The organism is Persicobacter psychrovividus, assembly GCF_036492425.1.
Lineage (GTDB): Bacteria > Bacteroidota > Bacteroidia > Cytophagales > Cyclobacteriaceae > Persicobacter > Persicobacter psychrovividus.
Genome location: NZ_AP025292.1, coordinates 2,824,123 through 2,881,793 on the forward strand (window position 1 = coordinate 2,824,123; position 57,671 = coordinate 2,881,793).

General features: G+C 43.1%; 45 protein-coding genes (1 of these 45 running past the window's edge). 26 read left to right on the forward strand and 19 right to left on the reverse strand.

What is annotated here, in order from left to right; all coding sequences use genetic code 11:
• The first annotated feature begins 88 nt into the window (after positions 1-88).
• Entirely contained in the window at positions 89-670 is a 582-nt protein-coding gene (locus AABK40_RS12115) for a hypothetical protein (RefSeq protein WP_338397164.1), read from the forward strand.
• A 1-nt stretch (position 671) separates the two neighbouring features.
• On the opposite strand, the gene AABK40_RS12120 is transcribed toward AABK40_RS12115, so the two are convergent.
• Complete coding sequence (locus tag AABK40_RS12120; RefSeq protein ID WP_338397165.1) at positions 672-1,037, reverse strand: YraN family protein; 366 nt, start codon at positions 1,035-1,037, stop codon at positions 672-674.
• A 28-nt stretch (positions 1,038-1,065) separates the two neighbouring features.
• Here AABK40_RS12120 and lipB point away from each other — a divergent pair, with 28 nt between their 5' ends.
• Together lipB and AABK40_RS12130 are read left to right on the forward strand one after the other, a co-directional pair.
• Positions 1,066-1,782, forward strand: a complete 717-nt coding sequence (gene lipB / locus AABK40_RS12125) for a lipoyl(octanoyl) transferase LipB (protein ID WP_338397166.1) — start codon at positions 1,066-1,068, stop codon at positions 1,780-1,782.
• Positions 1,783-1,788: 6 nt separating this feature from the next.
• Positions 1,789-2,193 carry a hypothetical protein gene (locus AABK40_RS12130; RefSeq protein WP_338397167.1) on the forward strand — a complete coding sequence of 135 codons (405 nt, stop codon included), beginning with the start codon at positions 1,789-1,791 and terminating at the stop codon, positions 2,191-2,193.
• Positions 2,194-2,258: 65 nt separating this feature from the next.
• Here the strand turns inward: AABK40_RS12130 and AABK40_RS12135 are convergent, their stop codons facing one another.
• Complete coding sequence (locus AABK40_RS12135; protein ID WP_332921350.1) at positions 2,259-3,065, reverse strand: toxin-antitoxin system YwqK family antitoxin; 807 nt, start codon at positions 3,063-3,065, stop codon at positions 2,259-2,261.
• 170 nt (positions 3,066-3,235) lie between these two features.
• Positions 3,236-5,137, reverse strand: a complete 1,902-nt coding sequence (gene htpG / locus AABK40_RS12140; RefSeq protein ID WP_332921351.1) for a molecular chaperone HtpG — start codon at positions 5,135-5,137, stop codon at positions 3,236-3,238.
• A 451-nt stretch (positions 5,138-5,588) separates the two neighbouring features.
• Between htpG and AABK40_RS12145 the strand changes: the two genes are divergently transcribed.
• A complete protein-coding gene (locus AABK40_RS12145) occupies positions 5,589-7,046 on the forward strand; it encodes a hypothetical protein (protein ID WP_332921352.1) in 1,458 nt (485 codons plus the stop codon).
• Positions 7,047-7,147: 101 nt separating this feature from the next.
• On the forward strand, positions 7,148-8,041 hold the full coding sequence (locus tag AABK40_RS12150) for a patatin-like phospholipase family protein (protein WP_332921353.1): 894 nt from the start codon (positions 7,148-7,150) through the stop codon (positions 8,039-8,041).
• Here AABK40_RS12150 and AABK40_RS12155 read toward each other — a convergent pair.
• From AABK40_RS12155 to AABK40_RS12170, 4 genes are all read right to left on the reverse strand, one after another.
• Positions 8,038-8,526: a hypothetical protein gene (locus AABK40_RS12155; protein WP_332921354.1), complete on the reverse strand. Its 489-nt coding sequence runs from the start codon at positions 8,524-8,526 to the stop codon at positions 8,038-8,040. The two genes, AABK40_RS12150 and AABK40_RS12155, sit on opposite strands and share 4 nt — an antisense overlap.
• 69 nt (positions 8,527-8,595) lie before the next feature.
• Positions 8,596-10,812: a WG repeat-containing protein gene (locus AABK40_RS12160; RefSeq protein WP_338397168.1), complete on the reverse strand. Its 2,217-nt coding sequence runs from the start codon at positions 10,810-10,812 to the stop codon at positions 8,596-8,598.
• A 95-nt stretch (positions 10,813-10,907) separates the two neighbouring features.
• On the reverse strand, positions 10,908-11,063 hold the full coding sequence (locus AABK40_RS12165) for a hypothetical protein (RefSeq protein ID WP_332921356.1): 156 nt from the start codon (positions 11,061-11,063) through the stop codon (positions 10,908-10,910).
• Positions 11,064-11,140: 77 nt separating this feature from the next.
• Entirely contained in the window at positions 11,141-11,764 is a 624-nt protein-coding gene (locus AABK40_RS12170) for a carboxypeptidase-like regulatory domain-containing protein (RefSeq protein ID WP_338397169.1), read from the reverse strand.
• A gap of 117 nt (positions 11,765-11,881) precedes the next feature.
• Between AABK40_RS12170 and AABK40_RS12175 the strand changes: the two genes are divergently transcribed.
• A complete protein-coding gene (locus AABK40_RS12175) occupies positions 11,882-12,274 on the forward strand; it encodes an ArsR/SmtB family transcription factor (RefSeq protein WP_332921358.1) in 393 nt (130 codons plus the stop codon).
• 80 nt (positions 12,275-12,354) lie between these two features.
• Here AABK40_RS12175 and AABK40_RS12180 read toward each other — a convergent pair whose 3' ends face one another.
• The 3 genes from AABK40_RS12180 to AABK40_RS12190 all read right to left on the reverse strand — a co-directional run bounded on the left by AABK40_RS12180 (position 12,355) and on the right by AABK40_RS12190 (position 20,045).
• Positions 12,355-13,614: a hypothetical protein gene (locus tag AABK40_RS12180; RefSeq protein WP_338397170.1), complete on the reverse strand. Its 1,260-nt coding sequence runs from the start codon at positions 13,612-13,614 to the stop codon at positions 12,355-12,357.
• Positions 13,615-13,655: 41 nt separating this feature from the next.
• A complete protein-coding gene (locus AABK40_RS12185; RefSeq protein WP_332921360.1) occupies positions 13,656-16,214 on the reverse strand; it encodes a TonB-dependent receptor in 2,559 nt (852 codons plus the stop codon).
• A 555-nt stretch (positions 16,215-16,769) separates the two neighbouring features.
• Positions 16,770-20,045: a TonB-dependent receptor gene (locus AABK40_RS12190; RefSeq protein ID WP_338397171.1), complete on the reverse strand. Its 3,276-nt coding sequence runs from the start codon at positions 20,043-20,045 to the stop codon at positions 16,770-16,772.
• Between the two features lie 243 nt (positions 20,046-20,288).
• Here AABK40_RS12190 and rfbC point away from each other — a divergent pair, with 243 nt between their 5' ends.
• The 10 genes from rfbC (at position 20,289) to floA (ending at position 30,460) form a co-directional block, all read left to right on the forward strand.
• Complete coding sequence (gene rfbC / locus AABK40_RS12195) at positions 20,289-20,837, forward strand: dTDP-4-dehydrorhamnose 3,5-epimerase (protein ID WP_332921362.1); 549 nt, start codon at positions 20,289-20,291, stop codon at positions 20,835-20,837.
• Between the two features lie 110 nt (positions 20,838-20,947).
• Positions 20,948-21,931 (forward strand): NAD-dependent epimerase/dehydratase family protein, encoded by a 984-nt coding sequence (locus AABK40_RS12200; protein ID WP_338397172.1) that lies wholly within the window; start codon positions 20,948-20,950, stop codon positions 21,929-21,931.
• 182 nt (positions 21,932-22,113) lie between these two features.
• Entirely contained in the window at positions 22,114-23,520 is a 1,407-nt protein-coding gene (locus AABK40_RS12205; RefSeq protein WP_332921364.1) for a tetratricopeptide repeat protein, read from the forward strand.
• A complete protein-coding gene (locus AABK40_RS12210; RefSeq protein ID WP_332921365.1) occupies positions 23,520-24,305 on the forward strand; it encodes a phosphosulfolactate synthase in 786 nt (261 codons plus the stop codon). The genes AABK40_RS12205 and AABK40_RS12210 overlap by 1 nt, the downstream gene beginning before the upstream one ends.
• Before the next feature lie 137 nt (positions 24,306-24,442).
• Positions 24,443-25,369: a polyprenyl-phosphate transporter gene (locus tag AABK40_RS12215; protein WP_332921366.1), complete on the forward strand. Its 927-nt coding sequence runs from the start codon at positions 24,443-24,445 to the stop codon at positions 25,367-25,369.
• A gap of 31 nt (positions 25,370-25,400) precedes the next feature.
• Positions 25,401-26,183: a shikimate dehydrogenase family protein gene (locus AABK40_RS12220; protein ID WP_338397173.1), complete on the forward strand. Its 783-nt coding sequence runs from the start codon at positions 25,401-25,403 to the stop codon at positions 26,181-26,183.
• A 21-nt stretch (positions 26,184-26,204) separates the two neighbouring features.
• A complete protein-coding gene (gene uvrB / locus AABK40_RS12225) occupies positions 26,205-28,223 on the forward strand; it encodes an excinuclease ABC subunit UvrB (RefSeq protein ID WP_332921368.1) in 2,019 nt (672 codons plus the stop codon).
• Positions 28,223-28,879 (forward strand): DNA-3-methyladenine glycosylase family protein, encoded by a 657-nt coding sequence (locus tag AABK40_RS12230; RefSeq protein WP_338397174.1) that lies wholly within the window; start codon positions 28,223-28,225, stop codon positions 28,877-28,879. The genes uvrB and AABK40_RS12230 overlap by 1 nt, the downstream gene beginning before the upstream one ends.
• Positions 28,880-29,015: 136 nt before the next feature.
• Entirely contained in the window at positions 29,016-29,486 is a 471-nt protein-coding gene (locus tag AABK40_RS12235; RefSeq protein ID WP_332921370.1) for an NfeD family protein, read from the forward strand.
• Positions 29,483-30,460, forward strand: coding sequence for a flotillin-like protein FloA (gene floA / locus AABK40_RS12240; RefSeq protein ID WP_332921371.1), 978 nt, complete (start codon positions 29,483-29,485; stop codon positions 30,458-30,460). The genes AABK40_RS12235 and floA overlap by 4 nt, the downstream gene beginning before the upstream one ends.
• 78 nt (positions 30,461-30,538) lie before the next feature.
• Here the strand turns inward: floA and AABK40_RS12245 are convergent, their stop codons facing one another.
• Entirely contained in the window at positions 30,539-32,392 is a 1,854-nt protein-coding gene (locus AABK40_RS12245; RefSeq protein ID WP_332921372.1) for a glycosyltransferase, read from the reverse strand.
• Between the two features lie 174 nt (positions 32,393-32,566).
• Between AABK40_RS12245 and thpR the strand changes: the two genes are divergently transcribed.
• On the forward strand, positions 32,567-33,130 hold the full coding sequence (gene thpR / locus AABK40_RS12250) for an RNA 2',3'-cyclic phosphodiesterase (RefSeq protein ID WP_338397175.1): 564 nt from the start codon (positions 32,567-32,569) through the stop codon (positions 33,128-33,130).
• Positions 33,131-33,164: 34 nt separating this feature from the next.
• Here the strand turns inward: thpR and AABK40_RS12255 are convergent, their stop codons facing one another.
• Positions 33,165-33,668, reverse strand: a complete 504-nt coding sequence (locus AABK40_RS12255) for a DUF6702 family protein (RefSeq protein ID WP_338397176.1) — start codon at positions 33,666-33,668, stop codon at positions 33,165-33,167.
• A gap of 138 nt (positions 33,669-33,806) precedes the next feature.
• Here AABK40_RS12255 and AABK40_RS12260 point away from each other — a divergent pair, with 138 nt between their 5' ends.
• The gene (locus AABK40_RS12260) at positions 33,807-34,391 is read left to right on the forward strand and encodes a HupE/UreJ family protein (protein WP_338397177.1); all 585 of its coding nucleotides are present in this window, start codon (positions 33,807-33,809) and stop codon (positions 34,389-34,391) included.
• Between the two features lie 34 nt (positions 34,392-34,425).
• Complete coding sequence (locus AABK40_RS12265; RefSeq protein ID WP_421953306.1) at positions 34,426-36,741, forward strand: M1 family metallopeptidase; 2,316 nt, start codon at positions 34,426-34,428, stop codon at positions 36,739-36,741.
• An 84-nt stretch (positions 36,742-36,825) separates the two neighbouring features.
• Here the strand turns inward: AABK40_RS12265 and AABK40_RS12270 are convergent, their stop codons facing one another.
• On the reverse strand, positions 36,826-40,122 hold the full coding sequence (locus tag AABK40_RS12270; protein WP_338397178.1) for a translocation protein TolB: 3,297 nt from the start codon (positions 40,120-40,122) through the stop codon (positions 36,826-36,828).
• A gap of 273 nt (positions 40,123-40,395) precedes the next feature.
• Positions 40,396-41,436 carry an NAD(P)/FAD-dependent oxidoreductase gene (locus AABK40_RS12275; RefSeq protein ID WP_332921378.1) on the reverse strand — a complete coding sequence of 347 codons (1,041 nt, stop codon included), beginning with the start codon at positions 41,434-41,436 and terminating at the stop codon, positions 40,396-40,398.
• A 68-nt stretch (positions 41,437-41,504) separates the two neighbouring features.
• Here AABK40_RS12275 and AABK40_RS12280 point away from each other — a divergent pair, with 68 nt between their 5' ends.
• The 5 genes from AABK40_RS12280 (at position 41,505) to AABK40_RS12300 (ending at position 48,896) form a co-directional block, all read left to right on the forward strand.
• The gene (locus tag AABK40_RS12280; protein WP_332921379.1) at positions 41,505-42,143 is read left to right on the forward strand and encodes an MBL fold metallo-hydrolase; all 639 of its coding nucleotides are present in this window, start codon (positions 41,505-41,507) and stop codon (positions 42,141-42,143) included.
• A gap of 8 nt (positions 42,144-42,151) precedes the next feature.
• Complete coding sequence (gene pssA / locus AABK40_RS12285) at positions 42,152-42,853, forward strand: CDP-diacylglycerol--serine O-phosphatidyltransferase (RefSeq protein ID WP_332921380.1); 702 nt, start codon at positions 42,152-42,154, stop codon at positions 42,851-42,853.
• 29 nt (positions 42,854-42,882) lie between these two features.
• Positions 42,883-46,296: a type IX secretion system sortase PorU gene (porU, locus tag AABK40_RS12290; protein ID WP_338397179.1), complete on the forward strand. Its 3,414-nt coding sequence runs from the start codon at positions 42,883-42,885 to the stop codon at positions 46,294-46,296.
• A 70-nt stretch (positions 46,297-46,366) separates the two neighbouring features.
• On the forward strand, positions 46,367-47,554 hold the full coding sequence (gene porV, locus AABK40_RS12295) for a type IX secretion system outer membrane channel protein PorV (RefSeq protein ID WP_332921382.1): 1,188 nt from the start codon (positions 46,367-46,369) through the stop codon (positions 47,552-47,554).
• A gap of 67 nt (positions 47,555-47,621) precedes the next feature.
• Positions 47,622-48,896, forward strand: a complete 1,275-nt coding sequence (locus tag AABK40_RS12300; RefSeq protein WP_332921383.1) for a M16 family metallopeptidase — start codon at positions 47,622-47,624, stop codon at positions 48,894-48,896.
• A 61-nt stretch (positions 48,897-48,957) separates the two neighbouring features.
• Here AABK40_RS12300 and AABK40_RS12305 read toward each other — a convergent pair whose 3' ends face one another.
• From AABK40_RS12305 to AABK40_RS12320, 4 genes are all read right to left on the reverse strand, one after another.
• A complete protein-coding gene (locus tag AABK40_RS12305) occupies positions 48,958-49,989 on the reverse strand; it encodes a pseudouridine synthase (protein ID WP_332921384.1) in 1,032 nt (343 codons plus the stop codon).
• Between the two features lie 61 nt (positions 49,990-50,050).
• A complete protein-coding gene (gene scpB / locus AABK40_RS12310) occupies positions 50,051-50,614 on the reverse strand; it encodes an SMC-Scp complex subunit ScpB (protein WP_332921385.1) in 564 nt (187 codons plus the stop codon).
• Between the two features lie 5 nt (positions 50,615-50,619).
• Positions 50,620-51,012: a TraR/DksA family transcriptional regulator gene (locus AABK40_RS12315; RefSeq protein ID WP_332921386.1), complete on the reverse strand. Its 393-nt coding sequence runs from the start codon at positions 51,010-51,012 to the stop codon at positions 50,620-50,622.
• A 375-nt stretch (positions 51,013-51,387) separates the two neighbouring features.
• Positions 51,388-54,804, reverse strand: a complete 3,417-nt coding sequence (locus AABK40_RS12320; protein WP_338397180.1) for a lamin tail domain-containing protein — start codon at positions 54,802-54,804, stop codon at positions 51,388-51,390.
• A 182-nt stretch (positions 54,805-54,986) separates the two neighbouring features.
• Here AABK40_RS12320 and AABK40_RS12325 point away from each other — a divergent pair, with 182 nt between their 5' ends.
• Entirely contained in the window at positions 54,987-55,979 is a 993-nt protein-coding gene (locus AABK40_RS12325; protein WP_332921388.1) for an aspartate-semialdehyde dehydrogenase, read from the forward strand.
• A 10-nt stretch (positions 55,980-55,989) separates the two neighbouring features.
• Positions 55,990-57,183: a class I SAM-dependent methyltransferase gene (locus tag AABK40_RS12330; protein WP_338397181.1), complete on the forward strand. Its 1,194-nt coding sequence runs from the start codon at positions 55,990-55,992 to the stop codon at positions 57,181-57,183.
• Between the two features lie 66 nt (positions 57,184-57,249).
• On the opposite strand, the gene AABK40_RS12335 is transcribed toward AABK40_RS12330, so the two are convergent.
• Positions 57,250-57,671: the 3' portion of a hypothetical protein gene (locus AABK40_RS12335; RefSeq protein WP_338397182.1), read on the reverse strand. The gene runs 76 nt beyond the window's last position; only the last 422 of its 498 coding nucleotides appear in the window; its start codon lies off the right edge, out of view; its stop codon occupies positions 57,250-57,252.

Below are 57,671 nucleotides of genomic sequence, written 5' to 3' on the forward strand. Positions count from 1 at the left end.
TCCGTGAAATCACCTCTTGAAATAGCGTAATTACCATCACTCTTTTGTATTTTTCAGTACAAAACTGCCTAAAATTTTCATAAAATCCATGTCAAGTCATCATATCATCAGAGATAATCAAGAACCCGCTCTACTAATTCTGCAATTAGCCCCCACCGACGAGGCATTTTTAGACCAAATATTGGAGTGGTCGCCAACAGTCATCACCACAACAGACTATTATGAGCGAGTAATCATGCATGGCATTAAAGTGGATTTAGTGGTGGGCCCGCCATCGCCAAATACAGAAAATCAGCCAAACCAAAAACATGATTATTTCAATTCACCCCTATCAGACTACTGGATCAATGACCTCATCAATGAATTGATTCGCAAATCCTATATTGGCTTATATATCTTCGCACCATCGAATTTATGTACGCAAATAGATACAAAAAAAGCACTACCCTTCCAAATTAGCCTGATTGACGAGCAATTTGTATGGAAATTGAGTCATAAACCCATCGACAAATGGTTTAAAGCAGGGCAAAAACTTCAATCAGCTACTGCCGATATTTATCAAAAAGAAAAAATAATCATCAGCAAAAATGGACTATTTGAAGTACCCAATAGTGGAATGGTAAGTATTAAAGCATCTCATGCCTTTTGGTGGGCAGAGTATTTACAGTGATTTAAATAAAGAAATCTTTAAAAACCGTTACCGCTTGCTCAGGCTGAAAAATCACCGATACTACATCAAAACGTATTTGCCCCTTCCAAGCCTTTTTCCGGAGGAAAGCCTCTGCCACGTACTGAATCGCCCGGAACTTTTGGACACTCACCGCTTGTTCGGGGTAACCATACTTGCTGCTATTTCTCGACTTCACCTCTACAAACACAAGAACCCGCTGATCCCACATAATCAAATCGACCTCGTTTCTTCCGTACCTATAGTTCCTTTCTATAAGCCGATATCCTAAATTTTGTAAATGTGATAGGGCAATATCCTCTCCTATCCGCCCAAAATGTGTATTTTTGTTTTTTGTAGTGTCCTGCATATTACAGCTATATCAAAAGAGACAAACCATGAATCCGAAAATAAATAAACAAGTACAATTCAAGCATTTGGGACTGATCGATTATCAGGAAGCCTGGGATTACCAGGAAGAGGTTTTTAAAAACACTGTTGACCTGAAAATTGCCAATCGGAAGCTTGAGGAGTCTGCTCAAAAAATCACCGAAAACTTCCTGCTGTTCTGTGAGCACCCACATGTTTATACTTTAGGTAAAAGCGGAAAGCCAGAACATTTGTTGCTGAATGACGAACAGCTGAAAGAAAAATCAGCAACTTACTACAAAATCAACCGTGGTGGGGATATCACTTACCATGGCCCTGGGCAGATTGTGGCGTATCCTATTCTGGACCTGGAGAACTTCTTTACCGATATCCATAAATATATGCGATATATGGAAGAGGCCGTAATTATGACTTGTGCTGATTACGGGATAAAAGCTGGTCGAGTAGATGGCCTGACAGGTGTTTGGATTGGTTTTGAGGAGATGGAAAACCCGCGTAAGATTTGTGCCATGGGCGTAAAATCCAGTCGGTGGGTAACCATGCACGGTTTGGCATTCAATGTGAATACACAAATGGAATACTTCAAAAATATTGTCCCTTGTGGTATTTCAGACAAAGCCGTTACCTCTTTGGCGCAAGAATTGAATATGGAAATGGACATGAAAGCGGTCGAAGAAAAGCTAAAGCGCCATCTTGCTACCGTATTTGAAATGGAATTAATTTAATTAAGCATGAAAAAGGATATTCAGGTACCTGCTGTGGAAGGAGTCAGCATGGCCGTCGTAAAAAATATTATTGAAGGCGAGGCTGCCTATCATGTATTTTTAATCAATCATAACCAGTACGACCTCGATACGGTAATCATCAATTCGCAGGGTTTTGGTAAAGGAAATGATGGAAAGGAACAAAAAACCTCACAGCTGCGTCACATTATTCAATCATTGAAAGCGGAATCTGCAGCCAAAGTGGAGCTTATCAGCCCAGAGGTTTTTCACCTGAACAACCAATACTGGATCAGCTTTTTCCATGACGGTAAAATGCTCGACAAAAAGTTCATTTTCGAGGCTAACAGCATTAAGGAGCGTAATTTCAGAACCATTAAGCACCTAAATGCAGAAGGTATTGAAGTCAAGTAACTTAATTTAAAGTCTACAAAAAAAGGGATCAGCCGTTGTGGTTGATCCCTTTTTTTATACAGATGCTATTTTCGTTTTTTACTGTCGTAAATCGTCCTGCCTCGCTTATCCCATTCTTTTTCCATATAAGGGACAAACTTCTCATCAAAAGGATTTTTACGGTAAACAATAACCCGCTTTCGGCGATTTCCCACACCGTAATAGGAAGTCCACTTTCCTACTTTTCGCCCCTCAGAATATTTACCTCGAACAGCCAAAGCGCCACTTTCATAAAAACGGTAATATTCACCTTCCACTTTGCCATAACTGATCGGGATTACTTCTTTAACTTTCGTGCGGGCGCTGTCATAATAGGAGAGCCTTGACTCTTTCAACCATCCGTGAAAGTATTTCTTTTTGTCCTGAAGAATATCTTTGCCATCGGTTCTGGTCCAACGGCCATTCTTCACGCCATAATAAAAAATGCCTTCTTCAAGCACCTGATCCCCCTTCATGAGTTTGTAAGGGCCATGCAATAATCGGCCATATTCCCAATTGATATTTCGTGAATCTTTGATCTTCCCACTTCGAAAATCAATCCAAAATAAATCAGGAATATACTTGCTCACCTTATCAGGCATCGGCTCTTTAATATAATGGAATTGTTCTATTCTCGCATCATTACCAAAACCTCTTCGGGTAAAGCCTTTTTTGGTTTTTATACCATAGAAAACGTTCTTTTTCTTTTTCTTCTTAATCTTGGTACCAACGTTCGGATCCTTCACCTCCTCATCACTCGACAAACTAAGCGTTACTGGCTGGTATTGACTAAGGTTGAAATCCTCATCCTGTGCATGCGTAACAGTACTATGAAGCACCAATACGGATAGCATAAATATAATTTTGAACAGGTGGTTAGTCATAAAAATGATGTGCGAAGTTTGGTATTGAGTAGCAACTTAAAAAATAAATCATTGCCAAAAACTAAAATTATCAATTTTTAAGGCAAAAGAAAAGCCGACGAAAGGTCGGCTTTTCGCATTCTTGTATTTTGAACTAAAAATTAGTCTTCCAAAACAATATTCACTGATCTCTTGATGAAGTTTGTCAGGTCTTCACCTTTCAGCATGTTCTGAGAAAGCTTCGCCAAGTCAATCGCTTGCTTTGCCAAATTAGCCTTTTCAGCCTCATCGGTAGATTTCAAAATCTTTTGGATAATTCCGTGGTTAGCATTTACCGACAAGTTGAACATGTCTGGCATACCACCCATCATCATCATTCCGCCACCACCATTAGCTTGCATATCTTTCATACGACGCATAAATTCTGGGCGAGTAATAATTACAGGCAGGTCATCGGTGCCTAAAGAATCTACCGATACCGTATAGCTTTTATCATCTACCACCTGTTCGTAAAGTTCTTTTACTGACTTCGACTCATCTTCAGAAAGTACACTTTCTTTCTTTTCGTCTTTGTCAATCAATTTATCTACAACATCAGCATCTACACGCTTAAATGTGGTCTTCTCCAGCTTTTGCTCAACACCATTGATAAAGTGGTTATCGATCATGGTATCCATTTTCACCACGTCGTAACCTTTTTGTTTGGCGGCATCGATAAAAGCAAATTGCTCATCAAGATCTGTGGCATAAAGCACCACCAAATTACCGTCTTTATCCGTTTGTGTAGCAGCAAACTGCTCTTTGTATTCCTCAGTTGTGCGGAATTTACCGTCAGTAGATTCCATCAAAGCAAATTTCTTTGCCTTATCATAGAACTTCTCGTCAGAGATCATTCCGTATTTCACAAACAAACCGATGCTTTCCCACTTTTGCTCGTAGTTCTCACGATCGTTGCGGAATTGCTCATTCAATTTGTCAGCAACCTTTTTAGTGATGTAGTTACTGATTTTTTTCACGTTACCGTCAGACTGTAAGAAAGAGCGAGAAACGTTCAAAGGAATATCTGGAGAATCGATGATTCCGTGCAATAACTGCAAAAATTCAGGTACGATATCTTTTACCTCATCAGTAATAAATACCTGGCGCGAGTAAAGGTGGATTTTGTTTTTGTTGATATCAAAATCGTTCTTCACTTTAGGGAAATACAACACCCCTGTTAAATTGAATGGATAATCTACATTCAAGTGAATCCAGAACAATGGATCTTCACCCATTGGATACATTTTCTTGTAGAACTCCAGGTAATCCTCGTCTTTCAAGTCTGATGGAGATTTTACCCAAATCGGTGCATCGGCATTAATAACATGCTCCTTCTCGATGGTTTTATCTTCTCCTTTTTCATCCTTTACAGGATTTCCCTCTTCGTCTTTTACCGTTTCGGTATCAGTACCGAAAGCAATCGGAATAGGTAAGAATTTACAGTATTTATCAAGAATCTGACGCAGGCGGAACTCTTCCAAAAACTCTACAGAGTCGTCGGCTACATGAAGTACAACCTCGGTACCACGCTCTGCCTTCTCTACTTCAGAAATTTCATAAGACGTCGAGCCATCACAAGTCCATTTTGTTGCAGCACCACCTGTATGCGATTTCGTGATGATGTCTACCTCTTTAGCCACCATAAAAGCAGAGTAGAAGCCTAAACCGAACATTCCGATCAAGCTGCCTTCTTCGCCTGTTTCTTTGTATTTCTCTACAAATTCAGTCGCTCCAGAAAAAGCGATCTGATTAATATATTTTTTAACTTCCTCAGAAGTCATCCCGATTCCTCGGTCTTGGATTGTAATCGTTTTTGCTTCCTTATCAACCGCTACGCGAACTGTCAAGTCACCTAATTCACCAGTAAACTCTCCGATCGTGCTCAATTTTTGGAGCTTTTGAGATGCATCAACTGCATTGGACACCAACTCTCTCAAAAAGATCTCATGATCTGAGTACAAGAACTTCTTGATAATTGGGAAAATATTCTCGGTATGGATAGAAATTGAACCTTTCTCTTGCATGACCTTTCTAAATTTTAAAGTTAACGTCTGAATTTTTTACAGTTCTGTTATTTCAAATTCTATTCCATTTCGGCACACACGAAATTTTGACACGCTTTCCGTCATTTTGACCGAAACCATGACTATTCAGGCTGACCTCTTACCAACCCATTGCAGTGCCATTATGACCGATCAGTACATTTTTGCGCATAATCTTACATAAGCTCTGTTGGAGTTCAACCTTTTTTTACCCCATCTCGTCATTTTTTATATAATTTTCTTAACAAGATTATATTATTGAGCGTAAGCTTTAAAGAATTATTCCTATTTTATTGCTTAATAAATATAATTGAGATTGTCAATTCAATGAATTATCTTACTTATTCATAAAATTGAGCTAAATTGATATTCACTATATTGTTTTTATAAACAAATTTTTCAAACATCCCCCTCACTTAGAATAACTCTACTAATGGCTAAGTTAAAAAACATCATTCGGCAACTTTCAGAAAAAGACTTCAATGCAGTTTATGTATCGCTCATTGACAGTAACGCTGAAAAGTCTGCCTACCTGTTAAAGTCCATGAGGGAGAAGTCTGTTTCAGATACAAAAATAATGGAGGAGTTGGAGGTAAATACCAACGCTTATTATACACTCCGATCCAGACTCAATCAAAAGATTGAAGAATACTTGCTTCAGCAGATGGAGAATCCTCGAACTGATATCCTGAAGAAAGTTGCCAACATCAATGAGATCATCTTTACCAAAAAGCGGGCAATTGCCATTGCGACCTTAAAGAAGCTTGAGAAGGAGTTGTTGGATTATGATTTGTCAAATGAATTGACGGTTGTATATAAGTCTCTGAAAAAGCTTCAAGTTCAAAGCCCTGATTACTTCACCTACTCTCAACTTTATAACCGCCATGTGGCTTATATGCTCGCCGTAGATAAGGCTGAGGATATGGTGGCTGACTATTTCAAAAAATATGGTCATTTCACTCTTACGGGTGATGAAACGGATAAACTACAGCTGAGCCTGATCAATAAAGAGATTTATGCCACCTGTGCACTTTATGAATCGCACCGACTGTTTGTTTACTTCAGTTGTATTAACATTTGGCACCGACTGTTTGTAGAGCCTGATGAGCACCTGCCATCGAACCCTGAAAATGAGCCGCAGGCGATTGAGGACATGTTCCAGAAGATTGATAAAATTTTGGATGAATATCACCTTGATTCCATCTATTATCACCTGAGGATTGTTGTTGAATACCTGAAACTTGAATATTACAGCCATTATAATGTATACCGTAAGGCTGAAAAATATTATGAGGAGGTTAATGAAAGTGTTCCTGTATTGATGAGCAACTACAGCGTATTCACTTACCCTTCGCAATTCCTGTACACCAAGCTGGAGCGTAGTTTACGCATTGGTACTGAAAAAGAGCTGGCGGAGGAGAATGAAGTCATTTTCAATAACTTTCAGCCCGACCTGCAAGACATTCCAGAACTGCTGAACTATGTGGCTTACCGTGCTTTGTGTTGTTATTATGCGGGCAAATATTCCGAAGCATCGCGTTGGATCAACAACCTGCTGAATGAGGTAAGTTTAAAAAAATACCCGATGGCACAACTGGAGATCAAAGTCTTGTTGGCCTTACAGTATTGTTTGATGCGCGATTACGATCTGTTCAATCAGCTTATTAACAGTATTCAGCGACAAATCAGGATTATTGGTAAAGAACATGTAGAGTCCATTATCAATTTCACCAAAGCCCTGAAAGTTTCCATCAGTGACACTAAAAGGCAGAAGGAAACAAAAATTCGAACCATATTGGATAAATACCGCCTAAGTGAGGATAAGGATTATTTCTCACCGACAGGATTAGTAAAAATTGACAACTCGTTTATTTCTAAACTGAGTCGATAAAATATCAAAGCACCTCATAGTAGGTGCTTTTTTTTGTACCTGTATCTTTCTAACTCCGTAAATATAAGCAGACTTCATTCCTTGTCATCTTTAATTTACTTATGAGTAAAAATGTCGCTTTAGTTCTTGGGAGTGGTGGTGCGCGTGGCTTGGCACACATCGGTGTGCTTGAGGCCTTGCTGGATCACGGCTTTAATATCACCTCTATTGCAGGTTCCTCAATTGGTGCTGTCATTGGGGGATGTTATGCCCGAGGCAAAATGCGCGAAGGAAAAGCGTGGTTTGCCGCCCTGGATAAATTTGACCTTTTCAATCTGATCGATTTCACTTTTTCAAAACAAGGACTGGTAAAAGGCGACCGACTTTTTGACAATCTGAAAGAGATTATTGGTGACAAGCTCATTGATGATTTATACATCCCTTACATTGCAGTCGCTACGGATATTCAGCAAAATAAAGAAGTGGTCTTCAGGCATGGGAGTTTACTTACCGCAATGCGTGCCTCAGTAGCGATTCCCTCGTTTATTACCCCATTTTTCTATCATGGCAGGGAACTGATTGATGGTGGTGTAACAAACCCACTACCGATCAACCGGATCCATCGGTTCCCAAAAGATATCTGTATCGCAGTGGACATCAATGCCAACATCCCTTACACACCCGTGATCAGCCAAAGCCTGCCACCACAAGAGCTGTTCGGCTCCGACTCCTATGAGAAAAATATGCGTTCTTTTATCTCTTTCTTCAATAAAACAGCCGACAAGAAGGTGGTGAAGATGGCCGAAACAATCGGTTTTTTGGATATCATCAATCGATCTTTTGACATCATGCAAGATCAGATTTCTGCACACATCATTCAAACTCACCCACCAGATGTGTTGATACAGGTCTCCCGAAAAGCTTGTGGTACCCTGGATTTTTATAAAATTGATGAAATGATTGCCCATGGCCGTGAGGCGACAGAAAAGGCATTACGCGAAAAAAAACTGATTTAAACCAGTGGGGTAATCCCTTTTTTCAGGTCAAATTTCAGTCGATAGAATTGACAAAGCATACGTTTGAGCTCACTGATGGCCGCTTGGTGATTTCCCCGATTTAGAATACAATAGTCGAGTAAGGTCTGATGAAAACGGGTATTGAGTCCAAGCTCAAAGAGCATTTTTGCAAAGCCTTTTTGCCAATCGTCCTGGTACTTTTCTTCCAAGCTGCGGCCATCAAACAAAAATGACAGCTGGTATTCCCCGTTGTTAAATCGGTAAATAGCAGCCATGAGCTGATACACTTCTTCCAGCCCTTCCAAAAAATAATCTTCACAATCTTCCAGACTCCTGACGGTGTCATCTTTAAGTCCTAAAGGATTGTGTAACTGAAGGTAAACCATTCGGCCTTTTTCCACTAATTCTTTCAGCATCTGGTTTAGTTCCTGTTGCTGAATAGCGTATAATTGCTGGTTAAAGTCCGAAGAGAAAAATTTCTGCATGAGTATCTGATTCACGATAATTTGCAAATATATTACTTTTTGCGTTTTATCATTGGATGCAAAGCAACATTAAGGTTTTTTCCATAAAAATGATCGCTGTTGCCGTGCGATGAACTGCTTCGAGCGTGCATCATAACGAATGCCCTGATAAATCATCGGGATCACATCAAGGCCTCCACTGCTGATCACGCCATATTTACCCCGACGGCAGGTCAGCAGCCTGTTGCTGGTCAATGGCTTAATCAAATCAAACTTTGGGGTCAGACGTAAACTCCCTTTATTGTTAATGTAACCATACTTCCCATTCAGCTTCACCAGAAAACCACCCGTATTCATGCGTTCCATTTCGGGGTATAAGGGCTTGACGAGCTCCTGCCCATTCAAATCAACCACACCCCAAAGTCCATCTTTCTGAACCATCGCCAACCCATTTTCATAAGGCTTCACGGCATCGTAATTGGGCTGAAGGACAATCTCCTCTTTCCTGTTCATAAATCCCCAGCCCCCTTTGATATTTACTGGGGCACGATCCTGCATATATGCACCCGCGTGATCATATCGGTTGGCAAGTCGCAATGTGCCATGCATATCAATAAAGCCATACTGATCATCAAGCTTTGCCCCGATAAAGTCCTCGCCAAAAGTTGCATAATGGTGCACTCCTCGCGAAAAAGGGATGACCACCTTTCCGCTATCGTCCAACAGAGCGGCCAGGCCTCCACGATATATCGCATATTTGCCGTGGGTGAGATCAACAAGGCTGTCATAATCCACGAAAAATGTTTTTCTGCCCGCAGTATCAATAAGCCCAATTTTTTGATTGTTTCCGCGCTCAATAAATCCGAGTGGGTGAGTTGTCAGGGCGTTGAAGGTAAAATACACTTCATCGCCATTGGTATTGGTCAGCTTACTCCCAAACTGATCTTTCGAAAACCACATGCCATGTGCCCATTGTATAGGCGTAGGCCGTGGTCTGACGATCCATTCCTCCTTACGGTTGATTACCCCAAATTTATTTAAATACTTCACCAGAAACTGCCCCTGATGCACTTCAATCACATCATCATAACGCGCATAAATCACAGGTTTGTTCGTCGAGTCCGTTACCCCCCAGTATTTACCCTGCTGAAATGCCCACATGCCATTGTTCAGTATTTTCAGACCCTTGTAGGATGCACTGAGTTTTACTCCAGTAGCACTGAAAATCGAAATGCTATTTTTATTCCTGCTCAGTACTACAAAATCCTCTTTGACAAAAACACTGTCAAACCGAAAACGCGTGAGTTGTTCCCCTTCTACAGTAACAAGTGCCAGTTTGTCTTGCTTTCGCGCAACCAACAAATTTGAATTTACAGGAACAAGATGCGGATAAACAATAGAGGAGCTCATTGAACCACTACTGACCACCTGATCAGCATTATTTCGGTGCAATATCGCGCGTGTTTCAGAGATTGGACTGAGGCTATCGCCCATGTATTTTTTCTGTACCTTATTTTGGTCAGAAAGCAAAGTGAGGTCAGCAAAAGGCTCCATCTTCCAATGATCAAGCTCCCACTGAATACTTTTCTTTTCTACAGGAACAGTTACCGTTCCTTCTTTGGTCAGTAAACCAACTGCCCCATTTTTATAGGCCACCAGAGCAGGCCCCACGCTCAGCTTAAGACTATCAAAGGCGAAGTTCGTCAAGAGTTTTCCTTCAAAAGTAGCCAATGCCACTTCTCCGTCGGTATTTTTGACTACCAGTCGGTCGTCGCCCAATTTTTGAATATTCGGATACTGGAAAGGCAACAGTGCCCGACCGTGATCGTCGATAATGCCATAAAAAACATCGCTACCGATCTCTTGCCGAGCTAAGTAGTGGTCTTTTTCATCCAAGGCCCAGAGGTTCACAAAACGGAAGTCAACACTTACCTTACCTTTATCATTCAGTAAGCCGTATTTTTGCTGAAGGGAAAATTTATCACGATAGCTGGCCAATAGAAGACCTTTCTGCCCTACGGGGTAAATACTGTTGAATTTTGCAGGCACAATCTTAACATCCTTGAGGTTTAATACCCCCCAAAGGCCTGCTTCCTGATAACCGATCAGTGAGTTTGGCGTAACCAAAGCAACATTTTTTTCACTCCACCCTAATTGGTCATATTTCGCAGGAATGATCTGATTGCCCTGCGCGTCAATCAATCCGACCTTATTTTGTTTGGTCACCACCTGAAAATTGTCCGCAACAGCGAAACGGTAACTCCCTAACACAAAAACCAATATGAACAGTATTCTTATAAAACTCACTACCTGGAAAAATTCTTAGCCAAAAAAAAGAGGAAGCACAAAAGTACTTCCTCCTTTTAAAGAATGCTAAAATTGACCTCTTAATTCATCATTATTTACGCAAATGAAGTATTAAGCGCATCAAGTCGTGCTTTTAATAATTTATGGTCGATCTGAATTTTATACTTCATGCGCAAATAGCGGTGAATAACCGCAATACTCTTGCGCCTCGACCGATGACTTTTCAGTATTTTATTGATGATATCTTCCATGGGTAGTTCATTTAAGTGTGCTTTATAGTTAAAAACTACGCAATGCACCACTATGTTACAAGCCCTCTTCCAATAAATTACTCTCCTTTAATAGATTTGATGAACTGCTTCCAGGTACCGTTATTCAATAGTGGAATCGAGAACCCCTGATATTGATTGAAATGTTGATTTACCGACTGCTGATAGTTATCCATCGGGGTGGCACTCAGGTTGGATTGGCGGTTCCACATCACGGCACGCTCGCGATTGACATTCCCCATCACGACACGATTTGCCTGCTGATCAGGAAAACGCATTTCGGCAATGGCATCTTTGGCATCTTCTTCCGTAGCGAATGGCAGAACGTCCACGTTGGGCAATACCAGCACATCTGGCTCCAAATGCATGGCAATACTGATATTCGACTGGCGATCTTTTGGGATAATCAGTGCCCGATTGGTGTGGTTCAATGAACTGACAATAATGCTGTCTCCTGCCAAAACGGGCATGGTAAAGTAACCATAGGCATTCGAGGTGGTTCCGCGCCCAGTACTTGGCACAAAAACGTGCACGCCGTTTAGTCCTCGTTCGGTTCCCTGTTCCAGTATCACACCTGAAAACTGAATGATCTGTTGATGTTGGTCGTTGTCAGATTGTGCTTTTGCTTCAGGAATGCCGATCCCCAGCAAGCAAAATGTTAACAACAATAAGATATATCGCATAATAAATCGTTTGAATCGTATTCCTTTTCTCAAAAATATACTTATTTAACAAACTAAACGCAAAAACCTCTCGGTTTCTCTTCAGATTCCGTGATTTAAACCAACAATACCCACCGAATGCGCATAAAAAAAGTAAACCTACCCACGGGAAGCCAGCTCTACAAGGCCCTCAGTGAAGAGGCCCGTTTACGGATATTACACCTCATTTTCAGAAATGGAGAAATGTGTATCAGCGATCTGGAGATTATCCTTGATTTTACCCAAACGAAAACCTCAAGGCACCTGAACTATATGAAACAGGCGGGACTTTTAACCACCCGCAAGCATGACCAGTGGGTTTTCTACTCCATCAAGGAGGCTATGCAAGATATTGTCGGCACTTTACTCAGTATTGTGGAAGGGGACATGCTGCTGGACAAAGATCAGGAAATATTTCAGATCATGTACAGTAACCGTGAGCTGGCGATATATAAAGCACAGCACCTCAGAAGTCGGTATGCACTTCAGTAGCGAAAAAAGCCAGTAACAAAAGATGCTACTGGCTTTTTAATGTTGATCACCTAAAACAGGTGAGCTATTTTTTTTGATTATTAGATTTCATTCACCTGCATGAAGGCCGTCTGAGGGATTGCTCCTCCGTCGTAAATATCATACTTCACTTTGTAGATCATACCATCTTCGAAATCACCAAAGAAACGAGCCTTAAGGATTGCCTCAATTTTCGCATTGATGGTTTCTTCAGTATTATTTCTCATATCAAAGTTAGGGTAACGCTCGCCATTTAGTTTGTAGTCTTCTTCTACTAACTCATAAAGGATTGCGCTTTCAGGCTCATTACCATCCTCTACATCCAACTTCACAACAGTGAATGGATCTGTAATCCAGGTCGATTTTGAGTAATCCTGCTTGTTTTCAGAGAACAGGTAGTTACCGAAAGCAGTCAGCTCCAAACCTTTCCAAACACCTTTTTCAAAGTCCCAGTCTCCGTAATATGCCTGAGCAACCCACATACCATCTTCAACTTGATACTGGATCATTTCCTTTTGTGTACCATAGAATTTGAAGTTGATCGTAATTTCAGACTTCCCATTGGCGATCGAAGAAGATGCCAAGAAAGCAGGAATAAAATCCTCGGTGCTTACAAATCTGCTGAAGTAATAATTTTCTCCAGGCTGATCTTTTTCTGTACCCATTGAAACGTAATCCTGATCGGTCAATACATAGGCATCGTTACCGTTTTCCATTGTACCTTCACCAAAAGTAGCATCCTCGCCCTTTTGCGTCCAGGTACCATCCGTTCCCTTCACCCATGTAGCAAGCTGTGGCTTTGCCATTTGGTAAACCTTATATTGTAAGATTGAGCTCATGCCTTCAACAGCATAAGGATACATATTTTTTAGCAATACTGGCAAATACTTATCTTCCTGCCCAGCACTAACTGTTTTGTATCCTAAACCAAGATTATCGTAATCTTCGTCCGTCAAAACATAGTAGCTATTTTCTTCCAGCTCTTTGGCATTTTCCAATGGTTGCTTTTGGTTAAAGTGAGCCACCACAACCTGCATTTCTTCTCCGTAGAATTTCTTCGTCAGGATTTCAGGCAAGTATTCCGTTGCAGGATACTCTACCGTAAAAGAACCCTGTGCGCCGATGGTATGTACCGACGACAACTGATAATCAGCAGGCGTCAGGATATATTCTTCCATTGCCAACTCACGGGAGCTTTGAAACAATTCACGTTGTGCTTTAAGATCAGCGTGATCAGCCAGATCGTCACGCATTCCCGACAAAGGGTCACAAGCCATGGCCATCAAAAGGATAAGGCCAAATATGAAGTTATATGATTTCATGATTATTCTTATTATTAAGTAAAAGGAGTAAAAAAATTGGCTTAGAACTCTACTTTAAAACCGATAGTGTAAGTTCTACCCATTCCCATATAAGCGTACATCGACATCCAGTCTGCTGCATCTGTTGCATCAGCAATGTATTCGGCATCCAGTACGTTATTAATGTTACCTGAAACAATAGCATCCACTTTACCAATTTTGAAACGGTAGTTGGCTCTCATGTCCAACAATCCGAATGTTGGTAATTTCAAGGCCTGAACACCTTCCATAGCGGCGTCAGTACGTTGTGCAGGATCAAAATAAGTGTAGTTGTTTCCGTTGAATACGTAATCAGCACCCAATTTAAAATCATTGAAGATTTCGTAATCAATTCCCATAGCGGCAGTCAGCTGTGCAGCATTTCCTACTTTCAGGTCTTTGATATAAAGTGTTTCCTGATCACCAATTTGGTTTTGGTTCTGATCGAAGAAAGTTGCATCGACGTTATTGGCCCATCTCCAGTCACCAACAGATCCCATACCTGTTACTGTAATTCGGTGTGTAGGCTTCCAGGTAACATCAGCTTCAACTCCCATATGAACAGCGTTCATTCCCAAAATATTGGCGTAAATATCTTCAGGTAATGGCTCACCACCAGGACCTGGCTGACCCGCACGCTGCGTACGAACCATTGATTTGTTCATCCATTTTGTGTAGTAAGCATTTACGTTTGCTGCAAATGTTTTTGAACGGTAACCGTAACCAATTTCAGCAGAGAAAATACCTTCATTGATCGCCTCGTCGTTCACACGGTTAGTGTGGTTCATAAATACGGCGTTCATCATTGGAGGGCGCTGAAAATAACCTGTATTGAAGAATACATTATGGTGTTGATCCAGATTGTAGTTCACCCCAGATTTGATACTGAAGGTATTCGATCCCTGAAAGTCTGAGATATGTTCTCCTTCTTCATAGTTTCCATAGTCATAACGACGGTAGTTTACCGAAGCTGCTGCTGCGTTTACGAAAGCCGAAAGGTTATCCTTAGAATACTCTAATTGTGAGAATAATGATCCCCAAATCACTTCACCGTCGTTATCATAACCCATTTTATCGCCTACATGCGCGATGTGCTCGGTACGCTGACCGAAAATGTTACGGCTAACAGTAATGTACTCACCACCGATCAAATCATCCAAACGCTGATAGTGCTCACCATAGTAATAACGTACATCAGCACCACCTGTAAAATTAAGGTATTCGTTGATCTCCCAAGATAATGTAGTGATTCCACCATACCAGCTGTGGTTGTTCATAGAGGCAATACGGTAAAGGCTTGACTCTCCGTTTTCGCCATTCTCCTGATAATGTCTTGTGAAATCAATTGGGTTATTTACATTTCCACCCAGGTGATATAGTTCACGGTTATCAGTGATATTCAAACTCTGTCCACCACCATTACCAAATGAGGCGTAAAGAGAAGTTGCGATATTCATTTTTTCATTCAATGTCCAGTAGTGGTTCAAAGAAAGCTGAGGTTTTGAATAGAAGTTTGCACGACCATTATACTCTTCACCGTTCAAATAACCCCAATCCTGGTTGTAACGACGACCATTGTCTTCATAAGTAGAAACCAATTGCTTCGATCTGTTCTGACCGTGCCACTGCTTGGCGCCAAAAGCGTTGAAAGCAACTGTATGGTTTTTATTGATGATCTTAGAAATGTTGGCAAAGTAAGAGTAGCCCTCGAAAGCAGTACCGTCGATATAACCATTACCTACCGTTTTTGAACCCGACAATGTGATTGCCCAGCCATTTGACATCAAACCTGTAGAGGTGGTCATGGCTAATTTTTGGTAACCATCATTACCCATTACGTAACCAATGCTACCACCTGCTTCTGCGTCGGTAGTTTTTGTAAGGATGTTAATTGTACCCCCTGCTGTTGGAACGGCCAATTTCGATGCCCCCATACCACGCTGTACCTGCATGGTTCTTGTTACATCCGACAAACCTGCCCAGTTCGACCAGTAAACGGCACTGTTCTCCATGTCATTAACAGGAATACCGTTGATCATTACAGCAATATTATCGTTTCCGAAACCACGCAAAGTAATACGGGAATCTCCGAAACCACCACCATCATTAGTGGTATACACCCCAGGAGTAGATTTCAGTACCGAAGGAAACTCCGAGTTTCCTAACTTACTTTCCAATTCTTTAGGCGTTACTGTCGAAACAGCTACTGGTGTTTTTCTGTCTTGTGCCACAGAAGCAATAATCTTCACTTCATCCAGCCCGACCGCATCCGATTTCATCATGATTTCGCCAAGGTCGATGGTTGAATTGTTCAACTCAACATCAATTTCTTTGGACAACATTCCAACAAATGAAACAACGATGGTCTGCTTGCCATCAAGCTTTGTTTTCAACTCAAAATCACCATCGATGTTGGTGATTGTTCCGTCTGTTGTTTTCTTGATAATTACGTTGGCACCAATAATTGGCTCATTGGTACTTTCCTCCAAAATATGCCCTTTCAAAAGGGATTGAGCCTGTGCGAATGTTGTAGAGAATAAGACTAACAACATCCCAAAAAGAACGTAAAATTTGTGTTGCATTGAACTTTTATTTGTGAGTTTGCATTAATTACGATCACAAAAGTAAGGCACTCATTATTAGCCTCTAAGTACACAATCACACATTAGTAAATCCCAAACACGCAACAAAAACCACGAAAATCAATACAATTAACTCATAATCAATATATTGTATTAATATATTGGTAAATAATTAAAATACGGCTTTACGTGTTATTTAATTATTACCATAAAATAAACAACAACACAAAACACGATCGCAACAGATTAAAACTCAACACATTAAAACATAACACCCTAAACACATTGGTACATTAAAGGTATAAATTTAACTGTTTTACATTATTACAATAACGAATCAGCATAACACCAAATCAAAGGGTTAAAAAATGATATTCTAAACGCAAAAAATCATTCACAAACCCCTACTCACGCAAATACAATTACCTTGCAATACTTTTTAAATTTACCATATTGATAAGTCACCCGAACTAATTTGACATTATAACAAATACGCCTTCATTTTAGGTGCCAAAAATAGCAATTCATTAAGACTGCTGCGTCAGCAACAATCGACTAAAAAGTATACCTCAACCCAAGCTGTGCCTGCCACCTTGCGCTATTCACGCCACTGTCGTCGACATCCCAGATATCTCCATTTGGCGCATCAAAAATAAATGATGGCTGATCCGTTCCTTCGCCACCCACAGACCGAATCAACTGATAATTCCCAAACTGAACAAAATATCTTCGTCCCCAATCTTTGTTAAGAAAATTGGTGAAATTGAAAATATCAAAAGAAACTGTCAGGGTATGCTGCTTATTATTTTTTGTTTTGATGAAGAATTCTTGCGCCAGTTTCAGGTCCATTGTAAAGGTAAATGGAAGGCGATCACCATTTCGTTCGGCATACTGCCCCCTTCGCTCCGACAGATAGTCGTCATTCCGAATATAGGTATCCAAAGCCTGCCATTGTTCTTCGGCAGTAATAACCCTCCCGCCAGATTGATAATCGATCAAGTTTATTTCTGAAATATCCCTCGGAACATAAATCAGGTCTGAAGCCGTAGAGGCTGAACCAGGGTCATCATTGGACAATTGCCCCGTGCCTCGGAGTGTGTTCCCGTTGGCATCCGTTACCCGACCGCCGCCATACACATAGGAAAACCGTCGTCCTGATTCGGCAGTCCCGAACAATGAAACCGTTGTGGCCATACTCTTCAGGTATGCCTTGCGGTAGGTTACAAAACCAACAATCCGATGCCCCGGGTCAAAGTCTGAAAATGCCAGGTCGAGGTTATTCTTACCGTTTACGTTTTCTGTAAACCTCCACTGCGATGAGTTCTGAGAGGAGGTGGCATCGGTAAGGGATTTCGTTTGGCCAAAAGTGTAAGACAGGCTCCACGCCAAACCAAAATCTGTATTCTGCTTTATAGTGGTCGATATATTATAGGAGTAACCTACGGAAGTATTTTCTGCCACGATAATATCTGTATAGCGGGGGTCCAGTCTATTTTCCCGATCGTAAAATGGGCGGGTATCACCAGGCCCTGCCAGATTACCTTTTGGGGTGGGCGCCACATTATAGTTTTTCACCAGAATATCGTTGAGGGTTTTGGTGTACATCAGCTCGACAGTAGCCACTAAGCCTGCAGGCAATTTTTGATCAATCGCTAAATTAGATCGCCATACCTGGGGTAATTTGAAATCGTCTCTAAATAAATCCATTTGCCCTGAAGGTTCATTGCTGATAGGGCCTGTGGGTGGCTGATTGTTCACATCGGGAATAAAAAGCTGCGAACGCTCCGAAATAGAGCCGATTTCCTGGCCATTATTGGTGTAGGCGCCTCCAAGCCAAACCAAGGGCACCCGGCTGTTGAATATACCCGTTCCACCACGAATCTGCGTGCGCTGATCACCAAACACGTCATAGTTAAAACCTACCCTCGGCGCAAACAATGGGCGCACTTTAAACAAATCCCCAGAACGAATTCCGTTGGTATCCCAGCCCGCCTGCTGAAGCAAAGGAATGGTTTCATTATTAAATTGTTCATTCGCTTTTGGTGTATCCGTGTATACGGGAATGTCTATCCGTAATCCAGCGGTAATTTTCAGCTGATCATTGACCTCGATTTCATCCTGTGCATAAAAGCCCAACTGAAAAGCGGTAAAATCGGCCACTGCCGTATTGGCTCCACCGACAGCCGAGGGGTTGTCAATAGAATAACTTCGATTGTACTGCACCACCAAATCAGGATCAGCATCACCATTCAGAAAATCTTGCACGGAGTTATATTGGTAGTCACCAAAATTCTGCCGAACAAACAAGTTGAAAATCTTATAAAACTCATTATGCGTCCCCACCGTGATGGTGTGTCTTCCCCTGAATATCGAAAAATTGTCGGTGAGGGTAAAAACATCTTGCTTCAGGATGTTTGCTGCTGCAAAAGGGTCACTTCCCAATGAAATACGCGCTGCGCCATCATTAATAGATACCGATGGAAAAGGGTCGCCAAGTACCGAACGATCATCCTCCACATGGGTATAACCCAATATCAGATTATTGGAAAATTTACTGCCGAAGTTACTGTTGATCTCCAAGGCCGAAGAGTTGGTTGTGGATGGAAACAATCGCCCATTGTTAAAGTAATTGATCCTGTTATTGCTCGATCGCCCTGGCTGTGTCGCTTCGCCATGGGTATAACTGTGCCGTACGGTCAGCTTATGATTCCTATTAATATTGTAATCTAAACGGATCAGGAATTTCTCCCCCTCCAGGCGGGCGGTATTATTCCTGAAGCCTCCAGGATCGTAACCATATTTGGTAATCAGGCTCTGGCGTAAAGCATCCAAACCTGCAGCGCCTACATCACCAGCATAACCCGCAGGATCGTAGGGTTGTGGGGTTTCGTCGCGCTGAATTTCCACATTGGCAAAGAAAAATAGCTTGTTCTTAATGATCGGTCCGCCCAATCTTGCGCCATAAGTCTGTGCCGTAAAATCCGCCAAAGATTGTCGTTCTACATCAGGATTATCGGTAGGGGTTTTTCCTGCCAACCGCTGATTCCTGAACAACCAGTAAGCAGAACCCTCAAATATATTCGACCCACTGCGGGTAACGGCGTTAATACCACCACCAGCAAAACCTCCCTGGCGCACATCAAAAGGCGCAATAACGACCTGAAACTGCTTAATGGCATCAATACTGATTGGGGAAATTCCTGCCTGCCCTCCATTGGTTCCCCCTGAGGAGAGGCCATAGACATCGTTATTTACTGCCCCGTCAATAAAAATGGCATTATAGCGATTATTAGCCCCTGCAATGGAAATCCCGCCATTTTCAAGCTTGGCCTGTGGTGTCAGTCTGGTAAAATCATTCAAATCCCGTGAAACCGTCGGTAAAGATTCAATGCTTTTGGTGCCCACCACCGTTTGGGCTCCAGTACGGTTGCCATCAAAATCATCCTCCGCTGATGCCTTCACCTCCACCCCTTCAAGGGTTTTTACATCTTCGCCAAGTTTCACATTCTCTTTCAGGGTTTGCCCCAAAGTGAGGTACAAGCCCTCTTTGATATAATTACCATAGCCGACAAAGGACACCTTCAGGGTGTAAGGTCCTCCTACGGACATGCCATTAATACGATAAAAACCATTAAAATCTGCCGTACTCCCATACTCTGCCCCCGTCTGGGTGTCGGTCGCAATCACCGTGGCACCTGGTAAGGCTTCCCCTGCCGAATCGGTAACCCTTCCATTCAAAGAGGAAGTGGTGGATCCCTGCCCAAAAGCATTACAAATCAGCAACAGGGGCAGCAAAATGCTCAATAGCAGTTTCGAGGTGCAGGTCATCATCTTTACATGAATTTGGTTCGACTTTCTAACATCCCAAATTTAATTTCGTTAGCAGATCCCCGAAAAAATTTACCCCTACCAATAAATCCTCTCCAATCCTTTACATCTTAAACAGATTTAGTACATTTCAAGCACCATTTGTTTTCCCCTAACTTTCGTCAGAAAAAAGACATGAAGTAATTCATTCATATTTTTGATTAATCACAGACACTTCATGATCTTTGGTGAAATAAAGCATAAATCATGGAAATAAAACCAACCAAAATTGAAGGGCTTGTCGAAATTCAACCTGACGTGTACGGTGATGCGCGTGGTTATTTTTTGGAGTCTTTCCACGAAGATAAATACGCTGCCATTGGCATTAAGGAGCACTTTGTTCAGGACAACCAATCTTTTTCTACCAAAGGTGTGTTAAGGGGTTTGCACTTCCAGAAAGCACCTTACGCACAGGGCAAGCTTGTCAGGGTGGTGATGGGAAAAGTGCTCGATGTGGCTGTGGATCTAAGACCCGACTCCCCGACTTTCGGCCAGTACGACACCTGTATCCTCGATGCCGAAAAGCACAATCAGTTTTATGTACCTCCAGGTTTTGCTCATGGATTTTTAGCCCTCGAAGACTGTGTATTCAGCTACAAATGTACGGGCACTTATCACAAAGCTTCCGAATCGGGCATCATTTATAATGACCCTGAACTGAATATTGACTGGGGAAGTGACCTGATCGAAAATCCAACCATTTCCGAAAAAGATCAAGTATTACCTTCCTTCGCCGCTTACCGCGACAGCTTATAATTTACAGGAAATATAGAAAAAGGGCTTTCATTCAAGGGGTGAAAGCCCTTTTTGTGTTTATATTTACGCCCAAACCAACAATTCAATAACCACACAGAATCCCATAATCTATGATTTTCATTACTGGTGCCACTGGCTTTGTCGGTAGCTACATTTGTCGGGCATTGCTTCTCCGCGGAGAAAAACTGCGCTGCCTGAAACGCCCCACAAGCTCTATGGCGCTACTGGAGGATGTACAACATTTAATAGAATGGGTGGAAGGGAGCATCAATGATATTTTGTGGCTCGACGAGCAGATGCAAGGTGTGGAGAAGATCATCCATGCGGCAGCGATGGTGTCTTTTGATGAAGGACAAAAAGAAGCCCTCGATCAAAATATCGAACTGACCAAAAACCTGGTCAATGTGGCACTATCCAAACCTATTAAACAATTCCTGCAAGTCAGTTCCATTGCCGCTATTGGTCAGGCGGCCAAAGGGGAGGTAATCAGTGAAAAACACCACTGGGAGAACAGCATGCAGAATGTGTCCGATTACGCTTACTCCAAGCACCAGGCAGAAATGGAAGTATGGAGAGGCATTCACGAAAGCCTGCCTGGGGTTATTGTAAACCCTTCGGTGGTTTTGGGCCCTTGCCCCTTCCAACAAAGTACTGGAAAATTACTGTCCTACATCAAGGAAGGCAACACCTATTATACTGATGGCAGCATTTCACTGGTGGACGTCAGGGATGTTGCAGAAGCCGTGGTCGGTTTGATCGAAAACAATACTGTGGGCGAACGCTTCATCCTCAATGCTGGGGAGTTGACTTATCTGCAATTTTTCTCATCTCTAAGAGCGCATTGGCAACTGAAAGGCCGATTGAAACAGGTGGGAAAAACCACCCTTTCCGCCGCACGGTTCCTCGAAGGCACTACCCAGTTTTTCACTGATAAAAAGCGCCAAATCAGTCAGGATATTATTCGGCAGGTAGGTCAGCACAGCGTGTACTCAAGCGAAAAAATTGAGCAACACCTTGATTTTCATTTCCGCCCATTAGCGGAAACAATCGCCTGGACCTGTGCATCTATTTCATCATTTGATAAGACTTTTTAAATATTTTTAGTTTTTTCATCCTTTCAACCTACACAAATACAATTCAATTTTAAAGATTTTTGTACCTTGTGAGTTGATCTGTTGATTTTAGTGCCATCTGGCCATAAAGGATCAACAGCTATTTGTCTTGACAAGTTGTGGAGTTTCACCATTTGTTTTTTCGACAATCTGAAGAATAATCTATGAAAGAGTCACATCACAATCGGAAGGAGAAGCAAGAGATTATTCAGTCTTTTGAGGACTGCCTGGCCAAAGACCAACATCCATTGTTGAGCTTTGAAAGCTATCAGATCCTTATGGAGTTTTATATGGAAAAAGGTAATGATCAAATGCTGAAAGCAATCCTTGATTTGCTCAGCACTCAGTTCCCTTTTTCCGAAGAAGCGAAACTTGCTAAAGTGGAGCTTTTGGCCTTCATGCTTCAGTACGACGATGCTTTGGACTTGCTGGAAGAGACCCTTTCAATCTCCCCAACCAATGCAGACGCTCTCATACAAAAAGGTGAAATTTTGATCGTGCAGGAAAAATACGAGCAGGCACAGGCCTGTCTGGAATTGGCCCTGACCTTTCATCATGAACCCGCAGAAATATGGTATAACCTTGGGCTTATTGCTCAGGCACAGGAAAACCACCAGGAAGCCATTAATCGCTTCAATCAAGCCCTTGAAACGGACCCTAAACTTGATGGGGCCTGGCTGGATTTAGGCTACAACCTTGAAATGGTGGACCGCCCTGAAGATGCCAAAAAATGTTACGAGCACTTCCTGAATCTCGACCCTTTCTCCTCTACGGCCTGGTTTAACCTTGGCGTGGTATGTTGCAGGCTCGAAGACATGGAAAGAGCCATTGAAGCTTATGACTTTGCCCGTACCCTTGAGGAGGATTTCGCTTCGGCGCATTTCAACCTGGGGAATGTGTATATGAATGTTGAGCAATTTGACAAAGCTGCCCAATGCTACCAGACGGTTCTTGACCTTGAAGGCAGCTCGGGAGAAACCTTTTGTTACCTGGGTGCCGCCCTGGAACACCAGGGGCTTACTCAAAAGGCCGTGAAAAAATACAAAGCCGCCGTTGATTTTGACAAAGAATACGACGACGCCTGGTTTGGGCTGGCCTCCTGCGCCATCAAAATGAAAAAACCGGCAGAAGCCAAGCATTTTGTTGGAAAAGCACTGGATCTTACGCAGGACAAGCCCGTGTACTGGCTTATTGCCGCTGAAGCGGAACGTTTGCTCGGGAATGTCGAGGCTGCCGAGAAATGCTTCAGAAGTGCCAAAACCTATGGAGGTATCACTGAAGAGTTGTACATTCACTGGTCAATGATGTATTACCAATGCAATGATTTGCAACAAGCCTACAACAAAATATCCGAAGGCCTTGTAGATCTGAAAGATAATGCCAAGCTCAACTTTATTGCTGCGGCATACCTTTTGCTTAATCATCATTACGAACAAGCGATCGAGTACCTGAAAACAGGTTTGGAACTCGATCAAGGCAAGTTCGATTCCCTTTTGGATTTCTTCCCTTCGCGGAAAACCCAAAAGGCTTTATTTGAATTTATTAATCAGTATAGAAAAGATCATATATAATGAACTACTTTTTGAAGGATATCCCTGAAAGGACTCAAAAACCGAGACAATCGGGCTGTACAATGGTCATGGACAAAGGCCTTAGCCTTAGACAAGTCGAGGACTTTTTGAGCAGTGCTGGAGCATACACAGATATCGTGAAGTTGGGATTCGGGACATCCGCGGTTACGCCTAACCTTCAGGAAAAAATCAACCTGTACAAAGAAGCGGGTATTCCTACCTATTTCGGTGGAACACTTTTCGAGGCTTTCCTTGTACGTGGCCAGTTTGAAGATTATGTGCGCACCTTGCATAAATTTGGTGTTGAGCATGTAGAGGTTTCTGACGGATCTATTGAATTGCCGCACGATGTAAAGTGTGAGTACATTCATAAGCTTTCAAAGGAGTTCACCGTACTTTCTGAAGTAGGCTCTAAAGATGCTGAAAAGATTATCCCTCCATACAAATGGATTCAGTTCATGCAGGCTGAGCTTGACGCTGGCGCATGGAAGGTGATCGGCGAGGCCCGTGAGGGAGGAAATGTGGGTCTTTTCCGTTCTTCAGGAGAGGTACGCTCAGGATTGGTAGAAGAAATTTTGACAAAAATTCCTTCAGAAAAAATCATCTGGGAAGCCCCTCAAAAAACACAGCAGGTATGGTTCATCAAACTTTGTGGCCCGAATGTAAATGTTGGAAACATTGCGCCTAACGAGGTTATTCCATTGGAAACAATCCGTTTGGGACTCCGTGGCGATACCTTTATGGATTTTCTATCCAATAAAAACTTTGAAGAAACGATCATCTAAAGCTCTTTTCTTGCACAATATTGAAGCGATCTGTCATTGGCAGATCGCTTTTTTATTTTCCATTCCTTGATCATTTAGGTATATTTATCCTTCATAAACACAGCAAGGCTCTTGCTCAATGTATAATTTACGAATTCATGAAATCCCAAATTACACTTTTTCTTAAAGGAGTCGCCATGGGCGCTGCCGATGTTGTCCCTGGCGTATCAGGAGGAACCATTGCCTTTATCACTGGCATTTACGAAACCCTGATCAACAGCATTAAATCGGTCAATGCTACCGCCCTGAAATTGCTGTTTTCTTTCCAGCTCAAAGCTTTTTGGGAATACATTAACGGAACATTTTTACTGATCCTGTTCGCGGGTATTGCCACAAGCGTACTCTCTTTGGCCAAACTGATCACCTACCTGCTCGAACACCACCCGATCCCAATCTGGTCATGCTTCTTTGGGCTGATCATCATATCGGCAATTTTAGTCGGCAAGCAAATCAGAAAATGGTCTGTCCCTGTATTACTGACAGGAATCGCAGGTATTGCGATAGCCTATTTTGTAACCGTAGCTACACCTACAAGCACCCCAGAAAACTATGGCTTTATCTTTTTATCGGGCGCCATTGCCATATGTGCAATGATACTCCCAGGAATTTCTGGAAGTTTTTTGTTGTTAATTCTCGGAAAATACGCTTTTATATTAAACGCGATTAAGAATTTACAATTGGACGTCATTGCTGTCTTTGGTGCAGGCTGTGTCCTCGGTTTGGCGTTATTCAGCCGTTTTATCTCCTGGTTACTTTCCAAATACCACGATTTAGCGGTAGCGCTGCTGTCTGGCTTCATGATCGGCTCCCTGAACAAAGTGTGGCCGTGGAAAGAAGTGCTTTCAACACGCATCAACAGCCACGGGGAAGAAGTAGCCCTGATCACCAAAAATATTTTACCAAGCACCTATGGACAACATGCCAATCCGCAAACACTGGTTGCGATCATTTGTATTGTGGGGGCTATTGCATTGGTGTTCGGATTGGATTATTTTGCTTCAAGAAGCAATACCAAACAAGCATAGCGCATTGTCCTAAACCTTTTAATTCAACCCTATGAAACTTTTAGGCCTTATTGGAGAAACCCTCGACTACTCTTTCTCAGAAAAATATTTTACAGAAAAATTCAAGAAAGAAGATATTGAGGGTTTTGACTACAAACTATTTGAAATTCCTAACATTGAATCTTTCCCTGAACTGTTGGAAACCAACCCCAATTTTGCAGGGATCAATGTTACGATTCCATACAAAAACGACATTATCCCGTACTTGAAATCCCTCGATGAAAGTGCCCAGAAAATTGGTGCCGTAAATGTGATTAAATTTACAGATCAGGGGCTTGTTGGTTATAACTCCGACTATTATGGCTTCAGGAATTCCGTCACGAAATGGATCGGGGAAAACCTCAGCAATATTACCGATGCGCTCGTATTGGGCACCGGAGGCGCTTCAAAGGCCGTTCGCGTTGCTTTAACCGATATGGGGATCAATGTGAAAATGGTATCAAGAGATCCGCAGAAAGCAGACTATACCTATAAAGCGCTGAAAGAAAACCCTGAATTGGTTGCCACACACACTCTGATTGTCAATACCACGCCCCTGGGCACCGCACCCAACGAACTTGACAAGGTTGATTTGCCTTACGAAGCCCTAACCTCCAAGCATTATTTGTACGATGTGGTGTATAATCCGGAGATTACAGCCTTTATGCAAGAAGGATTACGCAAAGGAGGGAAGGCCAAAAATGGGTACGAAATGTTAGTACTTCAGGCAGAGAAAAGCTGGGAGATTTGGCTGGATGGCCAAACGCCTGTAGCCCCACAAAGCGAAACAACATAATTTAGATTCACCAATAGGAAAATGGAGTTTAAACTGACCTCAGAGTATAAGCCAATGGGCGACCAGCCTCAGGCAATTGCAGAACTTACCCAGGGCCTTGCCAATCAGGAGCGTTTTCAGACCCTGCTCGGTGCAACAGGTACGGGAAAGACCTTCACCATGGCCAATGTGATCGCCCAGTCGGGGAAGCCCACATTGGTATTGGCGCACAATAAAACTTTGGCGGCTCAGCTTTATGGCGAGTTTAAGCAGTTTTTCCCCGAAAATGCGGTGGAATACTTCATTTCCTATTATGACTATTACCAACCCGAAGCCTACATTGCGGCCACCAATACCTTCATTGAGAAAGACCTGATGATCAATGAAGAAATTGAAAAATTGCGATTAAAGGCCACCTCGCAGCTTTTAACAGGCCGCAGGGATGTGATTGTTGTCGCTTCGGTATCCTGTATTTATGGTATCGGTAACCCCGAAGAGTTTGGCAAAAATGTGCTCTCTTTCAAAGTCGGAGACAGCGTGCCGAGAAATCAGTTTTTGTTTGCGCTCGTGGATATTCTTTATAGCCGCACTGAAGGGGAATTCCGTCGGGGAACTTTCAGGGTAAAGGGCGATACCGTGGATATCTATCTCGCCTATGCCGATTTTGCCTACCGATTCTACTTTTGGGGAGATGAAATTGAGGCCATTCAGACCATCGACCCAGCATCTGGCAGAAAAATTTCCGATGAAACCGCCACCACCATCTTTCCTGCCAACCTTTTTGTTACAGGCAAAGACACCATACAGGAGGCTATCAAGCAAATTCAGGATGATATGGTCAAGCAGATTCGCTTCTTTGATGAAGAAGGCCGACCAGAAGAATCCAAGCGTATTCAGGAACGTACAGAATTCGATCTGGAGATGATCCGTGAGCTGGGCTATTGTTCGGGCGTCGAAAACTATTCCCGCTATTTCGACCGACGACAACCTGGCCAGCGCCCCTTCTGCCTGCTGGATTATTTCCCCGACGATTATTTGATTATGATTGATGAAAGCCACGTAACCTTGCCTCAGGTACGCGCCATGTATGGTGGCGACCGTGCGCGTAAAGTAAACCTGGTAGATTATGGCTGGCGGCTACCAGCAGCAATGGATAACCGTCCGCTGAAGTTTGAAGAATTTGAAGGGATGATTAACCAGATGGTCTTTGTCTCCGCCACACCTGCAGATTACGAACTCCGCCAGTCTGACGGCGTTATTGTGGAGCAGATCATTCGACCAACAGGGCTGCTGGATCCCAAAATTGAGGTGCGCCCATCCATCAATCAGATTGATGATTTGATGGAGGAAATCGACAATCGAATCCAACGTGATGAGCGAACGTTGGTAACGACCTTGACCAAGCGAATGGCGGAAGAGTTGACCAAGTTCCTTGAGCGTGCCAATATTAAATGTGCATACATACACTCGGAAGTCAAAACCCTCGACAGGGTGGAAATTCTGCGTGAATTACGCCTCGGTACTTACGATGTGCTCGTTGGGGTAAACTTGTTAAGAGAAGGCCTTGATCTGCCAGAAGTTTCCCTGGTAGCCATTCTTGATGCTGATAAAGAAGGCTTCCTGCGCTCTACAAAATCCCTGATTCAGACCATTGGCCGAGCCGCCCGTAATGAGGATGGTACGGTGATTATGTATGCCGACAAAATGACCGATTCCATGAATACGGCCATTGAGGAAACCAACCGACGACGTTCAATTCAGCAAGCCTACAATGAGGAACATGGCATCACGCCGAAAACGATACGTAAATCTCGTGAGGAAATTCTCGGGCAAACCAAAGTGGCTGATAATAAAAAAGAGGCACAAGAATATTATGTAGAGGAAAACCAGCCTTCACTTGCCGCCGACCCTGTTTTGCAGTATGCGAAAAAGGAGGACATCGAAAAGATGATCGCCAAAACACAGAAAGAAATGGAAAAAGCGGCCAAAGCACTCGACTTTATCGCTGCCGCAAAATTGCGGGATGAACTCTTCGCCCTCAAAGCCCAGCTGGAGAAATAATGCGGTTCAAAATCCCAAATCGAGCTGTTGACCACCTGAAGCAAATTCCTGAAATGGCTTTACTGATTCAGCATTGCCCCAATTATGCCCCCAGGGAGATCATCAAAGATCCCTTTGAGGGCATGGTTTACAACATCATCTTTCAGCAAATTTCCTTCGAAGCTGGCCTGACTGTTTTCAAACGCTTCTCCCGTTTATTCCCTCAGGGCATTACCCCTACACACCTGCTGGCCATACCCACAGATCAATTACAGGCCTGTGGTTTATCTTTCAGAAAAGTGGCCTACTGCCAGAATATTGCACAGGCATTTCTTAAAAAGCCCCTTTTTTTCAGTCGTCAGAACTTACTGACAGAAGACACCGAAACCATCAGCACTAAACTACAAAGCATCAAGGGAGTTGGCCAATGGACGGTTCAAATGTTCCTGATGTTTACCTTACAAAAAGAAGATGTTCGTGCTTTTGGAGATTTGGCCATCAGAAAAGGCATCGCATGGCTCATGCAATCCGATGGCGAACTCAGCAGAACAGACTTCAAAAAATTCACGGACCGTTGCGCACCTTACAATACGTATGCACATTTCTTCCTCTGGGAAATAACCCTGCAGCAGTTCTTTAAGTACCCCAGTATTTTTCACCTTCCTATCCAACAATAATCATATTACTTAGATTATTATTCCCCCTAAATAATCAATCCCCGATTTTCGGGCTAAATCCTTTCAAAAACGGCCCGCTATTCTAAAAATATTTCAATAAAGACTTATATTGACAGTACATTAATTCAACTCCTTTATGCTGTTAATTGCGCTATTAATTATTGTCGGAATTATCCTTTTGCTCGTAGAAGTCATCTTCGTTCCTGGAACTACTTTTGTGGGCGTAATCGGGGCTATTGCCGTGATTTTCGGGATTTATCTTTCCTACACTGAGTTAGGCACAAGTGCTGGTCATTGGGTATTGGCAGGCTCTTCAGTGGTAGGCATCATCCTATCTATTTATGCCTTTCAGTCCAAACCATGGTTGAAAATGTCTAACCAATCGTCTGTTGAAGGTCGTGTCAATACTCGGGATGCTATCGGGCTGATGATCGGACAAGAAGGCTTGACCACTTCTGCCTTGAAACCTGTAGGCAAAGCACTCTTTGGTGAAACCGAAGAGGAGGTCAGTACCCGAGGGCTATTTCTGGAGGCTGGCACAGCCATCGAAATCATTGAAATTTATAAAAACAAAATAATTGTTCAACCTTTAAAAATTAAAGAATGACACCATTTGCTCCTATTATCGCGATATTACTCGGGATATTTTTATTTTTTATTATTCTATATTTTATCCCAGTAAACCTATGGATTACTGCGCTATTCTCTGGGGTGAGAATTAGTCTTGGCGAATTGGTAGCAATGCGTATTCGTAAAGTGCCACCAAGCATTATCGTTAATCCTTTGATTACGGCCACAAAAGCAGGATTGAAAATTTCCACCAATGATCTGGAAACCCACTACCTTGCGGGTGGTGATGTGCAGAATATCGTACGTGCACTAATTTCTGCGGACAAAGCCAATATCGGATTGAACTTCAAATCAGCTACTGCTATTGACCTTGCGGGTAGAGATGTATTTGAAGCCGTACAGATTTCCGTAAATCCTAAAGTGATCACCACGCCAAAAGTAGCTGCTGTAGCTGCCGATGGTATTCAGTTGATTGCCACTGCCCGTGTAACGGTTCGTGCCAACATTCAGCAGTATGTCGGTGGTGCTGGTGAAGATACTATCCTCGCTCGTGTGGGTGAAGGTATCGTAACCTCGATTGGTTCCGCTCAGTCTCATAAAGAAGTATTGGAAAACCCTGATAAGATTTCAAAACTCGTATTGCAACGCGGTTTGGATGCAGGGACTGCTTTCGAGATTTTGTCGATTGATATTGCAGATGTAGATGTAGGAAAGAACATCGGTGCGATATTACAGACTGATCAGGCACAAGCCGATTTGAAGGTCGCGGAAGCAAAAGCGGAAGAGCGCCGCGCAATGGCTGTTGCTGAAGAGCAGGAGATGAAGGCTAAAACACAAGAAGCCCGCTCTAAAGTAATTCAGGCAGAAACCTCTATTCCATTGGCCATTGCGGAAGCTTTCAGAAATGGCAACCTTGGCGTAATGGATTATTACAAATTCCAGAATATTCAGGCGGACACGGACATGCGTCGTTCAATTTCTGATGATGATGATTCATCTACCGATAAATAATCGGTCATAAAACTAAAAAACGGCAAGCCTCATTTGAAGCTTGCCGTTTTTTTTGGTCTGAACATTGGCTGCTCAGGCTTATTTTTTCAATCGACTGATCGCAAGATTATGCGCTTTATCGTAATGGTGAATCAGGTTATGCCAGTCAAAGAAAGTAGAGTTATGCTCTGTTTTGTTTCTTTGAGAAATTCGCTGGCGACGATCCATTTTAATGAATTTATGCAGCTTATAAGCCAACTGGTCTGCTCCTGCATCAAAATTGGCATTCTTCCTGTCAATAACGTAAATCCCTTTTTCTTCGTGATCCTGCAAGTTGTTCACTACATAATCACCAAAACCTGCCAAATCCGAGGTTACTGAAGGAACACCCGATGCCATAGCCTCAAGTGGTGTGTAGCCCCATGGTTCATAATAACTTGGGAAAACCCCCAAATGACAACCACGAACAAACTGACCATACTCCATTCCAAACAACGGGCTCGCTGGCGAAATGAAATCAGGGTGATAAACCACCTTCACGCGATCATCCTCATGATTGAGCAGATTGGCATTTCGTAGGTAGTTCAAAATTTCATCATCCTGATCATCTTCAAGGTTGTGCGTTACAACAGATGGCAAGCCTCCACTTTTCCATGACTGAAGCGTACGGCGGAAACGTAATTTCCAGTACTCATCCACAAAGTCATTCAACTCAGGCAATCGGTGATCGTTACTCGATGCCGCCGCATAAAATAAGCGCTCCCCAATCTGATTTTGGATCATTTTTGTCGTGTAGCGCAACTCTTCCATCACTGCACGCGATTGCAACACCGATGGGTTCACACTATGGTAAGGGCGCTTAGTGATGAAAAACATCACAATATTGATATCACTTTGCTCCTGCTTCAAGCGATAATTCAACTTCGCCAAAGCCTCCAAAGTGGTATCGAAGCCTTTATTTTTATATTCAAATCTCCCTGACGTGAAGAAATAAACAGTATTATCTAAATCGAAAGTGTAGCTCGGAAAGAAGTGGGCCATCACAAACTGATGGATCTTTTCTTTATACTCCTTATGTAAGTTCTGGAACTCGTGGAGTGCCGTAAACCGTTCGATATTTAAACCGTTAGGCGTGATCTCGTCAGGCTTGCGACCCAAAAGATGAATACACTCCTGCCCTGTAACATCCGAAACCGTTGTTAAAACGTGTGCTCCATGCGCTGCGGCACGTTCAATACGTACCTGCGGTTCAATATTGAAATTAATCGCTTCTTGTTCCCAGTCAAAGAAAGGCAAGTGCTGATAGAATTCGTGGTCATTCGCTGCCAAATAACGCCCAAGCATTGTAGCATGCGTGGTAAAGACGGTAGAAATATCCACATTGTCTCTGCGTAATTCAGGAATTGATGATGCCGACATCCATTCATGAAAATGCCCAATAATCTTTTTGCTCTTTTCTTCTTCAGATAATAGTGAAAAGAAAATCCTGTTCAACTCACCAAAAGCGATGGTTTTATCCAGCAGATCGTCATGCGAAGGCAATGGAATACCATGGTGATCCCACAGTGCATATTTAATTTCCCCTAAGCGATCCTGCACCGATAATGGGTTCACCAAAACCACCTTCGGCTTACCAGTCACCAGCCATTCGCCATAATGGACATCAATCCCCGAGGCTTGCATGCGCTTGACCGCACGGCAAACACTGCTCTCTTCATCCAAGGGTAACGGCTCGAAAGCGGCGGAAGCTTGCTCCTCAACATAGGGGCCCAGCAGGGTGTAGTTATCCTCCCACTTTTTCACCATCGTGGGGGCTTTGGAACGAATTACGGTATAAATACCGCCTACTTGGTTACAAACTTCCCATGCAACTTCAACTAAGAGCGTCTTGGAAATACTGCTTTTAGAAATCCTTCTATTTGTTACTTTATTGGTCCTGTTAAACTTTGGCATAAAAAAGTGAAAATAATACGCTGAGCTATTGATTTGTGATACAAAAAGTGATCTTTTTCCTTTAATAATAAAAGGTTTAAATCAATGTAATAATACAGCAAAATTTACCGAACTGCAAACCTTTGCATAGTAGATAAAGACAAGATGAATATATTTGTGTAATAATTTAATTCAATGAAGCACCAGATAGAAACAGAACGTTATTTCATCGCCATTCTTCCCCCTGAACAGATAGCCGCTCAGGCTCAGGCGTTAAAAGAAGAGGCTGCTAATCAGTTCGCTACGAAAGGCGCACTGAATTCCCCACCACACCTGACATTGCACATGCCTTTTATGTGGAAAATCAAAAAAAATGAACGATTAATCGATAGTATTAGTGCGTTCTGTCGGGAGCAAAACAGCTTTAATATCCAACTAAAGCAATTGAGCTGCTTTGAGCCTCGGGTGATATTTATAGACGTGGCAGAGAACAAACAACTTGTTCAATTACAATCGGCACTTAAAAAATGGCTCAAAATAAATTTAAATATCTTCAATGCCGACTATAAGGAACGTCCGTACCATCCGCACCTGACCATCGCCTTTCGGGATTTGAAAAAGGCGGTTTTTCCTGCTGCCTGGGCCTATTTTAAACAAAAAGAATTTCAGGAAGACTTTAAAGCCGATGCCCTCTACCTGTTAAAGTATCAGGATAAAAAGTGGGAGGTCTTCAAAAAGTTCCCGTTGCAAGAGGGCTAAGCCAACCCACAGGCATTTGTTGCCCTCGACGCCATTACTGATTTCTAAGCTCAAAAACTGCAACCTGATTGCCCTGCGTGAGGCGCTCACTTCGTACCCCTTGCGGGTCGGTCAGGTTGACCAGGTTTTGCTGATCGCTGAATAAACGGATGAAAAGCGTATTGCTCACCTTCACCTTGGCTTTCGGCTTCACCTTTTCAACAGACCAGTATATCCAGATGGCGCCATCTTCGGTCTCCATGCCTACAAAATTAAAGGGTTTGGCTTTTCCGTTAACTGAAAAAATGACATGCTTTTCAAGATAAGCCTCTATCAGTTGCTTAGGCAAAGGCTGATCATAATCAATTTCAAACCCTGTATCTGCCTTGATGGCGTCGGCAAGATCATCCATAAAAACCTTCCCTTCCACCTGTAGCACCTTTTGCGCAGGCTTGAAATAAATATCCAGTACACTGATATGAAAGGGGTGGGCAAGCGCCCTCTGCTGAATCATGAATAAACAAAAAATCAGCCCTATAATTACAAATATTCTCTTCATACCTCTTGATTTGATCAAAAAATCAGTTGCTTCCTCTATTTTTTTTGTAATTTAACAAATTATCGACACAAAAATCAGCTCTTAACCTCTCAGTAAGCAATACGCTTATGGTGGGTAGTACAAAAGGGACATTATTTTATGAGTACTTTTCACGTTTTTTTTGAAATGGGCATGCGCCACATCCTGGATTGGAACGGCTATGACCATTTACTGTTTGTTATTGCGCTATGCCTGTCGTTCTCTGTTTCGTCATGGAAAAAAATCATTGGTCTGCTCTCGGCATTTACCATCGGGCACAGTCTTTCTTTGGCATTATCAACCCTGCATATCATCAGGGTAAACAGTGATATTGTTGAATTTTTAATTCCGCTGACGATCTTCCTGACTGGTTTACACCACCTGATCAGGGGTAAAAAAACGTCACAAAAAAACAGCTACTGGTATGGCTATGGCATCGTTATCGCATTTGGATTAATACATGGAATGGGTTTCAGCTCTTACCTTTCTGCGCTATTGGGAAGATCTGAAAGTATTATTACACCGCTTTTGGCTTTTAACCTCGGTTTGGAAGTGGGGCAGATCGTCATTGTACTTGCTTACTTTGCCCTGTTCTACCTACTGAATACCATCATAAACCACCTTCAAACCTATTGGAAGCCCGCCTGGACTTTCATCATCCTTGCCGTTTCTGCAAGCCTGATGTACCACGCACGTTTCTGGTAATATTTATGACCTTTACTTTTGCTTATCATTAATGATGAAAAGACTTACACTCTTCTTGGCGTTGCTAATGCCTGCATGGGCCATCGCTCAAACGCCGTACAGCCCTTATAAAGGACGCAAATTTGAGCAACTTGGCAATGATCTTGCCACACCAAATGTTTACCGAACAGGTTCTGGTGCTCCTGGCCATGCCTATTGGCAGCAACGTGCAAATTATAAAATTGCCGTTACACTGAACGATGACAAGCAGCGCATCGACGGGGAAGAAACGATTCACTACTTTAACCAGTCGCCTGACCCGCTGACCTACCTTTGGCTACAGCTCGATCAGAACGTCAGAAATAAAAATTCCGACACTTATAAGATTGCACCAAGCAAAATCAGACCAAAAATGTCGGATGCCAGCATCCGCAGAATCATTGGGCATGATCTTGATTTAGGGGATCAGATTGTATCGGTTACCGACGCGGAAGGCAACGCTCTTCCTTACACCATCAACAAAACCATGATGCGTGTTGATCTTGCCTCGCCACTGAAACCTGGCGAAGACCTGACCTTCAATGTAAAGTGGGGATATAATGTTCAGGATCGTATTACAATGGGTGGCCGCGCTGGCTATGAGTATTTCCCTGACGAAGATAATTACCTGTACACCATTTGCCAGTGGTTTCCACGAATGTGCGTTTACGATGATGTAAATGGCTGGCAAAACAAACAATTCCTCGGTAATGGGGAGTTTGCCCTTACTTTCGGTGATTATGATGTATCGATCACGGTGCCTTCAGATCATATTGTATCTGCAACGGGTGAACTACAAAACCCGAAAGAGGTATTGAATGATGTGCAATACCAACGTTGGGAAGAAGCCGAGAAATCTGAGAAGCCTATCGAGATTGTTACCTTGAACGAGGTAAAGAAAAAGGCGAAGAAACATGCCAAAGACACCAAAACCTGGGTTTTCAAAGCCAAAAATGTTCGTGATTTCGCCTTCGGAAGTTCTCGTAAATTCATCTGGGATGCACAAGGTGTAAATTTGGATGGTCACCATGTAATGGCCATGTCTTTTTACCCTAAAGAAGCTTACGGCTTGTATCACAAATACTCGACGGCAGTCATCGCCCATACCCTGAGAACTTATTCAAAATACACCATCCCTTACCCTTATCCTGTGGCGCAATCCGTAGAGGCGGCCAATGGAATGGAATACCCAATGATCTGTTTCAACTATGGGCGTACACAAAAGGACGGCACCTATTCTGAACGCACAAAAAATGGCATGATCTCCGTAATTATCCATGAAGTGGGACACAACTACTTCCCGATGATTATTAACTCCGATGAGCGCCAATGGACATGGATGGATGAAGGGCTGAACACCTTCCTGGAGTTTCTTACCGAACAGGAGTGGGACAGCAACTTCCCTTCTACCCGAGGATTCCCTGCCGATATTGTTCCTTATATGAAGGGAAATCCTGACGGCATTGTGCCGATCATGACCAACTCCGAGCAAATCAAGCAATTTGGAAATAACGCCTACGGAAAAGCCGCGACGGCACTGAACATCCTCCGCGAAACCGTGATGGGCAGAGAGCTTTTTGATTTTGCTTTCAAAACCTATGCACAACGATGGGCTTTCAAACACCCACAACCTGAAGATTTCTTCCGCACAATGGAAGATGCCTCGGGCGTTGACCTGGACTGGTTCTGGAAGGGCTGGTTTTATTCAACTGACCATGTGGACATCTCTATCGATAATGTACACTGGTATAAATTCAACACCAAAAACCCAGAGATCGAGAACCCTATCCGTAAGGAAAAGCACAGAAAGTCCCGTCATAATATGACTACTGAGCGCAATAAAAATGTTGCTTCAGAGGTTGATCAGCGTCCTGATTTAAGAGATTTCTACAATTCTTATGACGCCTATAAAACCACCCCTGAGCAGAAAGAAGCCTACCAGACTTTCATGGCGAACCTGAAGCCAGAAAATAAAGCTTTGCTGAAAGAAAACCTGAATTTCTATCAGATCGATTTCAGTAATGTGGGAGGATTGGTGATGCCGATTATCCTGAAATTTGAATTTGCTGATAAAACATTCCAGACAATCCGCATTCCTGCTGAAATTTGGAAGAAAAATGAGGAGCAAGTAAGCAAGGTATTTACCTTCAAAAAAGAGGTAACCAACATTACTTTAGATCCAATGCTTGAAACTGCTGACACGGATATTAAGAACAACTACTTCCCTCGTCAGGCGGTACCAAGCAGATTCGAGATTTATCAAAACTCAAGAGGAGCACGAGGCGCAAGCACAGGTCAGAACCCAATGCAGAAAGCCAAAAAACATAAATAATAGAAGCACTTCGCTTACCAAATAAAAAGGGCACAACTCGTCGAAAGTTGTGCCCTTTTTTTATTCTTTTTTTGTGCCTACTGATTAAAAATCATAGCCAATGGAAATCGACAATCTCGGCTTCCGTTGTTGATAATCCTCCGTTGCCCAGGCTACATCAAATCGAACAAAGTAGCCGAGCATAGAAGTGCGAACACCTGTTCCATAACTATAAAGCCACGGGTTCTTAAAGTTGTTGATCTTCCCTTCGAAAGGCCCTCCATTAACAATATCAGTATTAATATTATTCTCTCTTGCAAAGGCTGATGGGCCCGTCCATGACGACCCAATGTCAAAGAAACCAATAAACTGCAAGTTCCTCAGAAAATTGGAGGAAATGGGCTCTTTGGACAGGTAGCGAATCAGTGGGATTCGTAATTCAGCATTTGCCAGCAAGACATTCGACCCATTGAAAGTGTTATAATTGAACCCCCGCAAGTCAGTAACATATTCAGCAAACAACACATCCGAATTATTAACATCCTGCTTGAAGTATAGCGGATCACCCGACTCGGCGTCCAGTCCAGCATTGTCCGTTCGGTTGAAAAGCCAGTTATTGACCCCACCGAGCAAAAAGCTTTTCGAGCCTGGCCCAAAAAATCGACCATAGTACAGGCGTGTCGCCAACACAATCTCCCGGTGGATTTTAAAGTAATTTCGGAAATCCAAATCCATCTTTCCATAGTTCCTCAGATCACCATATACCGAGCTGTAAGCCTCCACTCCTCCACGGAATCGCATCCCTTCACGCAAGTTTAAGCCCGTGCTTGTGGTATTATCGAAAACATATTCCGCCTTCAGTCCAAGATAAATGTTCTGAGGCTCCGAAGTCGGTACCAGAGGAGGGCTGATCAGGTTATCGGCACTCCGATCCACCCAATAGGTGTGGTTAAGAACAGAAGCCAGCGTAACTCTTGAACTGACACTCAACGGCAATGAAACACTGGCATCAATTTTATTCTGACGATACTGATGATCCGTAAAGTCCTGCGTCATCATGTTCAGCACCCGACGGTCATAGCGCAAGCGATAATCAAGAAAGTGCTTCAGGTATTCATACTCCGCAAAGAAAGAGCCCGACCGGAAATCCGTTGCCATCACAAATCCGCCATAAAAGCGGTGATCTTCGAGCAGGTCGGTCATTTCTGCCTCCATTTGCACACCAAAGCCCATCAGAGGGTCAATTACAAAAGAGGTCAGTAAATTATTCATTCTGAAATAGGTCTCATAATTTTCTGGACCCAACACCTCAGAATCCCGACGCATCAAACGGTATTTCGTCAGGAAGGACTCTCGTTTTTTAGCCACAGGCGGCCCCGCAACATCGAACTCGTAATCGTCAGTATTAATCAAGCCTTGCTCTTCTTCAATATAAGAGGACGTATTCAGTCCCGTGCTGTCCAGTTGATCAGGAGCCGTAAGGGCCTTCGACAGCGAATCCAGCTGAAGGCTGCTTGGGCTGCGCAAAGTTTCATTGAATTTTTCCAGCTCCTGCTCCACCCTGCGCAATGAATCAGCGATAGCCTCCTTTTTGCGCATGATCAATTTATTACGGACCTTTTTAGCATTCAGCAACTGTCTTCTTCCTGTCGCTGGTGTGAAGATACTCTGCCCCAAGGGTGCGTTGGCCTGATAGTAAATAAAGTCCTGATCCCCTTTCTTGGCAATGAAACTAAAATTGTTGTCAGGCCCAATGTCATAATCATGAATACTCACTGCATAATTGGACACCTGCTGATAAAGCTGATTTTCGAGATCATATCGGTAGAGGTTTCGAATCCCTTGCTGATCACTCAAGTAATAAAAGTACCGATCTGAAACAGGCACTGGTTGCATATTCTTTCCAATATTCCGCGTTACCCTGGTCAGCACTTTTCTTGTCGTATCAAGGTTATACAGAAAGATATTATAGCTTTCGGGCATGTTCAACAACTCGCCTTCCTTGACACTCAAAGTATCTGACACCCTGTTGGATGCAAATACAATACTGTTGGTGTTTGGGATAAATCGAGGCTGACGGTCATCGTAAAGGTCTTTGGTGATCATCCGTAGGGAGAATCGTTTCAGCGAAACCAAAAACAAACCATTGCGCCCTTTTCGGTCGCCAGCAATGACCCCTACATTGCTGTCTTTCTTAATATCAAATGCTGTAACATTATTGATCCGGTTCAGTGGGCGCTCCAAAAACGATTTCGAAGACAACGAATACATCTGCAGGTAACTCTGCCCTTTCTTCAGGTAGATAATCCCCAGTTGGTCATCATCTTTCCAGCTGACCAAAGGCAATTGCCCTTTCACCTGCTGATTCACCACTTTGAATCCTGTTTTTAAGATCACCTTCTCTTTGCCTGAAGCGATCTCTCGGATAACGACATTATATTTCCCTGACTTATTGACCGCATAGGCCATCTTACTCCCGTCAGGACTAATCCGGATATTGTCATAAGCTTTCGATTGCCCATTCTTTGAGGTAATGGCCAACTGATCCGCCGGCATCTGATAAGTTCCGACCACATTGGCAGACATATCAGTATAAAAACGTTGCCATTCGGCGATAAATTCTGGGTACGAAATCCCGAGCGTACTTACTATACTGCGCTCCTCGTTTCGGATAATCCTGGTGAGGTTAAGGATATTTGAAAGGTTTGCCTTTCCGTATCGCTCCGCAATAAAGTTCCAAATTGACTGCCCAAGCAATTCAGCCTCCGGGCCGCTATAACTGTTGACCCTCTTAAAGTCTTTGGATAAAATTAATTCCCGAACGAAATCATCCATTTCCACAGACCACCCCTTGGAGATATATGCCGAAGCCCCAGTAACAAACCAGGTGGGCAAATGTAGCAGATACGCGCTTTGGAACATCTCCGCCAATGAGCCGCCAAACATCATATCCTCCACCAATAATTTTCCCACATTATAAAGCAGCGTTTCTCGGTACTCGGTCATGGTGCCAGGCACGGCCATTTCCACATGAGATTTCGTGAAGTTCGTTTGCCCCCCGATTGTATATTGATTGCCATTGAGCCCTACATTACTCTGGCGCAAATCATCTTCGGAGTTATAAAGAAAAATTTTGATTTTGGAATAGGGCGAATAGCCTATGGCATCGGTCATTTTGTCGAATTCCTTTTCAAGATATTCTATGCCGAGTTTAGCCGTTTTCTGGCCCCCTTCATAATAAAAGATATCGAAGTTGTCGGTACTGTAATACTGCCACTTTTTCACCTTGTACTGGATCCTGTTTTTACCGAACTGATCGCGCAATGCCTGCGCATCGGCAGTCAGGTTCAACTGAAAAAATAGAGATGCAAAAAGTGCACAAATTAATAGGCGATGATACATAGGATTTTTTGTAGGTTTACTAAATGCGAGAGAGAACCTATCGATGCTATTGATGAATTCATTCAAATCATAAAAAACAATGAAAACCTACACCTAAAAACATTAAAATCTCATTCTCAGGCCATAATAGTTTCACTCTCAATTGTTTTTTACGAATGAATAATTGTTAACGTTGACCACAACGGCCCACATAAAACAATAAAAAATAAAAAAAGAACAAAAACTACCTATTTAAGCATTTTATCAATATTTCATTGGCCCATACATCTATTTTTAAGATTTGAAATACCTTAAAATACTGACTTCTTCAGAGATAGGCTTTTGATGCAATAAGAGCGACTTTAGCGCTGCCCCAAAATAAGGCGCCAAAGAAACCCCTTTAGACCCCAAACCACCAAAAATATAAATATTTGAATATTCAGGATGCTGACCAACAAACGGGCGACGGTCTTTTGTTGCAGGACGGACCCCCGCCTGATGCTTCACCAACTCAAAGGGTAATTGCCAAAAGGCCGCCAGTTTTTCGGTGATTATCCGTTTGCCTTTTTCCGTGATCGCATTACTCAGGTCTGCGTGGTCATAGGTAGAGCCTGTTTTATATAAACCGTTCCCCATTGGCAACACAAAAACGCCTTTATTATATATTTTTTCCAGTTCACGATCCGATTTAAACATCAAAACTTCCCCGCGTACAGGTCGGAAAGGAAGCCAATTCCAGTACTGACTTTCTGCCACCGATTTCCCTTGTGCGTAAATAATGCCTTTGGCGGTGTACCCCTTATATTTTACGCCTTCGGAACTATGATGCAACTCTTGTTCATCAAACACCTCTTCAAGGTAATCCTCCCCCAAATATGTTCGATAGGCATCCAGTAAAGGATTTAAATCTGCCCAGCCCGACTGCAACATCGAAACACCTCCTATAGGCGCATGAATCCCCTCTTCAGCCACGGCATTCAGATTTTCAATAAAAGGTTCGTAACGGTGATCCGCACTTTTTCCGCTTAAATCATTCTGATCGGCAATTTCAGCATATGGTCGGTAAATCGATATTGGATGAAGAAAATGGGTTTTCGTTGCCGATTCCATCTCCCTGTAAAAAGGCCAAAGGTAAGGAAAGAGCTCCTCGGCCTTCCACGAGAGTACAATTTTCCGCCCTGTCAATGGGTTCAGCAAGCCTCCTGCCACCCGCGACGAACTGTTTTGATCTGTTTTATTGATGACAAGCACACGGCAGCCCTCCGCTTTCAGTTGAAAGCTGAGTACTGTACCTGCGATTCCTTGCCCGATAATAATGTAATCGTAAGATTGCATAGTATATTGTTTGAGATTATGGTTTTTGCCGATTAATGAAGAAATTTAGGGCTAAATATTTAAAAGTTATGCAAATCAAAGTTTTTCCATTCAATGCTTTTTCTGAAAACACCTATATCCTTTATGACGACACCAAAGAGGCCGTCATTATTGATCCGGGTTGCTACACAGAAGAGGAGCAAGAAACCCTTCAAGACTTTATTGAGGCTGAAGGTTTAAAAGTTGTTGCACTGCTGAACACCCACGCGCATGTTGACCACGTTCTGGGCAACGCATTCGTTAAGCGTACTTACGGCGTAAAATTACACCTGCACGCCGACGACTACCCGACGCTGGCATCTGTTGATGAATACGCCGGCATGTGGGGATTCGAAAACTATGAACCCGCTACTGCCGACGAAACCCTCACCGACGGGCAAGAATTCACCTTCGGAGAAACCACTTTAAAAGTACTTTTTGTTCCTGGCCATTGCCCTGGCCATGTGGCTTTTTATCACGACGACAGCCAGCAGGTGATTGGTGGCGACTGCTTATTCCACCGCGGAATTGGCCGTACAGACCTCCCTGGAGGGAACATCATGAAATTGGGCAAATCTTTGCGGGAGAAGTTGTATATGCTTCCCGATGAAACGATCGTGTACCCTGGTCATGGGCTGACCACCACGATTGGCGAAGAAAAAGCCCACAATCCATTTATCAGAAAATAAGATACGTTTTGAAAATTTTCAACATACCCAATACCCTCACCTGTGGTAACCTTACCTCGGGCTGTGTGGGTATTGTCATGGCATTCCACGGCAATTTGCTGTGGGCTGCCGCTTTAATTTGGATAGGCGCCATTTTCGATTTTTTCGATGGCTTCTCTGCCCGCCTGCTAAAACAATTCTCGCCAATTGGTGGTGATTTGGACTCTCTTGCAGATATGGTAACTTTCGGGGTACTGCCATCGGTTATCTACTTTCAGTTGCTCAGCAATATTGAACACCTGCCAAGTTACCTGCCCTACCTGGCCTTTATTATGGCGGCATTCTCTGCATTGCGCCTGGCAAAATTCAATGTCGATGATCGGCAAACCACATCATTCGTTGGACTGCCAACACCTGCCAACGCAATATTCGTCAGCGCTTTACCTTTTATACTCTCTGATAATATCCTGAATGCGCAAAATTGGCTCTTAAATCCTTATTTGCTATTGATTTTGGTGGTTATTTTCTCTTTCTTATTGATTGCTGAAATTCCAATGTTTGCCCTCAAGTTCAAAACTTACGGATGGAAAGGCAATGAGATAATTTACAGCTTCCTGCTGATTTCCGCCATTGCCATTGTGGCACTGAAAGTTGCCAGTATTCCATTTATCATTTTATTGTATATTCTAATTTCAGTGATTAGAGCTGTTGGCAAGCCCAAGCAAGCTTAACAACACCCCTACTTCATATGTACACCAGCATGGATCAAAAACTTCAACATATTCCGTTCCTTACTTTTTTCATTGCCCTGATCATGGTCATTATGGGAACCTCCACTGCTTTTGCCGAGGGCGTTTCACAGCTTTCCACAGGAAAGTGGGTGAAGCTTAAGGTAACGCGGAATGGGGTATATAAAGTAGATCGGAATATGTTGGCTTCCATGGGTTTTGATGTCGATCAGCTCGACCCGCGAAAACTGGCCGTTTACGGAAAACCTGGTGGCATGCTTCCTCAGCCCAACGACCAAAACCAAATTGACCAACTTGCTGAAATGGCTATTGAGGTTACGGGCGAGGAAGATGGCCGATTTGACAACACCGACCTGTTACTGTTTTATGCTGAAGGTCCCGATCGCATATATTACGATGATGCCTCAGATTTTATCAGTACCGAAAAAAACCTTTACAGCCGTGACGCTTATGTGTTCCTGACCCTGAAAGCGGAAACAGGCAAAAGGCTCTCCACTTCCGAAGACCAACAGACTGGAACGATTTTCAATACCTTTACGGAAGTAATCGCCCATGAAGAAGAAACCTATAACCTGCTGGGAGAATCTGGCAGAATGTGGTTTGGTGAACGCTTCGCCGAGCAAGGAAGCAAAACCCTGGATTTTAACGTCGCTGGCCTCTCCTCTGACGGTACACTAAGTGTAGAGCTGCGGACCTTAAACACCACCTTTGGCAGCTCCGATTTTAATGTTGCTGTAAATGGCAATGCCCTGGGCACACTAAAAGTAGATGGAATTTCTGATGCTTCATACAGCGATAAAGGCATTTTGGGGCAGGGCTATTTTTCGGCACCCTCCGTACTGGTGGTCGATCCAAACTCACAGGCACTCAATTTCACCATTACATTGAGCTCCTCCAACCAGCCTAACCGCTACTATGGCTACCTCGATGCACTCGGCATTAATGTAGAAAGAAAACTTCAGCTTTATGATGGCATGACGGTCTTTAGCCAAAAAAGAGCCGTCGGTCAGGAATTTCAGCAATACCAAGTGGCCAATGCCAACAGCAACACACAGGTTTGGAACGTTACCGATTTCCAAAACGCCAGCAATCAAAATGCTCGCCTGAGTGGGGCAACTCTTACTTTCGGAACAAATGGCACGGCTTGGCAACAATTTGTGGCTTTCAACCCTTCGGAGAGCCTCACACCCGAATTTATCGAGGATTTACCTGCCTCCGATCTACGTTCACAAACCAATGTCGATCTGATCATTATCAGCCCTGCTGAATTTATGAGCGCGGCAACAGAACTCGCCAAACACCGCACAGCCCAAGGGCTTTCGGTACAGGTTGCCGACCTCGCCAACATCTACAATGAGTTCTCCTTCGGAGCCCAGGATATATCAGCAATCCGGAATTACGCCCGATATGTTTATGAAAAAGGAAACCATCAGTTAAAATATTTACTGCTCTTCGGCGATTGCTCTTTTGATTATTTAGACCGATCGTCCAAAGACACCAATTTCGTTCCCGTTTACGAGTCCCGAAACTCCACTCACCCGATTTACTCTCATAGCTCGGATGATTACTTCGGCTTTCTTGAAGCCAATGAGGGAGCGTGGGAAGAAAACAGAAGTGGCGATCATACCCTTGAGATCGGTATTGGCCGACTGCCTGTGCAAACACTCGAGGAAGCCAATATCCTGGTGCAGAAACTTAAAAACTACGATCAATCCCCAATGGGTGACTGGAAATCTAAGGTGATTTATGTGGCCGACGACGGCGACAACAACCTGCATCAAAAGCAAGCCAATGAAATCGCTCAGCTGGTTCATCAGGAAGCCCCTGCCTTCTGCCCTGAAAAAATATTCCTTGATGCACATATCCGTGACAGTGGAAACAGAGGCCGATCTGCTGCTACAGAGAAAGCCATTCAGAAGGCTTTTCATGATGGTGCATTTCTGATCAGCTATCAGGGCCACGGGAGTTTTGACCAATGGGCCAACGAGAATATCTTTACCATTCCTCATATTTATGAGCTGAACAATAGCGAACATCTGCCAATTGTAATCACGGCAACCTGTGATTTTGGTGTTTACGATCACCCCAATATTGAAAGCGGGGCGGAATTATTGCTCAAAAGGGCTGAAGGTGGCGCTATTGCGATGGTGACCACCACCAGGAAGGTCTTCGCCTCTACCAACCAAAAACTGAATATTGCCTTTACGCATGCGCTTTTTCAGCGCCAGCAGGATGGCAGCCGTCCGCGCCTCGGGGATGTGATCCGAATGACAAAAAATAACGCCCTCGAAGGGGCAGTCAATCGAAATTTTGCACTTCTCGGCGATCCGTCCATGCCTTTGGGTACAGCGAAGCAGGAGGTTCAATTCAATACCATCAATGGTCAAAGCATTGATCAATTACCAAATATTGCGGCATTGGACCATGTACATATCGAGGGGCAGGTAAATAAAGCTGATGGGGTGATTAATCCTCAGTTTAGTGGTATCGTTAATGTGAAATTGTTTGACAAAGCATTGCAGGAAGAAACCCTGGGCTTTCGTGACCCAAAAATGATTTATGATGTTTATGAAAACAGCCTTTTTAATGGGCAGGCTACTGTTAAGAATGGTTTATTTTCGGTGGACTTTGTGGTCCCAAAAAATATCATCTATAAAAAAGACCTGGGAATTTTACAGGCTTATGCCTATGACAATACCGATCAGCAAGATGCCCTCGGAGGCACTAACCACCTGACTATCGGTGGAACTTCCGACCAGCCTGCCGTAGCCGAAAGGAAACCAGAAATCAATTTATTTATCAACGATACCCTATTTGCCGAAGGCGGCATGACTCCTCAGGATTTCAGCCTGATCGGCCAACTGAAATCATCGGTAGGCATACAGATTTCCCCGAACAATATCGGGCAAAACCCTACCGCCAAACTGGATGATCAAGCGCCTGAGCCATTAAATAAATTTATCCGCTCTGCCGTGGATGATTACACCACTGCCTGGATCGATTACCCCTTTGAAGGATTGCAGGAAGGACCGCATCAAATTACGGTAAAGGCTTATGATAATACGAATCAAATGGCCGAAGGGACACTCCATTTTATGGTCACACAACAGGGGCAACTGATATTAAAAAACCTGATCAACTATCCAAATCCATTCAAAACAGCGACCACCTTTCGCTTTGAGCACAATGCTATTGGGGCTCCGCTTGATGTTACCGTGACCATCTACAACCAACAGGGCCAACGTGTTAGTCAAATATTTAAGAGCTTTGATCACGCATCCTCAACAGTTGAGCTTGAGCAGTGGAACCCGACCAACACTAATGTTGTCTTAACAACAGGAATGTACCTGTTTAAACTTCAGGTGGTAAATCATGACAATGGCGCTAAGGCTGAAAACTTCAACAGATTTATTTATATACCATAAAATTAGTTATCTTGTGGATTATAGATTGCTGTTTCAAAAATAATTCTTTGACAACCTATTGAATTTTTCAATGAAAAAATACTGTTCAATATATCTCTTTTTTTTAGCACTGATCATTAGCCCTTTATGCGCTGATGCACAAAATATCGGTGGCGGTGGTGGCTCCAACACATCAGGTCAGGAAGGCGGTGGTGTGATTAATACAGCGATGCCATTTTTAATTATCTCACCAGATGCCCGATCGGCAGCCCTCGGTGATATGGGTGCTGCAACATCAGCTGATGGTGCTTCTGCCTTCTGGAACCCCGGAAAGTTTGCCTTTATCGATCAGGATTTTGCAGCCTCTTTGTCCTACACTCCTTGGCTTGGTAAAATCACCAATGATATGTCCATCTCTTATTTGAGTGGATTCAAAAAAATTACCCGTGAGCAACTGATCTCTTTTTCCCTGACTTATTTTAATATGGGATCGATAGATTTTGTTGATGACAACGGAAACCAGAACCTTCCTCAGGGGCGCCCAAGAGATTATAACATTCAAGTGGGCTACTCTCGAATGCTGACCCAGAGTTCTGGTATTGGAGTCAATTTACGCTATGTACGTTCCAACCTCGGGGCAACGCCAGTAAATGGCGATATTCAGCCTGCACAAACGGTGGCAGCCGACGTGGGTTATTACTACAAGAAAAAATTCAAAAAGAGCCTGAAGAAAAGTGATATTGCCTTCGGAGCCGTGATCAGTAATGTTGGGGCCAAGGTAACTTACCTTGGGGAAGATCAGGAACAATTCATTCCTACCAACTTGCGCCTTGGTTCTGTTTACTCTTTCAGCCTCGATCCTTACAACCGCCTAAGCTTCGGCTTAGAGTTCAACAAATTGTTGGTACCGACACCTCAGCGTGATTCTACTGGCATTGCGATCATCAGTGATAAAAATGTGGTGAGTGGGATTTTCTCTTCATTCACTGACGCGCCAGGTGGCTTTGGTGAAGAAATCTCAGAAATCAAAGTACAGGCAAGTATGGAGTACTGGTACCGCGAAATGTTCGCTGCCCGCCTTGGTTATCAGTATGAAGACCCAAGCAAAGGTAACCGTACTTACATGACATTGGGTGTTGGCTTTTACTACAATGTATTCGGCCTGGATGCAGCCTACCTTGTGCCATTCACCCGCGAAAATCCATTGGCTGAAACACTGAGATTTACGCTCAGTTTTGAGTTCAATAAAAATGACAATTCTAATTCCATCAGGGATTAATTCTTCGGAAAAACTATAAAAGGGACGGTGAAAGGATTTTCATCGTCCTTTCTTTATTTTAGCATTTATGATCGACAGAAGCATAGCTCCAAAGTTTGAGCGAATCAATAAGTTTAATATTCAAAAAGTTACGCCTTTCAAGCTGACTAATGGCAGAAAGTTGCACTACCTACGCTCGGATGCGCAACCAGTCGTTAAAATTGAATTGTTATTTAAAACAGGGCACATCCATGAATCCAAAACAGGAATGTGCTCTTTTGCCTTTAAAATGCTCTCTGAAGGAGTTGACGGCCTTTCAGGTAAAGAAATTGCTGAATTTATTGAGCACCATGGCGCACAGATAGACGTCAGCCCAGGAACAGACTATTCTTCGGTCGCCATTTACTGCCTGCGCCAGCATACCGAAGCCTTGCTGCCTATTTTGCACAAGATTGTCAACTTCCCTACCTTCCCCGAACAGGAACTTGAAACCGCCAAAACACAGCGCAAGCAAAGCATTATGGTGAATTTGGAAAAGAATTCATTCATTGCTTCACGTGCTTTCAGAAATGCCCTTTTTGGGGTTGATCACCCTTATGGTAAAGTTTGGGCTTTGGAGGATATTGATGCGGTAACGACAACCGACTGCCGCGATTTCTTCAATGACCATATCCGTAATAAATTTGAGGTGTTACTCTGTGGTGATGTTGATGATCAGTTGATCGCTCAGATAGATGAATTATTTGGGCAGGAGCGCCTGAGCAATAAAAATGAAAGCACCCAGCTGCCGCCTATCGTCAGTGCTACTTCGCCTGTGCATGTTCAGAAAGCAGACAGTTTGCAATCAGCAATACGTATTGGTCGTCCGATATTCACAAAAAAGCATGAAGATTACGCCGCACTGAGCATTATCAATGAAATTCTTGGAGGCTACTTTGGGTCAAGACTGATGAAAAACATCCGTGAAGACAAAGGCTACACCTACGGCATTCATTCAAGTCTTTATTCTTTTCAGTCACATGGTTATTGGGCGATTGGCGCTGAAGTGAATGGGGAAAACACCAAAGAAGCCGTTATTGAGATTCATAAGGAAGTTCAAAAGCTAATTGACGAGCCCGTTCCTGCGGAGGAACTTGAGATTGTTCAGAATTATATTTTGGGTCAATACTTATCGTCTGTCAATACGCCTTTTGCCCTATTGGAGAAATTCAAATCCGTTTATTTATTTGGGCAGGGATATGAGTATTACGATCAGTACCTTGATGTCCTTAATGCCGTAACCCCTGCATCATTGCAAAAGATTGCCGCACAATATTGGCAGAAGGACGACCTCATTGAAATTGTTGTTGGAAAAATCGACTGATCATTCCGCCGAAAAAATGAGAAATAAAAAAAGCGAGCTTCCTAAAGCTCGCTTTTGTATTTTATAGAAAGTATTTCAACTTAATCAATTCTTTTTCTGAAATGTATCGCCACTTTCCACGCGGAAGGTCTTTCTTATCTAAACCTGCATAAACAACACGATCGAGCTTCACCACCTCATAGCCTAAATGCTCAAAGGTACGACGAACGATACGGTTTCTACCCAAGTGGATTTCAATTCCCAAAGTGGTGGCATCTGCACTTAAAAGCGCCAAATCATCCACAGGAACAGGACCGTCTTCCAACTCTACGGTATTAAGTACTTTATCAAAATCTTCAGGCGTGATCGGCTTGTCAAGCGTAACCTGATAAACTTTTTTAATGTCATTTGATGGGTGTGCCAACTTTTCTGCCAACTCACCATCATTGGTCATCAACAATAAACCTGTCGTTTGACGATCAAGTCGCCCTACAGGATAGATACGCTCCGTAGCGGCTTTTTTCACCAACTCCATCACCGTGCGTCGGTTCTGAGGGTCATCAGTAGTGGTCAGAAAATCTTTTGGCTTGTTCAGAAGAACATACACCAACTTCTCTCTGCTCAGCAATTTCCCTAACCAGGTTACCTTATCTCTGAAGGCCACCTTATACCCCATTTCCTTCACCACTTGTCCGTTCACAGAAATTTGGCCTTCGGCAATCAGTGTATCAGCTTCGCGTCGGCTACAAACACCCGCATTGGCAATAAACTTGTTTAGGCGGATTTCATGAGCCACAGGAGTTTCTGTTACTTTCGCTTTCTTTTTAGCGATCTCCTTCATTTTCTGAAAATTATAATTAGGCGTTTTGGCCTTTTCCACCTGTTCTTGGCGGGCATGATAATTTTCTTTTACAGATCGTTTTTTACTTCCTCTTTCTGTTTTAGAAGGCACCTCTTTTTGGTCAGTACTATGTCCTCGACGATCTTCCGACGATTTAAATTTGTCTGAATGATTCTTTTTTCCGCGGAATGAAGATGATTTCTTAAACCCTCCTCCTCCTTTTTGGGATCCGATTGATCCTCCTTTTGAATTACTACGTCTTGGTTTTGTCATAACTGCTTCCTTCCGGGGCACACAAATAAATAAAATAAACCGCGAATTTACGGAAAATCAATTAATCATCCCCAATTTCGCCTATGATATTCTCTTCTTTCTTGAAATCTGTCGGGCTTGGGAGCTCTTTTAAGGAATTGATTCCGAAGTACTCCATAAACTGCGACGTAGTACCATATAGCAAAGGTCGTCCCAAACTCTCCGACTTGCCCTTTATCTCGACCAATTCTTTCTCCAACAGCTTCTGAATAGCATAATCACAGCTCACTCCACGGATCTGCTCGAGTTGCCCTTTGGTAACGGGCTGTTTATAAGCCACTATCGAAAGGGTTTCCATGGCAGAAGTGGAGAGTTTCTTCTTGGATTTCTGCTGCAAAAGCTTTGTCACTACAGGCTGATAAGCGGGCAAGGTCATGAACTGATAGCCCCCTGAGGATTTGTAAACAGAAAAGGCGAAGTCCCCTTGATTATATTTTTCAATCAACAGGTCTACCGCCTTTTCAATATCATTCAGCGCAATTTCTGTCCCCATTTGATCTGATAAGCATTTGGCCATTTGGCGAATACTGACAGGCTCGTCGGCACAAAAAATCAACGCCTCTACGTAAGTCGTTAATAGTTTCAATGAATCTACGCTCTTTTTAATTTCGCTTCAATGGTTTGTGTGGTGTGTGGCACTGCTCTTAATCGATCCTTAGGAATAAGCTTTCCTGTGGAAGTACACACACCATATGTACCATTTTTAATGCGAATTAACGCTTTGTTCAGGTTATTTAAAAACTTTTGCTGACGAACCGCCAGTTCTTGCAAGTTTTCTTTCTCCTGCACGTCAGCAGAATCTTCCAAAGGTTTGATGTTACCGATGGAGTTTTCAGTGCCAGCATGATTTGCCTTACCAAGGGTCTCTTTGATGAAATTTAACTCATTCTGAGCGCGATTGATTTTCTTAAGAATCAGAGTTTCAAACTCCTGTAAATCTTCTTTAGAATACCTTAATTCCGAGTTACTCTGTACATTTGCCATATCAGATAACATTAAAGGGGTAAATTTTTATATAAGCCTAAAAAGTTTTACAAAAATAGAAATTAGATCTTTAACATTCCTATTAAATTATAAAATTTCTATTATTATTTTTACTTTAAGCATAAATTAAAGAATCTATCTTTCACCTACACTCTCCGTTTGTCTATAACTTTAAGAACGCACAACGGCTACTTTAGATTGTATATTGATCAAGAATTTTCGCTGTTAATGTGTTGCATTGTCCGATTCCCGCCATTTGATTACTAATTTCATTTTTCAAATATCCGACCTAAAACTAATCAATATTTAAAATCAAATTAAAACAAAGCCCTGCATTGCTGTAACGGTTTGGGCTTCATTTGTTAAGATCACCTATTAATGGTGGATCACCGAAATTTTATCTTTTTCAACATATCGTTCATTCTGTTGGTTCACAATCGAAACCCAAAAGAGGTAGTGCCCCTGATCCACCAACACCGATTCATTATTAAGCCCTGACCAGCTGTAAGTGGCTTTATTACTGATCAGTTCGTGCTCAGCGATCGTCCTGACGAGCTGCCCAAAAAAATCGTAAACCTTGATGGTCAGCAACCAATTTTCCCCTTGGGTATCAACGACCCAATTGGCAGCATCCTGGTTTCCTCCTCCAACATGCAGCACATTTGATGATAAACCGAACTGATGTACCAAATTTGCCCCATCCGCATAATGATCCCATGTCGGTGTTGCAAAATTTTGATTTTCACTGACCGACCGCCAACCTGAGGCCTCCGTTCCTGCAGCCTCTATCCGCTCGAGTGCCACACCCTCTTTATTGTTCAGCAGGGCATGATGGTACTGATGACTGTAGGCTACCTGATCTAAAATAACAGTATCAGCCCGCCCCAGGCTGAAATCCCCTTTATCGTCTGCCAATGGTGGCATCGACATCTCATAAACAAGGGCTTCCTGCGCTTCTGGATGCGTTTGCAGCAGTTGATAGCGGTCAGCTGTCAATACCACCAGCCCATTGGCGGGCAAGAGTTTAAGCTCGTCGGGAAAACGAAAAACATCCTCCTGACGCCATAACTGAAGTCCTTTTATATCCAGCGAAAAGGCTGATTTGTTCTTCAGTTCAATAAAATCCACCCCACCACTAACAGGATTGAAGAGCAATTCATTCACCCACAGCGCCCCCGCAACGGGCGTACGGGCGGTTTCAAAAAAGTAAGAAACAGGCTTCCTATTTCCGATACAGTCGGTCAGCGCATCGATGATTAACCGATAGTGTCGGCCTTCTTCGAGCGGTTGCTTCAAAACAGCCTGATAACTTTGGCCATGAAACTGTTCCGAAATCACCTCCACAGCCTGATCCAACTCCCAGGAAAATGATGCTACAGGTTCATCAAAATCCATTTCAATAATATTCCCTTTCGCATAGACCTGTATCAAATTTGGTGCAGTATCGTCAAGTGTACGGTCTGAAATACTATTCGCTGAAGCGGGTGTTCCCCCATAAACAGCACTCCTGCGCCAATTCCCCGCCTGTTTACATGGATACCGAAGCTGACTCATCTCCAAACTGTACCCTTTTTGCTCCAAACCTTCAAACCAATCCCCTTGATACTCCAACTGATGAATCACCTGCTCCCCAAGGCTAATCTTCAGCTGATCCTGTTCGTTATTCAAACTGACCCCTTCTAAATCATTTATGGCAAAAAAAGCATGGGGACTCAGCCAAACTCTTGGCAGGTCTACCCCTGAATTGGTGTCTGAAAGTCGGAAAAACCACAAGGGTATGACTTTATCCGTCGTATTGTAAATTTCAACAAATTCTTCTTGCCCCGCATCAGGCTGAGGCAATACTTCCGTCATGATCAAATCAAATTCCTGAAAATAAAGCGCAGGGGGCAAGCTCAACATCATTGACTCGATCCTGTTTCCCGATAAATCTTCGAGGGACGAAAGTGTGATATCAAGGCTGTCTGCGTCCTCACTATATGGTTCAAGATGAACAAACAGGGTACGATCAGTCCATTCTGCATCCAAAAGCGTACAATTGGAGATTTTCACCATTTGATCACTGACAGGATTGTCTGCCATCGTTTCTGTAAACTGAAATGCTATTGTTCGGGCATCCTCCCACCACAGGGAATCCAGGGCAGGGGGCTGAAGATCAGTAAAAAGGTGGGTTTGGAAATCGGGTAGGGGGAAACCATCTGCGGCATACATTTCAGTAAAAGTGAGCTTCAGGGTATCAGCACGCTGCAAAGCTGACGGCAACAGCAGGTCCAGCTTATCCTGCGCTTCATTCCATATTTCTAACAGAGGCAATTGATCATTGACCGAATATTGTCCCTTTTTGTGTACAGCCTGCGAAAAAAACACAGAAATCACGCCATTTTCAGGTCTGATCACCGTATCGATCCCCGATTTGTACTCAAAATGATACATCGGGTCGGTATTGCTCTGAATCTGCACCATTTCACCATTCGACCACGGCTGTTCATTCACCAGCCAAAAACCTCCTCCCGAAGGGGCTACGACTAGCTCAAAAGGGCTAAAATCGGACGGTGGCAGGCCATCAAAATAAATGCGGTGGGCATCTGTAAAATAGCCACCTGTAAATTCAGGGTTTTGGCGATAAACAGTCTGAATTGATGTGTTTCCTGCATTATCGGCAACCTGATAAATCAGCTTTTCATTTGTAAACGCAGTGGCCACAACATTGCGGTGCACACTGAAAATCTGATTCGTCGCCGATACTATATTGGCCTGTGTAATCGCCTCGCTGAACACCAAATGAACCGAATCTTTATTCATATAATTAACACCAAGCAATTGCGGAGGAATGGGGTCGTAACTGAAATTAGTGGTCGATTTTGACATCTTATTTCCCTGTAAATCCAGCAAATTCTGAATTACGAGCGCGTAAAGCTCTTCGGCAGGAATAGGATTTTTGGTGTGTAAATAAACTTTTGTCAAACGCTCCACCTCCACCACATCAATAGAGTGCCCCTCAATCTGATAATTCCCTAAATCCGACAGGCTGGCAAGATCAATTGCCTCTGAAAAAATCACCGCTAAACTGTTGTGCGAATACACGGTCACCTTACTCACTTTAGGGCGTTTGGTGTCTTTTGTAAGTTCAAAAAATGACAGGTCAAGGGTATCCTTCCCCATGGCCACCCGAATCGGAAGTGAAAACGGTTTGTTATTACTAATATCCTCTTCGAATAAAAATAAAATACCCGCTGGTGTGGGCATGGCCGAGAAATCATTTTCAGCTTCGATAAAGCGAAGTCCCTCAATCCCCCACCTTACTGTCGCCATATTATCAGCGGGAAAACCGACATTATTAATCATCGGCGCGACCTTTACATCAGTAGCGGAAAAGGTGAACCCATCCGCAAAAATGATTTCCCCTGACCAGCTTATCAAATCATCTGTATCCTGATAAGCATACACTTTTCCTCCGACAGGTATGAGTTCAAAAACAATGCTTTCAACTGATACCTGAACAGGGCTTTGCGCTGGTTCCCGTTCAAAATTTAGTAGAACCCAATCATTCAGGATGTAAATATTAAATGACATTACATCTTCACCCGACTGTTGATGCACTTCTTTAGCCTCCAAAAATGACATCGACTTTCGTTGTCCCTTTTCCACATCGGAAGCAAATACCTTCTCGCCATCATTTCCACCTACCGAAGGTGCATTTATGTTTTCTTCAGAAAACGGTACTTCCGCCAAGCCACAATGCTGGTTTGCCACCCCCGACAAGGGTTTCGAAAACATAAATATAACAAGCATTGTTATTATTGTTGGACTCCACAGATTTATTGCATTTCGCATTTGTCCACTCATAAAACTCTCAATTTTATTTTTAGATTTGTACTGTAAACCAAGGGCATGACCGTCATTAGTCTATCGTGTTTATTTCACAATAGGCCACTGACCCTCCCTTTAATTTTTAAACAAACCTTATTCAGGAAATGAAATTAGCTATTGTTGGTGCCACAGGTCTTGTAGGTGGACAGATGTTGAAGGTTGTCGAAGAGCTTCAGTTAGCCTTCGATGAATTATTACTCGTTGCTTCAGCTCGTTCTGCAGGCAAACAGATGGAATTCATGGGTAAATCCTACACGGTGGTTACCTTGGAGCAAGCTGTGGAAGCTCGTCCTGATATTGCCATTTTTTCAGCAGGCGGAAGCACCTCATTAAAGTGGGCTCCGAAATTTGCTGAGGTAGGGTGCTTCGTGGTAGATAACTCTTCTGCATGGCGAATGGATCCATCAAAAAAATTAGTCGTTCCAGAAATTAATGCTTCGGAATTGACTGCTGACGATAAAATCATCGCCAACCCAAACTGTTCAACCATTCAGATGGTATTGGCCCTGACTAAATTGCGTGAGCGTTATGGCATCAAGCGAATTGTCGTTTCGACTTATCAGTCGGTAACAGGTTCAGGGAAAAAAGCCGTGGATCAGATGATGTCTGAGCGTGCGGGCGAAACTCCTGATATGTGCTACCCGCACAAAATCGACATGAACGTATTGCCTCATATTGATGTTTTCCAGGAGAATGGCTACACCAAAGAGGAGATGAAGATGATTTTGGAAACCAAGAAAATTTTCAGCGACGACAGCATCGCCGTAACAGCAACGACGGTTCGTATCCCAACAATGGGCGGGCATTCGGAGTCAATCAATGTAGAATTCAATGAAGATTTCACCTTGGCGGAAGTGCGTGAGTTGATCGAAAATACGCCAGGCGTTGTGTTGGAAGATGATCCACAAAACAACGTTTATCCGATGCCATTGAATGCGCATAACCGCAACGAGGTGTTCGTTGGTCGCTTGCGTCGTGATGAATCTCAGCCAAATACCTTGAATATGTGGTGTGTAGCTGATAACTTGCGAAAAGGTGCGGCGACCAATGCCGTGCAGATCGCTCAGCATCTTGTGGATGCGGGCTTTGTAAGCTAAGGTTCAGACAATGAGTTGGGAAATTCTCAAAGAAAAAAATATACAACAATTCATAAAGGATCATGCCACGCATGATCCTTTTTCGTTGGCGCTGAAGGCCAAACAGTATCCGGATATTCCGATGCAGTTGGCTGTCGAGCAAATTCAGGCACGCCAAAAAGCGGTGAATAAACTGCCGACGTGGACGCAATGTGAGGGGATTATTTATCCGCCTTTGCTGTCGATGGAGCAATGTTCGTCAGAAATCACTGCCAAATACAAAGGTGAGTTGATGGCGGGAAATCGCCTGCTTGACCTGACGGGAGGCTCGGGTGTGGACACTTATTTCATCAGTCGAAATTTCGAAAAAGCGGATTATACCGAACTTTGGGAAGCGCTATTTCACCGTACCCAACACAATTTTAAATGTTTGGGCGCTGAAAATATTGATTGCCACTTTGGGGATGGCATTGAATTTTTGAAGCAACAGCCCGATCAGCATTACAATCTGATTTTCATTGATCCTTACCGTCGAGATGAACAATTACAGAAGGTCTTTCAGATGGAAGATTGCCTGCCTGATGTGGTGGGGCTGAAAGAATTACTCCTGCAAAAATCCAAAAAGGTGTGGATCAAAGCTTCGCCGATGTTGGACATCAAAAGTAGTATTCGCAGTCTGAAATATGTCCAGCAAGTACATGTGGTTTCGGTGCAAAATGATTGCAAAGAGGTATTGTTTGAATTAGAAAACAAGATCAACGATAACCCACAATACACGGCGGTGAACTTCACCAAGAAAGGGGAGAAAGAAACCCTCAGCTTTTCTTTAAAAGAAGAAACCGAAGCCATTGTGCCTTGCGACGCCCCAAAACAACACCTTTACGAGCCCAATAGCGCGATTTTGAAAGCGGGAGGATTTAAATCCATTGGTGTTCAGCAAGGCGTCTCCAAGCTACATCCGCACTCTCACCTTTATACTTCTGAAGCCTTAGTAAATGATTTTCAGGGACGAAAATTCAAAATCATTGGGCAAGAAGCGGTCAATAAAAAGGCTTTGAAGAAATATTGCAAAGACGGCAAAGGCAATTTAACGGTCCGGAATTTCCCTGCGACGGTGGCGGATCTTCGGAAAAAGCTGAAGCTGAAGGATGGAGGGAATATTTATATTTTCGCCACGACTTTGGTAGGAGAGGAGAAGGTGTTGTTGGTTTGTGAAAGGGTTTGATAGTTGGTTGTAGCGAGGGGACTGCGACCAGTGTTAGGGGTAAGGTTACTACGATTGGAGGTAGGGCTATTTTTCCATGGAATGAATTCCATGTCTAACATAAAAAGTCCTTTCAGGACTGGATAAAGCTACATTCCCTTTAATGCGGGTATTGCCACAAACCATCAAAGGTTCATTCTTATCTGCCAAGATCAAGGCCGTATTCCTTACAGAATCATTTCGATATCCCTTGATGTAGGTTTTCGATAAAGAAGGGTGACTCGCTACTCCAACATTCACTTGCTGCAATATGCCCCACTCCCCCTGCCTAATCACCACCTTAGAGCGAATATCTTCCCCATATAACTGAACAGTATCTACCCCCTCCTTTTTATAGGGAAAAGCCAAGCTAAGCTGGAGACCATCAGCTAAATATGTTGAGGCTTGAAACGCTCTTTTCCAACTCAACATATTCAACCGATGGTAATAGCCCATCAAAATGATCGCCG

What these genes read in the sequence shown, in the direction of transcription:
- AABK40_RS12115 (WP_338397164.1), top strand. Translation starts at nt 89, where the DNA reads ATGTCAAGTCATCATATCATCAGAGATAATCAAGAACCCGCTCTACTA.
- AABK40_RS12120 (WP_338397165.1), bottom strand. Translation starts at nt 1,037, where the DNA reads ATGCAGGACACTACAAAAAACAAAAATACACATTTTGGGCGGATAGGA.
- lipB (WP_338397166.1), top strand. Translation starts at nt 1,066, where the DNA reads ATGAATCCGAAAATAAATAAACAAGTACAATTCAAGCATTTGGGACTG.
- AABK40_RS12130 (WP_338397167.1), top strand. Translation starts at nt 1,789, where the DNA reads ATGAAAAAGGATATTCAGGTACCTGCTGTGGAAGGAGTCAGCATGGCC.
- AABK40_RS12135 (WP_332921350.1), bottom strand. Translation starts at nt 3,065, where the DNA reads ATGCTATCCGTATTGGTGCTTCATAGTACTGTTACGCATGCACAGGAT.
- htpG (WP_332921351.1), bottom strand. Translation starts at nt 5,137, where the DNA reads ATGCAAGAGAAAGGTTCAATTTCTATCCATACCGAGAATATTTTCCCA.
- AABK40_RS12145 (WP_332921352.1), top strand. Translation starts at nt 5,589, where the DNA reads ATGGCTAAGTTAAAAAACATCATTCGGCAACTTTCAGAAAAAGACTTC.
- AABK40_RS12150 (WP_332921353.1), top strand. Translation starts at nt 7,148, where the DNA reads ATGAGTAAAAATGTCGCTTTAGTTCTTGGGAGTGGTGGTGCGCGTGGC.
- AABK40_RS12155 (WP_332921354.1), bottom strand. Translation starts at nt 8,526, where the DNA reads ATGCAGAAATTTTTCTCTTCGGACTTTAACCAGCAATTATACGCTATT.
- AABK40_RS12165 (WP_332921356.1), bottom strand. Translation starts at nt 11,063, where the DNA reads ATGGAAGATATCATCAATAAAATACTGAAAAGTCATCGGTCGAGGCGC.
- AABK40_RS12170 (WP_338397169.1), bottom strand. Translation starts at nt 11,764, where the DNA reads ATGCGATATATCTTATTGTTGTTAACATTTTGCTTGCTGGGGATCGGC.
- AABK40_RS12175 (WP_332921358.1), top strand. Translation starts at nt 11,882, where the DNA reads ATGCGCATAAAAAAAGTAAACCTACCCACGGGAAGCCAGCTCTACAAG.
- AABK40_RS12180 (WP_338397170.1), bottom strand. Translation starts at nt 13,614, where the DNA reads ATGAAATCATATAACTTCATATTTGGCCTTATCCTTTTGATGGCCATG.
- AABK40_RS12185 (WP_332921360.1), bottom strand. Translation starts at nt 16,214, where the DNA reads ATGCAACACAAATTTTACGTTCTTTTTGGGATGTTGTTAGTCTTATTC.
- AABK40_RS12190 (WP_338397171.1), bottom strand. Translation starts at nt 20,045, where the DNA reads ATGATGACCTGCACCTCGAAACTGCTATTGAGCATTTTGCTGCCCCTG.
- rfbC (WP_332921362.1), top strand. Translation starts at nt 20,289, where the DNA reads ATGGAAATAAAACCAACCAAAATTGAAGGGCTTGTCGAAATTCAACCT.
- AABK40_RS12200 (WP_338397172.1), top strand. Translation starts at nt 20,948, where the DNA reads ATGATTTTCATTACTGGTGCCACTGGCTTTGTCGGTAGCTACATTTGT.
- AABK40_RS12205 (WP_332921364.1), top strand. Translation starts at nt 22,114, where the DNA reads ATGAAAGAGTCACATCACAATCGGAAGGAGAAGCAAGAGATTATTCAG.
- AABK40_RS12210 (WP_332921365.1), top strand. Translation starts at nt 23,520, where the DNA reads ATGAACTACTTTTTGAAGGATATCCCTGAAAGGACTCAAAAACCGAGA.
- AABK40_RS12215 (WP_332921366.1), top strand. Translation starts at nt 24,443, where the DNA reads ATGAAATCCCAAATTACACTTTTTCTTAAAGGAGTCGCCATGGGCGCT.
- AABK40_RS12220 (WP_338397173.1), top strand. Translation starts at nt 25,401, where the DNA reads ATGAAACTTTTAGGCCTTATTGGAGAAACCCTCGACTACTCTTTCTCA.
- uvrB (WP_332921368.1), top strand. Translation starts at nt 26,205, where the DNA reads ATGGAGTTTAAACTGACCTCAGAGTATAAGCCAATGGGCGACCAGCCT.
- AABK40_RS12230 (WP_338397174.1), top strand. Translation starts at nt 28,223, where the DNA reads ATGCGGTTCAAAATCCCAAATCGAGCTGTTGACCACCTGAAGCAAATT.
- AABK40_RS12235 (WP_332921370.1), top strand. Translation starts at nt 29,016, where the DNA reads ATGCTGTTAATTGCGCTATTAATTATTGTCGGAATTATCCTTTTGCTC.
- floA (WP_332921371.1), top strand. Translation starts at nt 29,483, where the DNA reads ATGACACCATTTGCTCCTATTATCGCGATATTACTCGGGATATTTTTA.
- AABK40_RS12245 (WP_332921372.1), bottom strand. Translation starts at nt 32,392, where the DNA reads ATGCCAAAGTTTAACAGGACCAATAAAGTAACAAATAGAAGGATTTCT.
- thpR (WP_338397175.1), top strand. Translation starts at nt 32,567, where the DNA reads ATGAAGCACCAGATAGAAACAGAACGTTATTTCATCGCCATTCTTCCC.
- AABK40_RS12255 (WP_338397176.1), bottom strand. Translation starts at nt 33,668, where the DNA reads ATGAAGAGAATATTTGTAATTATAGGGCTGATTTTTTGTTTATTCATG.
- AABK40_RS12260 (WP_338397177.1), top strand. Translation starts at nt 33,807, where the DNA reads ATGAGTACTTTTCACGTTTTTTTTGAAATGGGCATGCGCCACATCCTG.
- AABK40_RS12265 (WP_421953306.1), top strand. Translation starts at nt 34,426, where the DNA reads ATGAAAAGACTTACACTCTTCTTGGCGTTGCTAATGCCTGCATGGGCC.
- AABK40_RS12270 (WP_338397178.1), bottom strand. Translation starts at nt 40,122, where the DNA reads ATGTATCATCGCCTATTAATTTGTGCACTTTTTGCATCTCTATTTTTT.
- AABK40_RS12275 (WP_332921378.1), bottom strand. Translation starts at nt 41,436, where the DNA reads ATGCAATCTTACGATTACATTATTATCGGGCAAGGAATCGCAGGTACA.
- AABK40_RS12280 (WP_332921379.1), top strand. Translation starts at nt 41,505, where the DNA reads ATGCAAATCAAAGTTTTTCCATTCAATGCTTTTTCTGAAAACACCTAT.
- porU (WP_338397179.1), top strand. Translation starts at nt 42,883, where the DNA reads ATGGATCAAAAACTTCAACATATTCCGTTCCTTACTTTTTTCATTGCC.
- porV (WP_332921382.1), top strand. Translation starts at nt 46,367, where the DNA reads ATGAAAAAATACTGTTCAATATATCTCTTTTTTTTAGCACTGATCATT.
- AABK40_RS12300 (WP_332921383.1), top strand. Translation starts at nt 47,622, where the DNA reads ATGATCGACAGAAGCATAGCTCCAAAGTTTGAGCGAATCAATAAGTTT.
- AABK40_RS12305 (WP_332921384.1), bottom strand. Translation starts at nt 49,989, where the DNA reads ATGACAAAACCAAGACGTAGTAATTCAAAAGGAGGATCAATCGGATCC.
- AABK40_RS12315 (WP_332921386.1), bottom strand. Translation starts at nt 51,012, where the DNA reads ATGGCAAATGTACAGAGTAACTCGGAATTAAGGTATTCTAAAGAAGAT.
- AABK40_RS12320 (WP_338397180.1), bottom strand. Translation starts at nt 54,804, where the DNA reads ATGCTTGTTATATTTATGTTTTCGAAACCCTTGTCGGGGGTGGCAAAC.
- AABK40_RS12325 (WP_332921388.1), top strand. Translation starts at nt 54,987, where the DNA reads ATGAAATTAGCTATTGTTGGTGCCACAGGTCTTGTAGGTGGACAGATG.
- AABK40_RS12330 (WP_338397181.1), top strand. Translation starts at nt 55,990, where the DNA reads ATGAGTTGGGAAATTCTCAAAGAAAAAAATATACAACAATTCATAAAG.